Origin of the sequence: Psychrobacter sp. 1Y11, assembly GCF_052259045.1 — a bacterium.
Taxonomy (GTDB): domain Bacteria; phylum Pseudomonadota; class Gammaproteobacteria; order Pseudomonadales; family Moraxellaceae; genus Psychrobacter.
Window position 1 is genome coordinate 1 of record NZ_JBQQER010000015.1, and the last position, 49,786, is coordinate 49,786.

Sequence of the window (49,786 nt, forward strand, 5' to 3'; positions counted from 1 at the left end):
CTGGTATGAGGGCTATACACTACCTCAGGGACGACACGGCAGATATTGGCCTCATAGCGTGCCATGGTCTCAGGGTTGAGGCTATGCTCAGGCTTGAACTGGCATAAACTAAAACGCGCGTTACGGATCTTTAGGCCATGACGCAATACACCCAATGTGCCATAGGTGCGCGAGGCTTGATCGGTTGAGTGTTCATCGGCCTTGTTCAGCTGCTTAATCAATGCGCTGATAAAGTGGCGCTCAGAATCGATAGGATAAGTGCGACAGAACTTCTGCCACTCTTGCGGCTGGGTGCTCTGCACAAAGTCGAGTACGTCTTGCTCATATAGCGCGGTCTCTGCCTGATAGCCGCTGGCATGACCTATTTTCCAGCCTTGCGCTTGCATCTGAGTGACGATATCGGCTTGGAAGACAGATTCGTAGGTGACGTTGTGCGCGTTGGTCATGTTAATTCCGTTTATTATTTTAGTTCAACTGCGTGATTCAGAATGTGGGATACCATAGAGTTTTTTAGGATCAAGATCAGGGAATAACTGCTGTGCTTTCACACACCATATCACCTCAAAGTTCGACACAGTATTTTTAAAAATCTCACATCTTTCAATTGAGTACAATGTCGTAAAATCATTCTGTAATCTTGGTTTGGAAATAAATTTATCTGCTAATATCTCTAAACCTTTTAGCTCTCTGGTTTCAGCATAATCAAGACTCTTTGAATGAACAACAAGGTTTCGAAAATCCACCATAATATCGACATTCACTAGAAGGTCTTCAACAATCTTTTTATTTTCTTCACTCTCTGACTCATTTTCGTAAGCTCCCAATCTTCTTAAAAACCAACGAACCTTCTTTTTTAAGTGAGATGACTCTGTAAATTTTTTATAATCTTGAGAAAATAAAACTTTGCCATAGGTATTTAGTCTGGATTCTAAAGCTAAACAATAGAAAAGCATTGCTGGTATAGTTTTTTTGAAGATATAACCAGGTTTTTCATTCTTTGCCTCTTCGAAGAGAGTATGGGCTATTGAAATTAGAAAAATATCATTATTTAAATAGCTTTCAACAGTTGGCATATAGATTCCTAACACAATGTATATTAAATTAATTTTTTTCTATTTTTTCAAAAGCACTATTGATCATTCTAAATATAAAACTTGAATCACCGCTACTCTTATCAGGATGAAAAACACCTCTAATCTTATTCACTCTTGTCTTGATTACACTAATATCATCCTCTTTTGTTACGCCTAATATCTCGTAGGGATCAATCTCACTAAGAATAAACTTATCTATATTCGCCTTATCATGGTTTCCGTACATAGATTTATTATTCTCTATCCTTAATTTTTTGTTTTCAACTTTCAGCCTATTTAACTCGTTTTTTAAATATTGTTTAGCAAGTACAATAGCTTTAGCAACGTCAGGTGCCCAAAAGTTATTTACTAAAAAATACCCTTGAGCCTGAAGGTTTTGAGACAGAATATATTCATTAACATCAGTTGTATTATTCTGAGGATAACCATAATTCTGAGGATAGCGATTGTTCTGTATCGCTAGATACTCTTCATCTCTTAAGAACACTAAATAATTGTTTTCCATTATTTCCGAACCTTATGACTATAAATCAAAGATACTTTCTACCAACTGAGTACATTTTACTCAACCACCTGCCAACCCCTCACATCAATCTTGCCCGTAACGGCAGCGGATATTAAAGCGGTGCGGCGTTCTTGCATAAGTTGGATGGCTTTTTTTGCTTTTGAGATTAAACTATCAAATATTTTCATTTGCTCGTTAATTTCATCAACTATTTTAGTTTGCTCGGCCATAGAAGGAACTGGAAACAAGCTATTAGATAAGTATTCCTGTTCAATGCTTTCTACGGTAGCACCTTCTTTTGACCATGCAAAAAGCAGCTTATCAACGTTACCTACTATATAGTTTGCGGCGTATTCTGAAGTCATGCGTTCATTAAACTGCAATGCTCTCATGTCTTGATTCATCGTTACATCAACAGTATTAATTGCTATCGGAATGGTTCTTTGTAATATTCCTGAACGCACTACCATTAAGAGCGCACCTGCTTTAATCAATTTAGTTGATGACTCTTTTACAGCACTTTCAGTAATGTAATCTTGAGTTTTATCGATCCAAAACGACTTCATGTCTTTAGGAGATACCCAAGGAATAGTTCCACCTGTCCAGTAAGATAGGTTATCTTTCGTTGGTGTACCACCACCGCTAAAATTGCATAGATATTTTAAAGGTACTAAATCCCAATGCTCAGGTACATCCCCTAACCATTCAACACCCGAATCTTTCATCGGTGCATCAGGGTTTAAGCCTTTGGTCACCGCATGACTGATCACCGCTTGGCGCTTTTCTTTTAACAGTTGGATCAGGGTTTGCTGCTTATCAATTAAGGTATCGATTTGGGCGGTTTCGTGGTCGAGGAAGTTGGCGATTGTTTCTCTTTCATCTAAAGATGGCAACCAAATTTCAACCCCTTTCAAAATAGACTGGGTGATACTAAAAACCTTAACCCCTTTTACCATGTGTCTAATTTGAGTTCTTATTTCCTTTGAATCCATCAAGTAGGCATAAAAGCGACTACATTGACGATCAAAAGGGCGAGCAATAACGGTGTGATAACCAGCAAAAACTAAATCATCACTAACTAACTGGGTGAAATTCCCTGAACCTTCTATATCCTCAGAAGTATCAGCAAACACTAAATCACCTTTAGTAAGCAAGGCATAAGAAGATGACTGTAAATATCCTTCATCAACACATTTTAGATAATGTTTTTTTGGGTCAACTTCAAAACCATATTTTGAATGCACTTCACCATAGCTTACGCAAGGTACACCAGTATCTAAGAGGTCTGCTTTAGTTATAGTTAAACCTCGACCAAACGAAAACATATATCTAAGCTTACTAAGCTCCCAGTGACTTGGTATCTCCTCCAACCACTCAACTCCCGACTCTTTATACTCAGGATAGGCGACATATTTTTCAGCCATTACGAATGCACCTCACCCAATAACTGCATAATCTCGCTACTGACTTTATCTAAGTCCGCATCAATCTCAACTAGCGGGCGCGGTGGCTCATACACATAGAAGTGACGGTTAAACGGGATCTCATAACCGACAATACCAACCTCTTCATCGATAGCATCGGTCTTATTGCCATTGATCCACGCATCAGGCACATGCGGCTGTACTTCACGGGCGAAGTAACTTTCAATCAGCTCAGTGGTCGTCACCTCAGGATTTAGCGGTACGTTTTCATAATCACGTAGGTCGCTGTCGGTTTGGAACTCGACTATTTTGGCTGGCTTGCTTAACTGTTTACTATCCGAGTTGAACGCTACCTTGACATGGTAGTTGTCTAAGCTAAATGCACCATAGAGTGGATTGGCGGTTTTAACTGTTTTCTTAATGACGGGTTCGGCTTCAGGGTTTTTCCACGTGATGGCATCCATCAGCTGCTTTTTCTCTTTCACATCAAGACTTATATCAGTGTCTTTTAACGCTTGTTTGAACACTTTTTCAAACTCATTGAAGTCATCAAACTGGTTTTCACCAATCGCCGCTTGCAAAGCTTTCGCTTTATTCATGATCTCAAGTTGATCTCGCCATACTTTGCTATCGAGCACGTCTTTGATTTGCTTTTCTTTGAGCTCAGAGAAGTCGGCCTTAATCATCGCACGTGCCTCAAGCGTGACCGCTGACAAGTCACCATAGCTGCTTGTATCAGAATCAGCGTCGCTATCAGTCGTCCATTGACCACCAAATGCCTCATATAGCGCTGGCATGACCATATCAAACGGCTTGGGCGCGTAACGTAGGCTCTCGATAGCCGCGTCGGATAATTGCGCAGAGAGACGTAGCGGCCGCTCGATAGTGATACGGCGGTAGCCAAACTCATGGCTGGCAAATATCTTACTGGCAAAGGTCTTAGCGGCCTCAATCTTAGGATTGGCAGACTGGCGACCCCGATTCGACTTTATCTCATCAGGCTTATCAAGCACCCGCGCGTCCACTACCTCAAAAGCGCCAAAGCTGCGAGTGATGATCTTGATATCGTCATCATCCATCTCGTTACGCTTAGAGCCCAGCGACTTGCGCATTTTGCTATATAGATTGCTACCGTCGATTAATTGCACTTTGCCTTGGCGCTCATGCGACTTTTTATTACTGAGTATCCAAATATAAGTGGCGATGCCCGTGTTATAGAACATATCGTTAGGTAAGGCGATAATCGCTTCTAATAGATCAGCCTCTAAGATATAACGGCGAATCTCACTCTCACCACTACCTGCGCCGCCTGTGAACAGTGGCGAACCATTGAGGATGATACCGATACGGCTGCCTTGATTATTGTTAACTTCTAACTCACTATTATCAATAGGACGCATCTTACTTAGCAGGTGCATAAGGAATAATAGCGAACCATCAGACACGCGTGGCAAGCCTGCGCCAAAGCGCCCGTCAAAACCTTTTTGCTGATGCTCATCGTTGATCTCGCCTGCTATCTTCTTCCAGTCCACCCCAAACGGTGGATTCGATAACATATAATTAAAATGCTCGCCTGCCAGCTGATCACTGGATAAGGTATTGCCAAGCTTGATGTTATTGACCTCTTGACCTTTAATCAGCATATCGGCTTTGCAGATCGCATAAGACTCAGGGTTTAGCTCTTGCCCATAGGTACGCATCACCGCATCAGGGTTTAGCTCTAGCACGTACTCCATACCAGAGGATAAGAAACCGCCTGTGCCCGCTGTTGGGTCATATATCGTGCGAATGATGCCGTCCTTGCTCAGCGCGTCATCATCTTCCATAAACACCAGTGATGTGGTCAGGCGCACGATATCGCGCGGGGTGAAGTGCTCCCCTGCGGTCTCGTTCGAGCTCTCAGCAAAGCGGCGGATCAGCTCTTCAAACACAAAGCCCATTTCATGATTGGATATCTTCTCAGGGCTAAGATCAGTAGTGGCAAACATCCGTACTACTTTATAAAGTAGGTTAGCATCGGCGAGCTGACCGACAAACTCTTCAAACTTAAAGTGCTCGAATATCTCACGCGCGTCTTTTGAGAAGGATTGCACGTAAGTGTTCAGATTATCTTTGATATCGCTTTGACCCATCTTGCTGAGATCCATCGGCGAGGTATTGTAGAACGGTCGCTTGCTGGCACGTATCAAGAACTTCTCTTGCGCTTCTTCAGGCAGACTCATATCAGCGATGCGCTGGTTTTCTGCGACGACGCTTGCTTTGGTCTCTTCTAATACGCACTCTAGGCGGCGAAGTAGCGTAAATGGCAAGATAATGCGGCCGTATTGCGATTGCTTAAAGTCACCGCGTAATAGATCAGCGACAGACCAGATGAAAGCCGCTGTTTGAGAGAAGTTTTTGGTCATGGGAGTATCTTTTGGTTGTTGAGCAGGGATAGAGGATGTAGATCGTATGTCAGCGATAAAGTGATAACTCATCTTAGACAAAATACAACCATCATAAGGGCATTCGACATTACTCGGCAAGTCTGAATATGAGATTTGTGAGATCAGTGCAGAGACTGGATGACTAATTGACCTTTATGCTACTCATTTGCTAAAGTCTATTGAAGAAGTCTTGGTATTGGCTAGATCCGGTGAGCCCATCAAACGTTTCGTTTGTGAAAGCATCCCCTAGAGCTGCCAAGGCTTCTTCTCTATTTTTGTCAAAGTGCGAGTAGTCACTCAAACATCTCTTAGCTTTCAAATAGCGCTTTCATCGCCGCATAATACATTAAAAGGATAACGATGCTTATTGTGCAAGCATAGTGTCATGACAAGTCGCATAAAGTCAGCTGACAGCTAGCCACGATTTATAGGCATAAAAAAAGCCCTCTTCAAGGCTTCTAGTCTTATTATAAACCGCTCAAGATATACTGTATCGATTTACTATTGTTATAGTTTTTATCCTTAATAAACGATATTGATAATAAAAATAGCAGCTAATGAGGTGATTAAACTAAAAGTTGCTAACGAATACGAAAAGAACCGAACATTACTCATAAAGTACTCTTTTAATATAGAGCGGAGGTAGTCTATCACCCTAATATACTTTATTTAATCTTTATTGCATAGAAATATTAAACTTTGACTGCTAATTAATTAATAAAACAAATAAATTATAGAGAAGATTTTTCATAAGATCTCGGGCGTGTTGAACATTCACAAATGAGTACTGATGTAGCTAAAAGGGTTATAGCTAAATTTAGGCTTGCTCTACTCCGCGTCTGTTAAATGAGCAGCTAACAACTCGCGGCTAGGAGCGCGGTGATAGTTAATGATTGGCACCTCGCCTAATCTACGCTGACCAGCAGCGATGCTGTTATCGATAGTGATCATCGCGACTTTTTTGCCTTGGCGGCTGACGAGTAAATGCTTGGCTTTGCGGCTGACCTGATACTCAGGAAAGCTGTTTTTGAGTAAAGTAACGGTCTTTTGCAGCGCATCGTTCTTGGGTAGTTTATTAGCGCTGGCACCATTCGCCGCTTTTGCACCGCGTGCCTTGGCCAGTAGCCACAGTGCAGCCACGACACTTAGCAATATGACAAGCCACCATATTCCGTCTATCATAAAGGCATACATCCATCGTTATTGAATTGAGGGTTATTGAATTGAGGGTTATTAAAGTACGTTGACCATAAAGTGCAGAATGAGGATTAAGTCATGGTAGCAGAATTATCAGCAGAGTTAATAGCACAAGTTCAGCAAGCGGCGCAATTATTACGCTCTGCCAAGCGCATTTGTATTTTGACTGGCGCCGGTATCTCAGCTGAGAGCGGTATCCCAACCTTTCGAGATAAGCAAACGGGCCTGTGGGAGAAGTTTCGTGCAGAGGATCTAGCCAGTCCTGTCGCGTTTGCGCGCGATCCTAAGCTGGTCTGGTCTTGGTATCAGTGGCGACGGCAGCTGGTGCATGACAAAGCGCCCAATCCGGCGCATCGAGCCTTAGCGCAGTGGCAATCCGCTAGCGCTTCAGTGCAGCAGCACATCACCTTGATCACCCAAAACGTCGATGACTTGCATGAGCAGGCAGGGAGCGAGGCTGTCCACTTGCACGGTCATCTGTGGAAAAATCGCTGTAGCCAATGCGATAGCGTTTATGAAGATGATCCCAATGCTAAAGATAAGCCGCTCGATTTCGATGAGCAGCTAATCGCCTGCCCACAGTGCGGTGATTATATCCGGCCTGATATTGTCTGGTTTGGCGAGTCGCTACCGGTGGCCGCTTGGCAAACGGCTGAAGAGGCGGCAGCGGATTGCGATATCTTTATGAGTATCGGCACCTCAAGCTTAGTCTATCCAGCGGCAGGACTGGCGCAGTTGGCCAAGCAAAACGGCGCGCAGATCATTGAAATCAACCCTAACCCTACGCCTAGTACGGTGGTGGACCTCACTCTAGCGGCTAAGGCAGGCGCAGTGATGCCGGTATTGATTGACAAAGTAATAAATAAGTCAGACAAGTAGCGTGTTAAGTTGGAGGCTAAATATTTGCGTTATTAAGCATTCGCTGCGGTATCTACTTTATCGAGATACGCTTGCTTTAGTTCCTCGCTGATAAACGCTGATTTAAAAGAGTTTTTGACTAAAGTTATGATATCGTCTGCCGATAAATCGATATGTTCATAAAGGTTGATAAAGTTCTGATTGATATAGCCTTTAAAATAAGCCGGATCGTCTGAATTGACACTGACGTTTAGGCCGTAGTCTAGTAGCTGTTTAATATTGTGCTGCGGATAATCGTCAAATACTTTGAGTTCAATATTGGAGTTGGGGCAGACGGTGAGCGGTACTTGCTCTTCCTTTAGGCGCTGCATCAGTTCTGGACTATTGATCGACTGCACGCCATGATCGATTCGCTCAATCGCTAATAAGTCCAAAGCCTCATTGATATAGCTAAAATCGGCTTCCTCGCCGGCGTGAGCGACAAGCTTAAAGCCCTCGGCTTTGGCGCGTTTAAACACTGCTTCAAACTTAGCTGGTGGATTGCCTATCTCTGCCGAATCGAGACCGACACCGATGATATCGTCCTTATAGGCTAAGGCTTGCTCGAAGGTCTCAAAGGCGTCTTGCTCAGATAGATGCCGCAAAAAGCACATAATGATAGCAGACGTAATACCGTACTGCTTATGAGCGTCCGCAAGCGCCCTTTTAATACCACCGATGACTGTTGCAAACTCAATACCTCTCTCGGTATGGGTCTGCGGGTCGAAGAATATCTCAGTATGGACGATATTATTGTCCACGCACTGTAAGATATAGGCCCAAGTCAGATCATAAAAATCCTCTTCAGTGATTAAAACATTGGCCCCAGCATAATAGATATCCAAAAAGCTCTGTAGATTCGTAAAGTTATAAGCGGCGCGTACTTCCTCTACTGTCTCATAAGGAATAGTCACCTCATTCTTCTTGGCTAGCCTAAACATTAATTCTGGCTCAAGTGACCCTTCGATATGTAAATGCAGCTCAGCTTTTGGTAGTCTTTTTATCAGCTCAATCATTTTTTACCCTTACCGTGTCTCTGTTATACGTTCTTGTACTTATAGCTTACTTCAAAAAAACCACTGCATCAGATAGCTCGTTACCGGCAGGGTCTTGCTCGAGATGATAGTATTGACGCAGCAGCTGCCCAACCTCATCGACCAAATCGGCCAGACTCTCCTCGACTTTTTTGCTAGCGATACCGGCCACCGCCTTATCACACATGGCCCGCCATACGGTTGGGCTAACATGGGCGCTGATACCACGATCCGCAATAATGTCTAAGCTTTGCTCACAGATATTGACATAGACTAGGACGCCGGTGTTCTCTTCGGTATCCCACACGCGGTAATCGCTAAATAAATCAACAGCCCGCGCGCGCGCATTTGTATGATAAGCGGCCTGAATCGGCAAAGCATTTTCTATAATTAAGAACACCTCACCGCGATGGCCGATTTCAGCTTCTGTTACCTTCGCGGTCAGACGTGCCCTCGCCTCTGGCGTCAACCACCTACTGTGCAGCACGGGTACAAATGCGACCTGACGCCATAAGCGAGCGAAACTTGCCTGCGACGAGTTATCTTGGACCATGCTTGTGTTTCCTCAAATATGCTATTGCTCTATGAATAAATACTGACTCAATTAGGAATTAGGCGCGGCTAAGTGAATAGCGCGCAGGCTACCAAGAGCCGCCAGCGCCGCCACCACCGAAGCCGCCACCGCCGCCGCCGAAGCCACCACCACCAAAACCACCGCCGCCGAAACCGCCACCACCGCCGCCAAGACCGGGTAAGAATATCATGCCGCCACCGCCGCCGCGTCCACCGCGACCGCCGCCGCCTGAGCCGCGAAAAATTAAGAATAGCCAGATAAATATAGCCATAATAACGGTCATAAAGAAACCGCCGCCTAACGCTAACGAGCCAGCAAAGAACCCACCCGCGGTTAGAATAGAGCCGAGCACACGGCCGAATATATTAGTAATAAAACTACCGAATATCATCGCCATAAGGAATAAAAAAATAGGCGATGGCAGCTCATCTGAGCCTTGCTCGGCACGGCGCGCTTCTGCTTGCGCGTCGGCGCGGGCTAATATCTCTGGATCGGCGGTTAAGCGCTGCTCGATTTTATCCAAACCGGCTAATAGCCCTGCGCCATAGTCGTTCTGCTTAAAGTAAGGGGTAATGTCTTCACGGATAATACGATTGACTGCAGCATCAGGTAGCACTCCTTCTAAGCCATAACCTGTCAATATATATATCTTGCGATCATTAATAGCAGCTAAGATTAATAGGCCATCGTCGGTATCGGCTTCGCCCAACTCCCATCTTTCAGCCGTCTGCAAAGAGTAATCAAAGATAGGTATACCATCAGTTGTCGGTACGATTACCACCGCCGCTTGCGCAAGTCCCTGACGATAGATGCCTTGCAACTGCGCCTCTAAGCGCTGCTTTTGTTGCGGGTTTAAGATATTGGCTTGATCGACGACTGGACTATTGAGAATCAGCTTATCCGCATCAACGCCAGCAGCGGTAGATCGAACAGGTGGCGGGTTGTTAGCTTGGGCTGGGTTAGCGGCATTGCTATTAGCATTGGCTGCATTAGGATTGATAGCATCGTTACCTAGTATAGCGTCATTGATTGCCTCATTACCGAGTACCGCATCGTTGATCGCTTCATTGGACTCACCTGCCTTCGCGATAGCAACTAAGTCTTCAACGCTGCGTTGGTTCTGAACATCACCATCAGCGCTAGCCACAGCGACCTCATTCTGCGCGGCAGACAGCGCAGAAGTGCTCGCGGTGCTAAGGGCGAATAATACGGCGGTTACGATTGCTCTAGAGTTGCTCATCTAATCTATCTTACCTAGTGTTTTTTCAAATAATGACTTGCTAAAACTATTCACCAAAATCAACTTCAGGTGCGGTAGAGATAGCGTCTTCATTAGCGACTGTAAAGTTTGGCTTAGTATCCATGCCGAACACTTTAGCCGTGATGTTCGTTGGAAACTGACGCACCGTCGTATTATAGCCTTGCACTTCTTGAATATAACGATTACGGGCTACGGCGATACGATTTTCAGTACCTTCTAATTGCGCTTGCAAATCCTGGAAGAGCGCATCGGACTTTAAATCCGGATAGCGCTCTGATACTGCCATAAGTCTGGAGAGTGCACCCGTCATCTGCTGTTGTGCCTCAGCATAACGCTCCATCGCTTCTGGGTCATTAAGGAGCTCTGGAGTAACGGTGATACCGCCCGCTTGTGAGCGTGCTGCCGCCACTTCCGTAAACACCTCTTGCTCTTGATCAGCGTACTGCTGTACCACTTTTACTAAGTTTGGTACTAGATCGTCACGGCGTTGATACTGATTGACCACCTCTGACCAAGAAGCGGTGACTTGCTCATCTTGTGATTGCAAATTGTTATAACCACAACCGCTTAGACTCACGGCTGAGGTCGCTAATACCGCTGATAACAATAAAGGTTTAATAAAAGATAAAGGCTTGATAATAGATTGGCGTGCCATTTATATGTCTCCAAATAATAATCTCATAACGAGTCATGCTTATAGACCGCTACATATAGCTATTCTTAAAACGGTATGTAGGCAATCTAAGTCTATGGTGCTAATGATGGCAACATCATAGCTGTTTTACAATTGACCGTTACCAAAACACAACCGCAAACTAGTAGCAGCGCTACCTTACAAGCCACCAGAAACGATATTCGATAAATTTATTCTCAGTACTAAACTTAAATTGCCTTTTAGTTTGCTTAAGCAAAAAAAAAGGTTATGAGATAAAAAATACCTAGTAATTTACTAAAAAATATGGCAAATTGCTGTTACGCAGCCGTACGGTTGGCATACATTTAGTAGTAGATTTAATACTAGATAGAGATAGTCTGTTACAAAGTCTGGTTTTTAGCGTATAGTTATAAAGCTAACTGTCAGTGCTGATGAACTTATTATCGATTTAGCATAATGTTTTAAAAAACTATCCTATGATATTTTTTAAGTCATTATGACATAACGATATTACTATAGTGTAGTGACCAAGGCGGCAAATGGAATTGCACCGCAGCTCATTGTTTGTTGGAACGTTACAAAAGATATTCATGGAATGAAGCGATGAGCCGCGCGGGTAAACACAAGAAACTCATACTCAGTAGGACGTTCAATAGAAGCCCAAGATAGCTTGGTTGCGGTTTCTATCCTTATCGATACGCTACTGAGGACGTTTGAGGAATATAGATATGGAAGGTTTAGTTGGTTTAGCAAATGACATTATTTGGAGCCCCGCGCTGGTTTATTTATGCTTAGGCGCTGGGCTTTTTTATTCTATTTTAACGCGCTTTGTACAAGTGCGTTTATTTGGCGAGATGCTCAGACTGTTATTTAAGGGCAAACCTGACAATGATGGTATCTCATCCTTTCAGGCACTAGCGGTATCTCTTGCAGGCCGTGTCGGTATGGGTAACATCGCCGGTGTAGCAGCCGCCATCGGTTTTGGTGGCCCAGGTGCAGTATTCTGGATGTGGATTGTGGCCTTCTTGGGCGCATCAACCGCTTATGTCGAGTCTACTTTAGGTCAGATTTATAAAGAGCGCGACGTCGTCACTGGCGAGTATCGCGGTGGCCCGGCTTACTACTTCGAGCGCGCACTTGGCCAAAAATGGTACGGTATTTTATTCGCCATTGCTTCTATTGTCGCTTGTGGGGTGTTCCTCCCTGGCGTACAGGCCAACGGCGTTATCAATGCTGTCGCTCAGGTCGCAGGTGAAGGCTCAGCGATGAACTTCATGGGCATAGACACAGGCTCCACTCGTCTAATCGCCTTAGCTATCATCCTAGTGGTTTTAGGCTTTATCATCTTTGGTGGTATCAAGCGTATTGCAACCTTTACTGAATACGCGGTTCCTTTCATGGCATTAGGCTATATCATCCTAGCGCTACTGATTATGTTTACCAACTTTAGCATGATTCCAAAAGTGTTTGGCATGATCATCGGTGATGCCTTTACCGCGCAAGCAGGCTTCGGTGCTGCTATCGGTTGGGGTGTGAAGCGTGGTATTTACTCAAACGAAGCCGGTCAAGGTACAGGTCCACACGCAGCATCAGCTGCCGCGGTCGATCATCCAGCACAGCAGGGCTTAGTACAAGCATTCTCAGTATATGTCGATACCTTGTTAGTTTGTTCTGCTACCGCCTTTATGATTTTATCTACTGGCATGTACAACATTCAAGGAACTTTGGCCGATGGTCAATTCCTAGTACAGAACGTCGCAGCTGACGTTGAGATAAGCTCACCGTCATTTACCCAAATGGCGATGGAATCAGTCTACGGTACTTTTGGTGATACCTTTATTGCGATTGCGGTATTCTTCTTTGCCTTTACTACTATCTTGGCTTACTACTATATCGCTGAGGTCAATATCTCTTACCTCACCCGCTCTATGGGTAAAGGCGCTAGTAAAATCGGTCAATTCGTTGTCAAGCTAGTCATCATGTTCATGGTCGCTTATGGCGCATTGAACAGCTCTGGATTTATCTGGGGACTTGGCGATGTCGGCGTTGGTCTCATGGCATGGCTCAACATTGTTGGTATTATCATTATCTTCTTTGTGGCACGTCCTGCTATCGATATCCTACGCGATTACGAAGCACAGCTCAAAGCAGGTGGTGGTACGACTTCTAATAGATTCGTCTTTGATCCTAAGAAATTCGGTATCAAAAACGCCACTTATTGGGAAGATCGTCATGCCGCTGAAGTTGCGCTAAAAAGACAAGAAACAGATCTGCGTAAAGATCCTAGAGTTTAGACTCTGATAAAAGACAGCGTCAATAAAGAATGAACGTCTTATAAAAACTCGCAGCTTAGGTTGCGAGTTTTTTTATGGCACCTGTCTGCCCTCCTTACAAAGTTATTTGCTTTGCCTATCAGACCTGCTAGAGCAAATAACCTTTCCTACTTGACATTAGGCGATCTAAAAACTTCATTACCATGTAAGATTGATACCCAAAATTGACGCAAAAAAAAGCCCAACCTATAGGCTGAGCTTCTTTAAAAGTTTGATTTAGGTCTACTAGAGATTACTCAGGCATTAGTACCGTGTCGATAGTGTGAACGACACCATTAGTCGCCATAATATCAGTTCCGGTAATGTTTGCCGTATTACCAGTTGCATCCGTGATGACATTAGCATCGCTAATAGAAATCGTCTTGCCGTTGGCCGTTTCGATATCTGTACCGTAAGGAATATCAGCTGCCATTACCACCATAGGAACAACATGGTAAGGTAGAACGCTGTTGAGTAGCTCAGTATTAGCCAACAGCTCTTCTTTAGTAACGCCTAACTTTTCTAGTACTGGAGCAAAAGCATCATCAGTAGGTGCAAATACAGTGTACTGGCTATCTGTAGACATTAGCATCGAATCAAGACCAGCTGACTGTAGTGCCGCAGTCAGAATCGTTAGGTTTTCGTTGTCTGCTGCTATTTCAGCAATAGACTGAGTCGCCATCGTGTCTGCCATTGGCTCAACCATCGGATCCGCCTCAACTGCCGGATCAACCATCACTTCTGTTTCAGTGACTTCAGTAGTTGTCGTCTCTGGCTCTACTGGATCGGCAACCGTTTCCGTGTCGTTACAGGCTGCTAGCGATAAGGCAGAAGTGGCAACCGCTAGAGAGAGTATTGTCTTCTTTAACATAAGAGTATCCTTTCTAATTAATATGAGTGGTGCTGTGAATAAAGTTCTTATTGCTGTCATACTTAACGATAGCAATTCAAGTTTGAGAGTAACACATCAAATGGCTAATACTATGTATAGGTAATGATATGGAGGTATAGGTATTGATATGAAGCTTAGACTTATTGTGGCCTTATTCTTTTATGCTTGAAATATCCAGTCTCTACGCAAATAATCGACTTGACTAAATAAACAAATTAAGCTTTTGAACATTGTTAATTAAATAATGTTAGTGAACCTTGAATAATGAGCTCATCAAGGTTCACTAACGATTGAGTCAGGCTAACTGTTTAGATTAACCCTTTAAATAGACAGCTTATTTTGGTAATAGCACCTTATCAATAACATGGACCACACCATTGGTTGCTGCAATATCCGTCTTAATGATAGTAGCAGTACGACCGTTTTCATCCATCAACATTTTCTGCGGAGTAACCATTAAAGTATCGTTACTAGCGGTCATAACATTACCAGGCATAACGTCTTTGGCATACATAGCCATGTCACTATTTACCACGTGATAGCCTAAGATTTTTCTCAACAAGGGCTTGTTAGCGAATAGCTCAGCCTTTGTCATTCCTGTATCTTTTAACGCTTGCGCGAAAGCAGCATTGGTTGGTGCAAAGACAGTATAGTTAGCATTAGGATCAGATAACATACCTGCTAAGCCGGCAGCTTGTACTGCTTCTACGAGTATTGAGAAGTCTGCATTACTTTGTGCCACTTGTACTACATTCATTTTGGCCATATTTTGCGTAGTCATAGGCGCTTTCATCGCCGTATTTTTCACTGGCATCATATTATTACAAGCTGATAGACCTGCCAGTGATACCGCTAAAGCTCCTATAGTTGCTACTTTAGTCATTTTCATAGTTATATCCTTATTCATGAAATATCTCCTATTTTTTACCATAGGAGTTGATTTGTTGTTGTATAGAGGGGATCTTTTATAAAAAACTATGAGTCTTGGTTTATCACTTTGGTATATATGCACTAAAATGAATAACAAAACTAAAACTTATAAGAAATTCTTATAGAAAAACAATCCTTCTGAACTCAAATTAACATATAGAATTTCTATATAAATTTGTTATTACGCTACTTTTTGTAATGTCAGTGTAAGTTTTGCTCAGTTTTTAGGCAGTCGCTAACGCCTTAGTTTTACTGTGGAATTCTGTTAGCGTTGTTATCAATATTGAAAATCGAAATGATATTTATTTAAAGTTATCTTGTTTACAAACTTGCTCATACACGACGTTAATATGTTAAGAGATGTTTAAAAAAAATAGCTACCTATATCTTTTTATTGACTCTATAGATAATTAAAATCATAGAAACTGATCTCAAGTGACCCGTGAATGGTTTACTTTTCATGTTAATATGCCTACATTTACTTTTATTATATTAACCAGCTACTCTTCCCTTTTAGACATAATGATATAAGTGCTTCTTCTATGACTTCAAAAACCACGACTAATGATTTTGTGCTAACACCGCCGTCTGTCTTTCCGTACAAAGAGCAACAGCTTAGCGCCCGCGCGCGTATAGAAGCGCAAATGGCAAAGCGTATTTTGATGCTCGATGGTGCGATGGGTACGCAAATTCAGACCTATAAATTAGAGGAAAAAGACTATCGTGGTGAGCGTTTTGCCGATATTGAGCAAGATGTGCGCGGTAATAATGATCTGCTGGTGCTAACGCAGCCGCAAATGATCACCGATATTCATCATGATCATCTCGCAGCAGGTGCAGATATCATTGAGACTAATAGCTTCAATGGCACACGGCTATCGATGGCCGACTACGATATGGAATATCTAGTGCCAGAGCTTAATATTACCGCCGCTCAGATAGCACGCAAGGCTGCAGATGAGTTTACTGCGAAGAACCCCGACAAGCCGCGTTTTGTTGCAGGGGTCATTGGTCCCACTTCGCGAACATGTTCGCTATCGCCTGATGTCAATGATCCCGCTTATCGTAACGTTACCTTTGATCAGTTAACCGATAACTACCGTGAAGCGACATTAGCGCTAATAGAAGGCGGCGTCGATATTATTTTAATCGAGACCGTGTTTGATACGCTGAACGCTAAAGCGGCGATATTTGCTATCACTGGTGTTTTCGATGATATCGGTTTTGAGCTGCCGATTATGATATCAGGCACCATTACTGATGCTTCGGGTCGTACGCTCTCTGGTCAAACTGCTGAGGCTTTTTATAACTCAGTGCGTCATGCGAAACCTTTGTCGGTAGGCTTCAACTGTGCACTCGGCGCTGATGCGCTACGCCCGCACATCCAAACGCTCTCGAATATCGCCAGTATGTATGTCTCAGCCCATCCAAACGCCGGCTTGCCTAATGAGTTTGGTGAATACGATGAGACCCCTGAACAAACCACCGCGCTACTAGAAGGCTTTGCCAAAGCAGGCATCTTAAACATCGTGGGCGGCTGCTGTGGTACTACTCCTGAGCACATTCGTCTCATCGCGGAGATGGTCGCTAACTATCCACCGCGCGCGATTCCTGAGATTGCGCCTGCCTGCCGCTTATCAGGGCTAGAGCCATTTACTATTACGCCTGACAGCCTGTTCGTCAACGTCGGTGAACGTACTAACGTTACTGGCTCGAAGAAGTTCCTACGTTTAATCAAAACCGAAGCTTATACTGAAGCTTTAGACGTGGCACGTGACCAAGTTGAAGGCGGCGCGCAAATCGTCGATATCAACATGGACGAAGGCATGCTCGACTCCAAGCAAGCGATGATCCACTTCGTCAATCTGGTCTCAGGCGAGCCGGATATCAGCCGTGTGCCGTTGATGCTCGACTCCTCAAAATGGGAGATCATCGAAGAAGGTCTCAAGCGCGCGCAGGGTAAATGCGTGGTCAACTCCATCTCTCTAAAAGAAGGCTACGATGAGTTCGTGCGTCATGCCAAGCTCTGTATGCGTTACGGCGCGGCTATCATCGTTATGGCCTTTGATGAAGACGGTCAGGCCGATAGCCTTGAGCGTAAAATTCAAATCTGTCAGCGCAGCTACGATGTGCTCGTTAATGATATCGGCTTCCCGTCTGAAGATATTATCTTTGACCCGAACGTCTTTGCGGTCGCCACCGGCATTACTGAGCATAACAATTATGGCGCAGACTTCATCAACGCCACCAAATGGATCACGGACAACCTGCCTAATGCGATGGTATCGGGCGGCGTCTCTAACGTCTCGTTTAGTTTCCGCGGTAACCCCATCCGCGAAGCTATTAACTCAGTATTCCTCTATCACGCCATTCAGAATGGCCTGACTATGGGCATCGTCAACCCAGCGATGCTGGAGATATATGACGATATTCCTAAGGAAGCCCGCAATGCCATCGAAGATGTAATGCTCAATCGTAATCAAGGCGAGAGCGGTCAAGATGCCACCGAGCGGCTAATGACCGTGGCTGAAAACTTCCAAAACGACGGCAAGAAAAAAGACAGTACCGTCGACATGAGCTGGCGCGAGGGCACCGTAGAAGAGCGCATCGCTCATGCCCTGGTTAAAGGTATCACCACCTTTATCGATGCTGATACCAAAGAGGCTTGGGAGAAATATCCCAAACCGCTAGAGGTCATCGAAGGACCACTGATGGATGGCATGAATATCGTCGGCGACTTATTTGGTTCCGGTAAAATGTTCTTACCACAAGTGGTGAAATCGGCGCGCGTTATGAAGCAGTCGGTCGCTTGGCTGAACCCGTATATCGAAGCGGAAAAAGTCGAAGGCGAGACCAAAGGTAAAATCCTGATGGCGACGGTCAAAGGCGACGTCCATGATATCGGTAAAAACATCGTCGGCGTGGTACTCGGCTGTAACGGCTACGATATCGTCGATCTTGGAGTCATGGTACCGTGTGAGACTATTCTCGATACAGCGATAAAAGAAAAAGTTGATATTATCGGCTTGTCAGGCTTGATTACTCCTAGCCTCGATGAGATGGTCTATGTCGCCAAGCAAATGCAAGAGCGCGGTATGACCCTGCCACTTATGATCGGCGGTGCTACCACTTCTAAAGCGCACACCGCTGTTAAGGTTGAGCCGCAATATAGTAACGATGCGGTCATCTATGTCTCAGATGCCTCGCGCTCAGTCGGGGTGGTGACTAAGCTACTCTCCAAAGACAATCGTCAAGGCCTTATTGATGAGACGCGTGAAGAGTACATCAAAGTACGCGAGCGTCTGGCGAAGCGTCAACCTAAAGCGGCGAAGTTGTCTTATGCCGAATCCATCGAGGGTGGTTTTCAGTACGATTGGGACAGTTATACTCCGCCCGTACCGAATAAACTCGGTCAGGTGATATTAGACGACTACCCTATCGATAACTTGCTACCTTATATCGACTGGACACCGTTCTTTATCTCTTGGGGACTGGCTGGCAAATACCCCAAAATCCTACAAGATGAGGTCGTTGGTGAGGCAGCGCGTGATTTGTTCGACAATGCTAAAAACTTAATGCAAAAGATGATCGATGAAAAGCTCATTGTGGCCAAAGGGGTGTTTAAACTTGCCCCAGCCAAGCGCACTAGCGCAGATACGATTAGCGTTTATGACAAAGCGCTTGAAGACGGCGGACAGCCAACACATACCTTTGAGCATTTGCGCCAGCAGTCGGACAAAGCCAGTGGCAAGCCCAACTTTAGCTTAGCGGACTTTATCTCGCCATCAAGTAGCCACACCGATCATATCGGTGGCTTTACGGTATCGATAGTTGGCACCGAAGACTTGGCTGAGCATTACAAAGCAGCAGGTGACGACTACAACGCGATCATGGTACAAGCGCTATCCGATCGCCTAGCCGAAGCCTTTGCTGAGCATTTGCATGAGCTGATCCGTAAGGACTATTGGGGCTACCAAGCTGATGAAAATTTAACCAATGATGAGATGATTAAAGAAAAGTACGTCGGTATCCGCCCTGCCCCTGGCTACCCTGCTTGCCCTGAGCATACGGAAAAAGGCAAATTGTTTGATTGGCTCGGTACGGTTGACGCTATCGGTACGACGTTGACTGAGAGCTTTGCGATGTGGCCAGCGTCTTCGGTAAGCGGTTTCTATTACTCCCATCCTGATAGCGAATACTTCAACGTCGGAAAAATAGGCCGAGATCAGTTAGAGGATTATGCTAAGCGGAAAGATTGGGATATGAATACCGCTGAGAAGTGGTTAAATCCGAATCTGTAGTGTTATTAAAAGTTTAGCAGAATATTGTGAATTGCCTTTGGCGTACTAATTAAAATTTAGTACGCCAAATTTTTTTGTCTTTGTTATTTACCTTAGTGGAGCAAACTTATCGCTACTTTGATAGTAAAATACTTTCATCAATTGCAAACAAAATACGTGTTAAATTACTGCGTATAATATAATCTTTGTGAGCAGCCATATGAAACAAATTGCAGCATTATCAAGTTGGATTGGCAAAACTTTTGCAGTTTGGGCGTTACTCAGTGCCGTATTGGGGTTTTTGTTTCCTGAATTATTTACTTCACTAGCGTTTCTCATCGTACCCATACTTGGCCTTATAATGTTCGGTATGGGTATGACTCTTAAAACGTCAGACTTCTTAGAAATCGTAAAACGCCCTAAGCCGGTCATCATAGGCCTTTTGGCACAGTTCACTCTGATGCCATTAATTGCCTATCTATTAACAGTCATCTTTCAGGTTGATCCATTAATCGCTGTCGGAGTGATTTTGGTGGGTTGTTGTCCTGGCGGTACTTCTAGCAATGTAATTACCTTTTTAGCTAAAGGCGATGTGGCCCTAAGTGTAGCGATTACTTCTATCTCTACCCTGCTTGCCCCCTTTCTGACTCCTATTCTACTGGAAGTATTTGCAGGTCAGTTAATTGATATTGACTTGCTTAGCATGATGATTACGATTACTAAGATTGTTATTGTGCCTATTCTACTAGGTATTGTCGTCCATAAATTTCTTGGCACTAAAATAGAAGCGGCTATCACGGTACTTCCTTTAGTATCAGTATTAGGAATCTCAATAATCATCGCCGCTGTCGTCGCTGTATCTAAAGCCACCATTTTAGATAGTGGCGCTATCGTATTTGTCGTCGTGGCTTTACATAATTTGTTCGGTTATAGTTTAGGATATTTGATTGCTCGTTTCTTAGGGTTTACTGAAATGCAAAGACGCGCGATTATGGTAGAAGTCGGCATGCAAAACTCTGGTCTTGGCGCTGCTCTTGCTGCTACCTACTTTAACCCTGTCGCTGCTTTACCCAGTGCAATATTTAGTGTTTGGCATAACTTTAGTGGCGCGTTGGTTGCAAATATTTTTGCTAAACGAGATAGTTTATAGAAGCTTACTGACTTTAGTGGAGAATGATTTGAAGTAGTTAAATCTGGATTTTTAAAATAATTTTTTGTAGCTTAAATGGTAATATTATTTTTTTGCAATAATGTCTTTATCCCTATCGCATTTGATAGCACCGCCACGTTTTCTCTCCGAGCAGCTTAGGTTAGAAAACGTGGCGGTTTTTTGTTGTATTAATATCAGTTAAAAGACTTTAGCTTTTGTACACGACAACGTTTACATCGCAACTACACCTCTTTATATCTCAAATAATTTATACCCGCTCTTTTTTTACACAATATTTAGAAAATCCCCTATTTTTATTAGCACACCTTAATTATTTTTGATATATTCAATATTGTGAATATAATTAAGGTGTGCTAGTTATATTCTATGCCGTCATCTTGAAGGCATTTTTCTTTTTCTACTAAAAGGAGGAACAAGGACGTTCGTGTGAGCTTAGTTCGATTTTACATTTTTTATTCAAGGAGAGATAAAAATGAAACCCTTCAAATTGACACTACTGGCCATTACTACAGCGCTGTTTTTACAAGGATGTGGTGATGATAATGATGGACCATCTACGTCGCAACCTGATCAGTCAGATATTGACACTAATATCGTCGGCTTTTGGAGTGAAGATAGTAGTAATGACAACAGCTTGAGCGCCATATCTTTTATGAGTGACGGTACTTATGTGCAAGTTCAGGTTGACAACGAATCGCTGGTTGATGATCCACAAGGCGGTCTTGAATGGGGAACCTATGAGATTAACAGTAAAACGGGAGAATTAACCACCACACAGCTGTTTGACGAGAATGGCAGTATGGGTTTGTCAGATGCGCCAAACCTATCAGCCCGTATATCTAACGGTAAGCTGATCCTGGAAGTCGATGAGAACGAAAACGGTAGCATCGATAGTGATGAACAATATAAATTCTCAGAAATCCAGCCCGATGGCATCGTAGGCGCTTGGAGCTTTGACGATGTAGACGATACAGATGATGAGCTGATTGGAGTCGCTTTTTTAGATGATAGTCAATACGTTCATGTACAGGTAAATTCGGATCTCTCAGTTGATAATGATGAAAACGGTCTTGAATGGGGTACTTATGCGATCAACCCATCCACCAATCAACTCACAACCACTCAAACCTTTGATAGTAATGCTGGCAAAGGGCTATCAGAGCCAAGCACTCGTTACGCGCGCGTGACTGATGATGAGCAGCTCATCCTTGATGTCGATGACGATTCATTTACCTTCTCAAGAACTGCTGTTCAAGAGTCAGTCGATGAGCAGATGCTATCAGGGCTGTGGCGAATGGATCTTGGTAACGAAGAGCTAGTGACTCTATCATTTTTAGACGATGGTACTTATGTACAAACCCAAGTGACTGGTCCTACTTCCTCAAGAGGCTCGGATAATGGTATTGAGTGGGGCGAATACTCGCTAAAAGCAAATAATGAATTAGAAATTGACGATGTCATTTTTGATAATAATGGCAGTTCTGGCTTATCAGATGAGGTACTAAGAACGGTACAAATCACTGGTGATATACTGACGTTAGGCGTCGACGAGGACGATAGCGGTATAGTCGACAACGACGAAAAGTATCAGTTTACCAAAGCTAAGTCTGAAAACGAATTAGGTATCTGGAAGGCACGGGCTGGTGAACTTGATGATGAATTGGTATTATTTGGCTTTTTAGATGATCAAACCTTTTTCCATATCGAGGTAGATCAAGATTTGCCTTATGAATACGGTACTGTTCCACTTGCCGGTATGGACTGGAATACTTATACGCTAAGTAATAATGGTCTATTTACGCTTGGGCAGTCTCTATATAGTAGTACCGGCGGTGACGATTTATCATTTTATTATCAGATGAGTATCAAAATTGAAGGTAATAAACTTACTTTCATCGGCTACGAAGACCAAGATGAAGTACAGAACAATGACGGCGAAGATGTCATTTTTGATCGTCAATAATAATTAAAAAACACTACAACATAAAATTCAGCTTATTCATTGATGGGCTGAATTTTTTATTCTCTAACTATTCGATTTTTACTTTACTTCGCCGACAGCGCTCCGAACAATACACCACATTGTCCCAATCCTTCTCCCATTTTTTACGCCAGGTAAAGGGGCGTTGGCAAACTGGGCAAATCTTCTCAGGTAGGTTTTGTTTTTTATGTGCCATGATGGTGCCTTTTACTATCTATGACGCTGGGCTAAAAGTGCCAGCCTACAACGAGAGTATAATTTCGAGATAATGATTATATATTGACCGCTGTTTATTCATAATCTTAAAGTGTTTTTTAATCAATTGAATGATTGTAAAGTCTAGTATTTCTCATCATAAGCCTACTTCATTCAATTGCTAAGTTATTTTTGCAAAAAAACGCCCTACTTAAAAAGTAAGGCGCTCTTTATTGGCTGTATCAATGTTATCTTGCGTTAAAATCGGTTTTATATTTTATTATATACCGATCAGAACTATTTCTACTTAGCAACGGTTTTAAAATGAGCAACTTGATTATCGTTACGAATAGTCAAGATAGGCACATTGTTCGCATTTCTATTTAGGCTATATTTACCTTGTACAGTCGCCATAGTCGCCGTGTCAAAGCTAGCTTGTGGCTCAGGACAAGCCTTCATAGTACTTATTACGTTACCTAGCTGCACATTATTATCAACAACGCGATAAGTGCCACCGATATTATTACAAGTATTCATGAAGCTAACGCGTTGGTTGCCATTGTCTTTAAAGAAATTCAAAGTTAGCGGGTTATCTGGCATAGTGAATAGCTGGGTTACTTTCTCGCCATTGGCGCGCTTGGCATCTACTAGTTGCCAATTATAGGCTTCAAGGGCATCAACTGTTAGGGGCTGAGCGACTGGAGCGGTCACGCCAGGAGTGGTTTGGCAACCGGCAAGCGTACCAACAGCTAGCGTGGCAGCCATAGCTAATTTAGTCATATTTTTCATATCTTCTCCTAAAAAGTTAAGTAAATGATTTGGTTATTAGTTGATAGTAATGCGTTAATAGGCATTTATCATAACAGATCTATTAATTTTTCTTTTGACCGAACTGTACAGCTATTATCCACAACATCCTCGTCACTGTCATCACTAGTTGAGTATATGCTTAGCTCTTTCTTTGTTCCACTTTGGAGGGGTTTTGCTAACGACGCTTGCTAGTTGTCTTCTTAGCTGCTAACTGACTGCCGTTTGATAATTTTTTTATTGTATTGCTTCATATATAGTACCGCTCATCGTAAAGCTGACCTAAAAAAACCTCGCTAGCTAGCAAGGCTTAATAGAACTTGAAATAAATAAAATGGACCCTGTAAGCTATAACATCAACTTTGAATAAGTTACTTTTGAGTTATTAGCTCATTGAATGGTCTTAAATAACATCGGTACCAGTAATATTTGGCTCAGCGGTGGGCTGCGTCGCTAATGATTGGCAACCTGCCAATACGCTGACTAAAGCAATGCTAGTCATCAACAATTTGATCGTGTTTTTCATTTGAGCTCCTAATATTAGTACTAAATGAGTTTATTGATATCATTATTAAACAAGAACAACTATAACATTTCACATTGCTCTTATTAATAAACTTAACTGAATCAGTTTCTATTAACTACTATTTTCATCATTGCTATAAGTTACTTAGTGTTAATAATTATATTTTATTGTAACCAATACTAACTACTTTTGGGCTATCTTCTCCAAAGCGGCGTAACCGGCCAAACGTTTACGCTCGGCATCGTCAAATAACTGTTTTTCTAACTGGGTGATTTGAGTTTGTGCCTGCGCCTTGTCAGCGGTTTGAGCCAGAATTTGCTGCTTTTGTCTTTGTAACTGCTGAAAACGCTGATCGAAATTGGCGTCTTGCTGATCAACTTGGGCAAGCCTTTTTGCTGCCGCCTCGCCTACTAGCTCACGGCGCATGTTATACAGTGCTTCAGGCGATGCACCTTTCGCTTTCATCTGCTTAGTACGCGCCATCAGCTCGCTTAAGTTGGCTTGCTGCTCGATATTGGCCTTGATAGCGTTATCGGGCATACGGCTAATGTAGTCTTGCCGTGCCGCTTGTTTTTGTGCCTCGGAGAGTTGCTGGTTTTGGTTGATTCTGACCATCTCCATACTATAGTTGTCGTACTCCTCCTCGCTACCAAAAAAAGCGACAATCGTCTCTTGGGCAAAAAACTGCTGGCGCAGCTGAGCCACATCCTGTCTTTGCTGCGCTACGGCATTTAAATCTAACTGACCACTTTTGGTCGCTTGCAGTTGCAAATTGCCATAGCGCTTCTCTATGTCAGGGATGGCTTTGAGGTAGGCGACATACTGATCAAAGATAGCCACGGCTTGACTAGCGGCTGGCTCAGGGGTGTGATAACGGATATAGCTCTCAACGCGAGCATAAATAGTGGCTTCGCTCTCTTCACCGAGCGCTGATAAAAAATAATCGAATAAGCGCCGTAAGCCTTCAGTCACCACCAATTGCTTATTTTCATCGATGATAATCTCGCCATCGACATCTGTACCTTGCAAGGACCGCGGTAGGCTTTCAAGACCTGTGGTAAAGGTATTAGTTTGCGGCGCTAGTGCCTCCTCACCTTTATCAGGATCTGACATAGCTGTCATCGAACTGTCGCTGTCATTATCGGCAGCGCTAGCCGCCGCTGTCATTGGCTCAGCAGAGCTTCGGTCAGGCTTAAACCAGATAATGACTGCAATAACACCTATCACAAGAGCAAAAATAATGAGCAGGCCATAAGGAAAACGGCGGTTATTGGAGGTCATAGCGATTCTTTGCCTATTTACTATTTATATTGAAGACATAGCTTAGTTTATTTTATGAGCAAGCAGGGTCAACCGAGTTGACCCTGCTTATTGTTGTTTAGACAAACTAGATGTTAACTCTGCTAATATAGGCGTGATAGCGAATTACATACCCGCTTTTTTCAGACGATTGGCTTGATCGCGGTAGACTGTCTTGGGATTGGGCTGACCCCAAGCGACTAAACCTAATAGTTGGTTGACGGAGTCTAAGTGATTCATCTTATAATCATCACGGATAACGTAACCCAACCGACTAGAGCAAGCTGATACTAAGCCATCATTGGGATCATCATAAGCCTGTGAGGTGGCTAACATCACATAATCAATAGGATCAAGGACATTGGTCACTTGACCGACACCACTGAAAGAATAGTAATTAATACCATTGACTTTAGTTGCCGTCGGCTGACCACAGTAGCTAGTAGGCATCGCTGCAGAGAATTCGCGATTGAAGTCTTTTGTGTATTCAGTCGTCAAGGCCGTTACCGCACCAAAACCATCCTGCTCTTGCAAGTCGTTAATAGGAATACCGGCGTTTAAATCCATAAAATTACCTAGAAAGCCAAATAGCGTTAAAGCGGCTTTGGTCGCGGTATTATACTCGCCATTGACTCTGTCATTATCGATCTGCTCAACCACCCAATCCGCTAATGCCGCGCCTTGACCAGGACTGGCAACCGCCGTCACTGAAGCGACATACTGCGGCGCAACGCCAGCGACATAGCGGATATCGTGTCCACCGTGACTGTGTCCGAGCAGATTAACTTTCGGACTGCCAGAGACGGCACTAATGGTTTTGACTTGCTGTAATAACTGTTCACCGCGCACTCTACTATCATTAAAGGACGAGGTCTTAGTGGCATAAACGTCTGAGCCACCGCTCATTAAAGTTTGCGGAATACCATAGAAATAATCGATGCCTAGCAGTTTAGTAAAACCGACTAGGCCATGAGTCATTACTAACGGGTACTTGGTATCAGTATGGCTTGAGGTCCACCATTTGCTATCTACTTTTTGACAGCCAGTAGCATTGGCGCAGTTATAGAAACTTCCAGCAGCTTGCGCTGATGTGGCTGGCATGGTCAGTAATAAAGCGCTAGTACCTAAAGCACTTAGCATGGGTAGCATTTTGTTTTTTGATACTGCGAAGAGAGAGGCCTTGAGAGTCATGAGCACATCCTTGTTATTATTGAGGTTTATCGGTCTTTGTATAAGCTCAATTACATAAACTACTGAGTACAAACTACTTAGTCGCAATCAGTAGCAGCTCGCAAAAACCTATGCCAATCCATTTAGCATTCAATTACATTACTCATATACTTTGTAATAATCAATTGACAATACGTGTTTTTTGAAAACCGATAGGTCAATAACCGACTTTTGACGGCTAAGGGGATATTGTGATTCATACACACTATCTCCATATAATGTGCAACAAAGCTGTTCAATCCTTAAATAGTACATTTATGCTATAATTAGGGCACTTTAAATCTTTAACTGTAAGTATAACAATATGATAAAAAAATCTCTCATTCAGTCTCCTGAAGCCTTAGATAAAATGCGCGTGGCAGGCAAGCTTGCCAGCGACGTCCTAGTGATGTTAGATGAGCATGTCAAGGTTGGCGTCAGTACCGAAGCGCTGAACCAAATCGCTCATGATTATATCGTCAACGAGCAACAAGCGATTCCGGCACCACTGAACTATAATGGCTTCCCAAAATCTATCTGTACTTCTGTCAATCACGTGGTCTGTCACGGCATTCCTACCGAAAGCAAACTTCTTAAAGACGGCGACATTATCAATATTGATGTGACAGTGATCAAAGACGGCTACTATGGCGATACTTCTAAGATGTGGATCGTCGGTGAAGGCTCTATCATGGCTAAGCGCATTTGTGATGTCGCGCAAAAAGCGCTCTACGCGGGTATGAGTGTGGTCAAAGATGGCGCCCGTCTCGGCGATGTCGGCGCGGCGATTCAAGAGGTCGTCGAGCCTGAGCGTTTTAGTATCGTACGTGAGTTCTGTGGTCACGGTATATCTAATGAGTTTCACCACGAGCCGCAAGTCATGCATTATGGCAAAAAAGGCACAGGCTTTGAGCTCAAGACGGGCATGACTTTTACCATTGAGCCGATGATCAACCAAGGCACTTGGCAGACCAAAATTTTGCCGGATGAATGGACGGCGATTACCAAAGACCGTAAGCTGTCAGCGCAGTGGGAGCATACAATGGTGGTCACGGACAATGGCTGCGAAGTCTTTACTACTCGTCCCGAAGAAGACTTGAGTTTTTTGACTCAGTAGTTACATAGAGAAAAGATCGCTTACGCGGTCTTTTTTTTGCGGTTGATTTATACTTTATAGTATTAAAACAAAACATAGTATGACAACCCTCAGCTGTAGCTTTACAGCTCTCAGTTTTCGATTTCTAAGTATTTGGTTTATGGGATAACGATCATGTTCACTTGCGATGTTGCATCTATGTATATTACGCCGTTACCAGCATTGGCTCCGCCTGATGAGTCAACAGGCACGCCTTTATTGGTCGTCAGTGATCCCAGCAAACACTCTTTATTAGGTATCCCTGAGTGGCTAGCTCAGATCAAAGAAGATATCAGCCGAGCGCTTGAGCGCGGGGTCAATATCAGACAACTGGTAGCCGCACGCGCCTGCGCTATCGATGAGCTATTAAGCAGTCTTTTTTTATGGTTCGAATTGGAGCAGACTGATCTGGCACTATTTGCCGTTGGCGGCTATGGCCGCGGTGAGCTGTCTTTGTATTCAGACATCGACATTTTATTACTGTCTCCTAATATAATCACCAAAGAGGTCAGTAATAAAATAGACCGCTTAGTCGCTATGCTTTGGGATGTTGGCCTTGAACCAGCGCTGGCTGTGCGTAGCGTCGATGACTGCTTAGAGGCCGCTCATGATCACACAGTAGCCAGCTCCTTGCTAGAAGCAAGACTACTCATCGGTAATAACGATCTAAAAGATACACCTATCGCCGTCGTTAATAAGCTATGGTCACAGCTCGACTTCTATGAGATTAAAATCGAGGAAGCCAAAAACCGTTATCTACAACACAATGCTACCGAATACAATCTTGAGCCAAATATAAAAACAGCCCCTGGCGGTCTGCGTGATATTCATATTATCGGCTGGGTCACTAAGCGCTATTTTCGGGTCGGTAAGCTCTATGACTTAGTACAGCAGAGCTTTTTGACCGAAAAGGAGTTTGATGAGCTCAGCTTTGCCGAGAGTTATATCTGGCAAATACGTCATTATTTGCATGAGCTGACCGGCCGTAATGAAAATAGGCTGTTGTTCGATTATCAACGTGATATCGCTGCGCTTATGGGTTATGAGACTCAGCCTGATGATGAGCCTAATGCGGCGGTCGAGCGCTTTATGCGTGATTATTATCGCTGCGCTATGCAAATCTCAACGCTGTCTGAGATGCTAACCAATCACTATTTTGAGACCATCATAGAGCCGCACCTGCCTATCGATGAGCGCCCAAGCAAGCGCCCCTTAACCGCGCGCTTCAATCAAATTGGCGATCAAATCGCTATCGCCCATCATCGTGTGTTTGCTCAGCATCCCGAAGCTATCTTGGAGATGTTCTTACTTATGGGACAACATGGACTCAAAAAAGTCCGTACCCATACGCTGCGCGCGCTCAAAGTAGCCGCCCGCGGTATTGATCAAAACTATCGTGACACTCCTGAGCATCAAGCGCTGTTTTTGGCTAATCTTAAAGAGCAAAACTATCTATTTCATCGTCTGCGAACGATGAACCGTTACGGCGTCTTAGGTAATTATATTCCTTCTTTTGCGCAAGTGACGGGGCTGATGCAGTATGACTTGTTCCATCGCTATACGGTCGATGCGCATACGCTATTTTTGATTCGTATTTTGCATCGCTTTACCGATGACAGGTTTCAACAAGACTTTCCGCTAGTTAGCGCTATCTTTCAGCGTATTGAACGTAAAGAGATTTTAGTGCTCGCGGCGATGTTCCATGATATTGCCAAAGGTCGCGGCGGTAATCATAGCGAGCTTGGGCAAACCGAATCGATCGAGTTTTGTCTCAAGCATGGCATGAGCTTAGCGGATGCTAATCTGGTAGGCTGGCTGACGCGTTATCATTTACTGATGTCGATGACCGCGCAAAAAAAGGACATATCAGACCCGGATGTAGTGACTGTATTTGCCGATCTTGTCAGTAATGTCACTCACTTAAATCATCTGTATGTACTCACCGTTGCCGATATGAATGCCACTAACCCGCAGCTCTGGAATAGCTGGCGCGCCAGTCTTATGAAGCAGCTGTACTCGCAGACGCGGCGTATATTGCGTGCTGATATCGACGCTCCTACCAACCGTCAAGATATGATCCGCGCCACTCGTAAGCAGGCTATGCAGATGCTTGACTCAGCAGACAATCAGCACATGGACCGCGAAGAGGTGCTAAAGCTTTGGGACGACTTAGGCGATGAGTACTTTTTACGAGAGATTGCTGAGGATATCCTTTGGCACACGGCAGCGATCTTGGCGCACCCGCCGATTGGACGGGCCTCAGATGCTGATAGTGCGCCTTTAGTAGTGCTACGCGAGCATCGGGAGCTGGCGCTGGATGCGGTACAAGTGTTCGTCTACACCCAAGATCAGGATAATCTATTTGCAGTGACGATGGCGGTCTTTGATCAGATGAATTTGGATGTGTTAGATGCACGTATTATCACTGCTACGCGTGATTTTGCTCTAGACTCTTACGTCTTGCTTGATCGTAGCGGTACCTTATTGACGGAAGCTGACGAGCAAGAAGAGTTAAAACAGCGCCTAATCGATGCGTTCAAAGATCCTAGCGCTCCGAAATTGACCAGCAAGCGCCTGCCTCGGCAATTACTGCATTTCGATGTTCCAACGACGATCAGCTTTGAGTTCAACGAGGCTTCTAACCAGCATATTATGAGCTTACAAACACTGGACCAACCCGGATTGTTGGCCCGTGTGGGTCAAGTATTTTTGCAGCAAAATATAGAAGTGCACGCCGCTCGTATTACCACCTTAGGTGAGCGTGCTGAAGATATGTTTTATATTAGTGACCGAAATGACGCACCCTTATCTGATGCTATGTTAGCTACCCTAAAAGAGGCATTGATAGCCTCTCTGAGTGTTCGCGCAGATCATAGCTGATACCGTTATCACTAGGGTCAGTTGTCGCTGATAAATAGGACGGCTAGTTACCCCTATTTATGAGTGCATGCTGATGAGCTAAAGCTTTTATGCGTTAAGACTATGACACCGTACTTCTATAAATGATGTCTTCAGCAACATCATTGAGCTCATCTTCGGCAAGCTCTAATGGCAATGAACCTGCCTGCGTTTCATACTGTAAAATCAATCTTCCAGCATCAATTTCACGATTGAGTAAAGTATATAAGCTCATTAGCTGTATCTGTTTGTCATACTGCTCGTAGATACTGTGTAGGGAAATGGGCGCTTGAGAATGAACGTCTGGAAACAGACTGTCTGAGGCTAAAATCATCATTTCATTGAACGACTGCTCTCGTTTTAGCTCCGCTCTGTGGAACTTGTTTTGTAATAGTCTGGCTAGATTGCCTTTAAAGACAAAGGCGGCGATAAAGACTAAAGTTTGTAAGGCAAATATAAGCACATATTGCTGTAACGAGAGTGATAAATTTAGCATTTTGCTCGCTAGCATTAGCACTAATGCCACGATGAAATAGCTAACTAACTGCCAAAGCAGCCACATCATCATACTGCTCTCCCCAAACCAAAATATCTGTCGCTCTTTGAGGTCAATAAGACTTTGATGAGCTTGCCACCATTGCTGCTCACGACTCTTCAATTGCTCACATACTTTACTCGCATGTTTTGAGTCGCAATCATACTTTACTGCTGGGTTTGCGATATTATCCAACTCCATACCGCTAATACTATCAGGTTTAGAAGCTTTGTAACTTTTAGTCATAATTATCAAGTCCTCTAAAGAGCACAGTAGTTATTATTTATAGTCTTCAATGTTATCGATTAGAAGATAAGTGACTGCCAACAGCTATGGATGGTAGAGGTGTACTATCTTTGATCTTTGCTAGCAGCTTTGCTATATCAACAGGTAATAACCACCATAAGAAAAAGACAAAAAATAAGAGAGGTGCTACACTGCGCTAATGTTATTTTTCTTTATAACTTTATTATTAATTGTCTATTATAGTTACTACGCCTATGAATCACAACTTACGAGCTTTGCATCCTTATCCTTTCGCTAAAATGAGTGATTTGCTTGCTGACAGCAAGCCAAACCCGAACTACAGCGAAATCAAGCTTGGTATTGGTGAGCCAAAACACGAGCCACCCACCTTTATCTTGGACGTTCTACAGCAAAATTTGGACAGTTTAAGCTGTTACCCCACTACTAATGGCTCTTTTGAGCTGCGACAAACGATAGCTCATTGGTTAGAAAAACGGTTTTTTCTACGTCATGTCGATGCTTATAATGAAGTACTGCCAGTGATGGGCACTCGTGAAGCTATATTCAGCTTCGTACAAGCGGTGGTCAATCATAGTGCAGAGACGCCGCAGCCGACAGTGGTCATGCCCAACCCTTTTTATCAGATTTATGAGGGAGCAGCACTACTGGCCCAAGCGACGCCTTATTTTGTTCCTTGTACGTTAGAGAATGATTTTAAGGGCGACTATCGTTCGGTTCCTGTTGAGGTTTGGGCGCGCACTCAGCTGCTGTTTATCTGTAGTCCAAACAACCCAACCGGCTCCGTGATGAGCTTGGATGATTGGGAATTTATCCTGCGATTATCTGATAAATACGGTTTTATCATTGCCAGTGATGAGTGCTATAGCGAGCTGTATTTTGACGAACCCCCTATCGGCTTATTACAAGCTTGTACGGCGTTTGGTCGGGATGACTTTAGGCGCTGCATCGTTTTTCATTCCTTGTCTAAGCGCTCAAACTTACCGGGTCTACGCTCAGGCTTTGTCGCTGGTGACGCTACCATTTTAAAATCCTACTTACAGTATCGTACTTACCAAGGCTGCGCTATGCCTATCCCGCATCAGCTTGCCTCGATTGCGGCTTGGCAGGATGAAAAGCATGTCGCTCATAATCGAGCGCTTTATAAAGAGAAGTTTGCCTTGTGGATGCAGGAGCTAGGTGACTTATTAGAGCTGCGGATGCCGGATGCTGGATTTTACTTTTGGGTAAAAGTACCGGAGCTATTCGCAGGGGACGATGAAGCATTTATAAAAGCGCTTTATGAGCAAGCCAATATTCATGCTCTAGCCGGGCGCTATCTATCCCGCGAGGTCAATGGCAAAAACCCAGGACAAGGGTATGTACGGATAGCGCTGGTGGCGAGCGTAGAAGAGAGTCGCGAGGCCATTGATCGGATTCGTCAATTACTGACTACCGCTGCTAATATCGAATAACTAGCCAATAACTTTAGGCTAATATTTTTAAATAATCCTTAATAACCCTTATGTTATTAAGGATTATTTTTTATATAATGCTATAGTAATAAGATAAATACCTTATTTACTATAGCGGATTAATAACGCTATCACGGATGATGCCATGATCCCTCTTGATTTTACCCAGCCGCCATTTGACGTGTTGAGCTTAGCGGAACGCCAAAGTATCAGAAAACACACGCAAATACGTTATTTAGCAGCCGATGAGCGCTTGATGACTGACGATATGACCTACTTTTATGTGCTGATAAAAGGTCAAATCGAGCAGACCTACGCAGGCGATTTTGTTGCTGCTTACTTCGGTAGCAATCACTCCGACCACTTTCACAGTAACGACTGGTTCGATAGCCGCCGTACGCCTGAAATGGCAAAGAACACTAGCTCAGATGTCCTGTCATATGACTACCGCGCCAGTGAGGATACGCTACTCTTACAAATCGATGGTGCGGCTATCGATAAAATTAGCGCCCAAAACCATTTAGTGCGTCAGCTCCTCTCGGATAAATTACCCGAGAAGCTAAAAGCCTTACAACAGCGCCAAGGCACTAAGTCACAGAATCTATCGCTGAGTAATAGCGGCTACACCGCCCAGCAAGAAGTACAGCAAATCATGCTACAGCCAGTAACTGATGTGACTTTACTCCCGGTACATATCGTTGAGGCAGCTGCTAGCCTACAACAAGCAGCTCAGGTCATGAACAAAGTTGGGATGAAGCACGTGTTAGTACGTCAATTAGCTGATGTAGCCGAGGACTTAGACGACAGTCAGCTAGGGATTTTGACTGATGCTGATGTTTGCCGAGCTGTCAGCGATCAGCGAGATCCGGCAACTACCCCTTGTCAAGACTACGCCAGCTTCAATCTACGTACTATCAACGCTGATAGTGAGATTGGCGATGCGCTGTTGACCATGACTCGCTATCGTATTCATAGGCTTCCCGTCATCGATGATAGTGGCCAAGTCGCCGGTATCTTAGGTCAAAGCGATATGCTTGCCTATATCGGTCAGCACTCACAGCTGATCAGTATTCAGATCGAGCAAGCCAAGGATTTTGCTAGTATCGATACTGCCGCCGCACTGATCGGGCGCTATATCCGTGCCCAGCAGCAAAACGGCGTCAAAATTGGTAACGTCAGTCGCATGGTACAGACGCTTAATGCGCAGGTATTTACTAAACTGTGGCAGCTTATCGTGCCTAGCGAGGTCTTGGAAAACACTTGTATGATCGTTATGGGATCTGAAGGACGCGGCGAGCAGATCATGCGTACCGATCAAGACAATGCGCTGATTATACGCGATGGCTTTAGTCATCCAAAGCTTGCAGAGTATGCTGATACCTTCAATCATCAATTAGCGGCTCTAGGCTACCCGCTGTGTGATGGTAATATTATGATGACCAACCCGATGTGGCGACAGCCGCTACAGGAGTTTACAGCGCAGATCAGCTTATGGTTTAAGAACACTGATCCTATGCACGCTATCTATCTATCCGCGATACTCGATGGCGAGTATGTTTGCGGCGATGAGGCGCTACTGACTCAAATTCGTGATCATCTCAAAGTCGCACATCGTCATTCAGATCCTATGTTTGTGCGTCAATTCGCCCGCGCCGCGCTACAGTTTGGGGATGTTAACCAGTGGTGGCAGCGGCTTGCGCCTCTACTGGGTAAGACCAATAATACGAGTATCGATCTCAAAAAGTCCGGTCTGTTTCCTTTAGTGCATGGTATTCGCAGTATGGCCTTAGAATATGACATCTTGCACGTGCCCAGTACTAGGGATCGGCTAAAGGCGCTGGTGCAAGCCGGAGTGCTGACTCAAGAGCGAGCCACCACTTTGGGCGAAGCATTAGAGTTCTTTATGGGTCAGCGGTTGACTGTGGCGCTCGCTACTGATGATAAGTATGCTCGGCAAATCGATCCTATGACCCTATCGGCGCTTGAGCGCGATGTATTAAAAGAGTGCTTGGCGGTAGTGAAGAGCTTTAAGAACCAGCTACGCCAGCACTATCAGCTCGAGATCGGTTAAGGCAGAATTATACGGTTTAAGCGCTTTACTGCTTATTTACAACTACAATCACTATCATTATCACTAAGAAGCAAACATTTATGAGTTGGCTCAAACAATTATCAAACCAATGGCGAAAGACACAGCTACAGCGAGCGGAGCTTGCCTCGATGTTTGAGCCTCCTATAGAAGGTCAATGGGTGGCGATAGATTGTGAAATGACGGGTCTCAATCCTCGCAAGCATCATTTGCTCTCGGTCGCTGCCATTCACATCAACGGCGATACTATCGATACTGGTAACGGTCTGCATCTGGTATGTCGTCCGCCAGTCATGCCCGATCGTGATACTATTATCATTCATGGTCTACGTAGCGCCGATGTTGCTGAAGGTATGAGCTATGAGGAGATGCTCGCAATGCTACTGCCCTTTATCAACAATCGCCCTATCGTTGGGTTTTGTCCGCAGCTAGACACTGCATTTTTGAACCCCTTAATCAAGCAATATATGGGTACTACTTTGCCCAATGAAGTGCTTGATGTTAGACGCTTATATAGTCAGCGTATGGGCGATCGCGACCCCAATACGCCCAACTCTTCACAGCAACTATCCAAAATACTCGCTCATTATAATATTCCTGAATTTGGTAGTCATGACGCCTATAATGATGCGCTGATGACTGCTATGGCTTTTTTACATGTGCGCTGAGAGTGTTATCTTAACCTTTCTTTTATACGCTTTTTAAGACTCACATAGCCACTCATGTTACTATAAGCCGTTTTACGATTTAAGCTCAGATACCTCATGACCATACTCTCTAGAATCTCTAGCCTGTTTCTTACCTCTCGTTTTACTGACTCTACTAGTCGTCATCAGCGCCTCCAACGCTTAAAATTATTAACGGGCGCTATTCTTAGCTTAATGCCACACACCTCACAAGCAGCGCTACCTGCCTCTATTGAGGCGGCATTAAATAAAGCCGAGCTAAGCGCTGACACCATCAGTATCCTCATTACCCCACTCGGTGATAAGACGCATAGTCGTTTGCCCGCGATCATAAAAGTCATCGATAGCAATACTGAGGGTGATGGCGCGAATGTTGGTAATCTTGATACTGAAGTAGCAGCTGTAACCAACGCGGCTCAAAGCGCTAATAATAGCAATAATAAAGCCACCAATTCAGCTATCACTGTCGACAAACAAGCCATTGAGCAACAAGATCGTAAGCTGCAAGCTTATACCGATGACCCTTATACTTATCAAAGCTTAGAAAACCCGCCACCAATATTAGTAATCAATGAAAGCCGTACCGTTCGCTATAGCGATACTGAAGATACTGCCAAACGCCGACTTATACCACTGATTAGCCATAATATTGATATCCCGCGTACTCCTGCTAGCACAATGAAGCTGATCCCTAGCTTTGTGGCGCTCGATACACTAGGCGCAGATTTTGTTTGGTTTACTCGGGTCTATCATACTGGTATCGTCCTTGGGGATAGGCTGCAGGGCGACTTGATCATTCAAGGAAGCGGCGATCCTAAAATGACGCATGAGCGCTTAGAGCAGCTACTCTATCAAGTACAAAAAACCGGCATTCGGCATATTGACGGTGATATCATTGTCGATAGCTCGATATTTAATAACGTCAGTAAAGATCCGGCCGCCTTCGATAACGCTCCTCTGCGACCTTATAATGCTAGTCCGGATGGATTCTTAGTAAACTTCAATAGTCTCGCTATTAAGACTCATCCTTTGGCGACTGGACAAGCGCAGCTCACTTATACGCCGCAATTAGCCAACTACCAACTCCCAAGTCACATAGGTGTTCGTAGTGCTAGCTGCTCGCAGGCTCGTAATAGCCTAGCGCCGCGCTGGCAGCAAAATAAACTAACGCTCAATGCTAAACTGCCAGACAGCTGCGGTGAGCATGTCTTCTATGTTAATTACCCAGACGCCAAAGACTTTGTGGCTCGTGTCATTGCGACAAAATGGCAGGCGCTTGGCAATACGCTTAGCGGAGAGGTAATCAGTCAAGAAAAGCCTTACGCAGCGTATCATTCGCATGTTGGCTTAACTTCTTTGCCTTTATCGCCATTCCCCCTAGTTAGTTATCCGTCTTATAACTTGGCGCAGCAGATATATGATATCAATCACTTCTCCAATAATGTGATGACTGAGCAAGTGGCGTTGTCCATCGGTAGCTATCACAAAGCTAAGCGCGCAGATACTATTGATACGAATAACAGCGCCGTTAATAGTCAGACTATGACTGAAGTTAATAATATTAAGCCAAACGCCACTAGCCTTTATCAATTTGGCCAACCAACAGCGACTGATTATCCGCAAGCATTAGCGCAGATCAATCAATGGTGGCAAAATAATTTAACCACTACCCCGCCGTATCTAACCAACGGCTCAGGGCTATGCCGAGATTGTACAGTGACCGCCGCCAACCTAAATGAGCTTTTGAGCTTTGCTTACCATCATCCAAGCTTCGACGCTTACGTCAACTCACTTGGCATCGCAGGCGTTAGTGGGACGATTATGCATCATAGCGAGCGCCTGCCAGACTCAAAAGCTATTGGCCGAGCTTGGATCAAGACCGGAACTTTAAACAATGTCACCGCTATGGCAGGTTATGTCAAAGGACAATCCGGACAAGATTATGCGGTAGTCGGCGTAATCAATACCGACGAGGCATTGAATCCTTATCTGGCTCGCCCGGTACTCGATGCTATGCTCGATTGGACTGCCAAAAAGTAGTCTGAGCTAAATAATTCTGATTATAATATATTTATACAGGCAAATTTATGTCGCGCAAATCCGCAAACTTAAGTAAATCTAAGGCTCAATCTGTGATTAGCCCATCGACTACACCAGTCAAACTAGCGCAATATCTAGGGTTTTTTATGGTGGGTTATATTCTGGCTAGCGCTTTGTTGATGCTGCTACAAACGAAAATTGCGCTCAATCCGCAATTGGTGACTTTGCTATCTATCTTAGTGGGTGCCTTTATTGCCGTGCATAAATTCATCAAACATCAACGCCGTGCAATACGTAAAGATGAGATGAGTAAACTAGCAATTGGCGGTACGGTTATCGTTTGGTTGCTGAACGCTCTTTACTTTTTAGCCATTTGGTTATGGTTGTTTGATGAAGCCAATCGGCAAGTATTTATAGAAATGAGCCTGCAGCAACCGCTGCCATTATTAGTCGCTTTAATCGCGATTATGCTGCTCACTTTTATTAGCGCCGGTGTCGGTATTTGGCTATTTAATCGACTGCTAAGCCCAAAATGACTGTTTTTGAACCATTGACTGCCAAGCTAGATATGATGAGATAAAACAGCGCTATGAGCTTATTTTTATTAGGGCGTGTTGAACATTCACAAATGAGCACTGCCGATAGCTAAAATGTTTCTAGTTTATCTCTAAATTCCAAACGACTACAAAACTTTTATCCTCCTAAGCTATAAAATCCGTTAGGCTGAGCAAACTGCTCATTGCCGTTAATAAATAGCTATTTACAATCAGTAGCTAAAAATATAAATAGGGGTAATCGTTATGGATATGCTGTTTTTTGACGATATAGAAAAACTTGCACGTATTGTGCTGACCGCGGTGCTGGTCTATATCTTAATTGTCGTCACCACCAAAGTCTCAGGCAAGCGCTCAACCTCGCAGCTTAATAACTTTGACTGGATCGTGACCGTTATGATCGGCTCATTGGGCGCTAGTACGATCTTGCTCAAGGACATCCCGTTTATTGAGGGTGGTGCTTCTATTGTGACCCTTTATTTATTACAGTTTTTGGTGACCAAATACGCTTCTATATCATCTTCGTTTAGCAGTTTTATTTTGTCTGAACCTAAGATTGTTTTTTATCAAGGCCAGTTTTTACCAGAAGCTATGCGTGATGAGCGTTTAACTTATCAAGAGCTTGAGAGCGTTATGCGTGCAAATGGTATTCATGACTTAGATGAAATAGAAGCCATCGTTTTCGAGTCAGATGCCACATTGAACGTTATCCCTAAAAATAAAGGTACTACGGGTATCTCTGAGACGCTTAAACCGCTGACTCATGACTCCTAACGCGCTTATTAGAATCAGATCGGCTGAACCTAAGATGATCATATTTAACGTATCGCAAAAATAACCACAAAAAAAGGACGACTGATAGCAATCGGTCATCCTTTTTATTGATGGCTTTCTGAGCGGGTTATTTAATACGCTGCCAAGTCTGTGAGCGACCAAACAAGGGCGTACCTACGTAGCCTCGCAGATCTAAGCTCTGGCCATTGTCACTCAAGGTGATTTTCCCTGAGTAGACTTTGCCAGACTCCGGATCAACCAGTTTGCCATCGCTCCACTTATTATTACCGTCCGCTTTTAGACCTGTCAGAATCTGCAGCCCTTCGACTGGTTTGTTTTTTAGGCTGCCTGGGCATTTAGTACAGACTGCTTTCGCCTGTTGTTTATCGAGTACCTTGATGATTTTACCGGAGACCTTACCGCCATTTTCATTTAGCTGAATAATGGCCTTTTTTTCACCAGTTTTGTCATCGACCGTTTGCCACTGAGTGCCATCTAATGAAGCGGCAAATACAGAAGTAGACAACAGAGCACCTGCCGTAAGGGTTAAGACATTTGCTACAGTGCGATTCATAATAATACGACTCATAAACGACTCCTTTCGTAAAAAATTTTAATTAAGTCCATAGAAAATATAACTAAGTGACAAAACAGACTCTTGTTTGTCGAATGCTAGTTAAGCATAAAAAAAAGGGGTATAAAAGTCTTGTTTGTTACATTAAATTAAGCGTAGACTTCTTTTGTTATTTTTACTCAATTATTGGAGTACTAACTGCCATGAAAATAAGAATACTGAGCGTCGGTAATAAAATGCCTACATGGATACAGACCGGGTTTGACGAATATTTCAAACGTATCCAGCCTATGCTCAGCACCCAAATCGTGGAGATTGCTGCGGCAAAACGAGCAAAAAACCCATCAACTGCTAATCTAGCACAGTACCGTGAGCAAGAAGGACAGGCGATACTGGCTGCGCATAACGCTTCAGGGCATGAGCAATTATGGGTGCTCGACGTCAAAGGCAAGATGCTCTCAACCGAAAAGTTAGCGAACAAACTTGCCGATGTGATGCCACAAGGTATGGATGTGGCGTTAGTAATAGGCGGCGCTGATGGCGTCTCACCGGCAGTACTGGCAAAGGCAGATATGACCTGGTCATTATCAGCGCTCACTTTGCCGCATCCGCTAGTGCGAGTCGTGCTGATGGAGCAGCTGTATCGCGCGATGAGCATCAATAATAATCATCCTTATCACCGTGGCAACTAGCACCAGAGCTGAGCTAAAACACCTAAACGGATTGAAAAACGCGAATCTGCCCTAATAAAGCTGACATGAACCAATCAAAGTCAGCCAGATCTACTAGCCAGCCTAATCACAGCCCCCAGCATGAGAGGCATGATACGACTACACCTATCAGCGGTGCGGCCGCCTGGTTAGATGCGCCTATGGGCTTGACTAACGTGGCAAGATTGCCTGCTTTATTTATTTCACATGGAGCGCCGACCTTAGCTATCGAGCAGTCCGCGACTACCAGCGCGCTAGCCCGCATCGGACAAAACCTACCTAAGCCGCGAGCCATTATCATTATGTCGGCGCACTGGGTGTCTACTAAGCTTGAAATTAGCAGTAATCCACAGCCGAAGACTTGGCATGACTTTTCAGGCTTCAGTCAACAGCTACATGAGCTACAATACCCGGCTCTAGGTCACGCTCCACTTGCTGAGTCTTTGGCGCAGCAGCTCAGCGCACGCGGTATCAATACCGCGGCCAACCCGTTACGAGTCAGCGATCACGGCGTTTGGTCGCCGCTTCGCCATCTTTATCCGCAGGCAGATGTGCCTGTGGTGCAAATATCTTTACCTCAGCATTATGACAGCATTGCTTGCTATCAATTAGGCGCGCAGCTTGCTCGTCTACGTGAACAGCAAATCCTAATCATCGGCTCAGGCAATATTACTCATAATCTGCAAGCACTGCGCTGGGAAGCCGATAGCGTGGATAAGACAGCAAAGGACTTTAAGCTGTGGTTATTGCAGCAGCTAAAAACCGATATCCCTGCCGCCTTAAACTGGCAGCAGTATCCTAATTATAAAGATATTCATCCGAGCGATGAGCATTTACTGCCGTTGTTTTTTGCCCTAGGCGTAGGACAACGCGTCAGTGTCGTGCATCAAAGCATGGCGCACCACAGCTTAGGGATGGATATTTACCGCTTTGATTAGCGTGATCTATATTTAGGCTACTTTGCAAAGGCAGGCTTAGTAAACATGCCTGCCCGCTCCATCTCACCTGCCACACTGAATAATGTCGTTTCATCATTCATGCGCCCGATCAGCTGCATGCCAATAGGTAGGCCTTTTTTACTCATGCCTACGGGTACAGAAACTGCCGGTAGGCCGGTGACGTTACCTAATAAAGTAAAAGCCATCTTACTCAATACCGGATGGCTGAGCTTCTCTATCATGCCAGAGCTAAAAGCATACTTACCCATATCGATCCCTTTATTGAGCACCTCAGCACTACGCATCAGCATCTCATCCATCACACTTGGCGGCAATACGCCGTGCTTGACCGCTGTTGTCGGAACAGTCGGACACAAAATCATGTCGTAGGTCTCTAACAATAATCCCGTCTGATATTGGCTGTCATGCCAGCCTTGCTTAGCGTGCGCTAAATCAACTGCCGATAAGGAACGTCCTAGTAGCGCCATGTTTTGGGTTTGTGGCTCTAGTTTTTTAATGTGATGAGCACCATAATTATGCGCAATATCATCGATAGTAAAGGCAGTATGCGTACAGACTACCACCATAAAGTCATGCCAGAACTGCTCTATATTGATATTCGGCTCGGCAGGCACCACACGATGCCCCATGGATTCTAGCTGCTTAGCAGTATGCTCAAGTACCGCCAACACCTCTTTATCCACGACCGTACCGGCAATCAGTGGCTGCTGATGCAGGGCAATTGTTAGCGGTTTGGGTTCGCGCATCGCCGCTTCTAAAAAGCTCCCTTTAGGCGGTGCAATCACGAACGGCGCGCCAATTTCAGCACCGCTAGTGGCATCGAGCATCGCGGCACTATCACGCACGCTGCGGGTAATCACGTGATCAGCTACCGCGCCTTCCCAGCCCTCTCCAACCTTAGGCCCCATAGGGTTGCGACAACGGCTAGGTTTGAAGCCAAAAGTACCGCACCAAGCGGCTGGAAAACGAATAGAGCCGCCGCCATCACCTGCGCCTGCCATCGGTACGATACCACTAGCTACTGCGGCGGCACTACCACCCGATGAGCCGCCAGAGCTATAGCCTTTTTTAAACGGATTATGAGTGGCGCCATGAGCCTTGGGCTCAGTGGTAATAATCAGGCCAAACTCAGGCGTATTAGTCTTGCCAAAGGTATTGACTCCTGTGACTTTCATTCGTTTGACAATTTCGCTATCGTAATCTGACATGATATTGACGCTGCGGCTACCCATGGTCAAAGGCTCACCTTCAAAACTAAAAGATAAGTCTTTTAGCAAATAAGGTACACCGGTAAAAGCGCCAGACGGTAGTCCCGCTTGCGCTTTATCATAAGCACGCTCATCGAAACGGTGAATGATGGCGTTTAGTTTGGGGTTGAGCTTATTGGCGCGTGCGACGGCACTATCGAGTAATTCTTTGGCGCTGACTTCGCCTTTGCTGACGAGTTCTGCTAAACCTAGCGCGTCAAATTGGGTGTATTCTTTAAACATAGAGCATCCTTGCATAGCTGTTAGTTTTGTCAATTATATAAGCAAATACTATATCTTAGTATTAAGCTAAAGCAAAATTTGCACAAAAAAACGAGCTATTTGCGTAGCTCGTTTTTTGACATTTTATTATAGACTTACATCAACAGTTCACGCTTACCGCTTTTACCCATTGAGCTGACAAGGCCCGCTTCTTCCATCGAATCGACAATACGCGCGGCGCGGTTATAGCCAATGCTGAATTTGCGCTGAATGGACGATGCGGAGACTTTGCGCGTCTCCATAATAAAGGCAACCGCATCATTATAAAGATCGTCATCTTCGCCTGACGCGCTAGCACCAGAGCTACCACTACCAGAACTCGATAATTCAAAATTGCCCGCCATATTATCGATATAATCTGGAGCGCCGCGCTCACGCCACGCGTCACAGACGCGGTTGACCTCTTCATCACTGACATAAGCGCCATGCACTCGATCAGGCTCAATTTGACCTGGTCCTAAAAACAGCATATCACCATTACCGAGCATGTCTTCAGCGCCGCCGCTATCCAAAATAGTCCGCGAATCGACTTTTGAGTTGACTCGTAGAGCAGCACGTACTGGGATATTGGCTTTGATCAGGCCGGTAATCACATCGACTGAGGGGCGCTGAGTCGCTAGCATCAAATGAATACCAGAAGCCCGCGATTTTTGCGCAAGACGGGTGATCAGCTCTTCGGCTTGTTTGCCAACTTGCATTATCATATCGGCAAACTCATCGGCGACGATAACGATCATCGGTAGCGTTTTTAGCTTAGGCGCTTGGTCGATACTGACATTATCGTTGGGACGCCATAAAGGATCAAGCATCGGCTTGCCTGCCTTTTCAGCGGCGAGCACCTTTTTATTGAACTCATTGAGTTTACGCACCTTTAGCAGACTCATCAGCTGATAACGGCGCTCCATCTCTGCCACACACCAAGACAAGCTACTGGCCGCCTCCGTCATATCAGTTACCACAGGCGTCAGCAGATGTGGAATCTCATTATAATTAGCTAGCTCAAGCTGCTTGGGATCAATGAGAATCAATCTGAGCTCATTGGGGGTATATTTCAGTAGCATCGAGAGCAACATAGAGTTGACCAGCACCGACTTACCAGAGCCTGTGGTACCAGCGACTAACATATGCGGCGCGCGTGCCAGATCAGTAATGATCGGTTTACCGCCGATGTCTTTACCCATCGCCATACTGATTTGCGCGTTAGGGTCTTTATACTTTTCGGTATTTAATAGCTCAATTAAGCGTACCATTTCGCGCTGCTTATTAGGTACCTCGATACCGATATAAGGCTTACCAGGGATGACCTCGACCACGCGCAATGAGGCCATAGACAAGGAGCGAGCCAAATCACGTGAGATACCTGTGACTTTACTGGCTTTGATCCCCGCAGCAAGCTCGACCTCAAAGCGGGTAACTACTGGTCCTGGAATCGCTTGTACGACTTCGGCTTTGACATTGAACTCTTGGAGTTTGATCTCTAGTAGCTCTGAGAGTTGATCAAGCTCTGCTACGGTGTAGCTCGGCTCGCGATCAGGATCAGGCTTATCGAGAATAGCAAGCTCTGGGATCTTACTGAGACTACTGCGGTACTGAGCGGTTTGCATCGATCTTGAGCGTTTGGCAAAGGCTTCATCATCATGAATATCCGGCATGAAGGGCTCATCCAAATCCTCGCTACTCGCCGGGCTATTGTCTTCGGGCATCATATCAGTAATATGATTGCTCGCATCGCCATCAGGTACCGCAAAGCTAACTGCAGGTTTTGTCACTGGTGCTGACTCTACTGGTAACTCGTCATCTACTTTCTGCGCTTTTGGCGCTTCTTTTGGATTGGACGGCGGTGTATTAGTTGGGGTCATATCTGCAAGCGAGGAGGTATTAGCTGTAGGCGCTTGCTCACTAGCAGGGATAGCTATTGATGCCGCTTTCGTAGCTGCATTTTCTGTGACCACCGCAGCGGCGACTGCAGGTTTTGTTATGGGATTAGTAGCCGCAGTTGATTCAATAGCAATATTTTCACTAGCCGCTGTTTCCCTGTTGTTTATTTCAGTGCTAGCTGTTTGCGTGCTATCTGCCTCAGCTTGCTTAGCACTTAATTGATCAGTGTTGGGCGCTTGTTCGACGGCGCTATGTTCGGCTAACCAAGCATCGGCTAAACCATCAATTTGAGCTGATGGTGTCGGCATGACTGCGCTATCTAATGTTTCGTTATGAGTTTCAGTTATCCCTTTCAGTTCATCAGTCGCCGCTTGCTCAGACTCTAAATGAGTCATGCGATTGACTTGACTGCCCTGCTCTGCCTGGTCCATAGTAGTCGGCGATACAGCGGGTGCAGGTGCCCCTTGCTCAGTAGCTGATTCACGAGCAAGCAAATCAGCCACCATGTCATCATCATTCCAAGCGAAGCTGGGCTCAACTTTGCGTATCGGCGCGGCAGTTGCGCTAGTATTTTGTTGACGCGGATGGGCTAAGCTCTGAGCGCGCTCTGTATTCGCAGTAGCGGTAGCGGGCTGTAGATGATCTGCCATAGCTTTGTTAGTAGCTGCCGCTTCAGCGCTAGCTATCGCCTCTTTGACACTAGCACCCAATCCTGACTTAGCTAGAAAGTCGGTCAACACATGACTAAAGCGGCTGCTATTTTGGGCGGTAGCGCTAGACGCTTCTTGTAGCTCGAGTGGTAGCTGCTCATAGTCGGCTGCTTTAGTAAAACTATCACTGCTTTGATTTGCTACGTCAGCTTCATCATCGGTAATCAAGGCATTGCTATCAAGAGCGTTGTCATTCTCAAGTGAGCCTGTGCTAGCCGTATTGCCGATACCAGAACCGAACCAATGCAGATCAGTTAATCTGTGATATAGCGATAACCAATGAATATTAAAGGCAAAAGTAGCCGTCACTATCACAAAAGCGCTTAGAAATAACAGGCTACCCCATTTAGTCAATAACAGCGCTAAGCGCGCTTGTAACTCAAGGCCGATAATGCCACCAGCCACGCCTTTGAGACCTGATGTGACCGGATCTGCCACTTGCTGAATCAAAGCCATCAATTGCGCAAATAGAGCGCTGGCACTCAATAGCAAAAAGATATAAGCCACCAAACGTAGCACCCAAAAAGTCGGTTTGTTATTCCACCAAATCAAGATAGACTCGTAAACCATAAATACCAGCAGCCACCAAGCGCTAAAACCAAAAAAGCTATAAAGCAAATCGGACAACCATGCGCCTGTCGCGCCGCCCATATTATTGATAGTGGTCATATCACTACTGATATGTGACCAGCTAGGATCATTACCGGTATATGTCATCAAGATAATGAACAGATAGACTGCCAGCATTAACCCAAGAATGGTAAATATCCCTTTTTTTAAATAGTCTATAACTGCTGCTGATATCACGTAGGATCTGCCTTTATCAATATATTGATACTAAATAAGTGGTGACACACGATTACTCACAATCGTGCTTAGGTGTTTGTAGGCTTGCTTATATGCTGACTTGCTTCTTTAACTCTAAAGCCTGTGAACCATAAAGCGCCATCTAGATAGCTTTATACTTACAAGTCGCTGTTTCCATGGCTCTTACTGCTTTTTACATAACTGGTTATGATAGCAAATACCTAGCCAAAGTGGCGAGTCTGTTATCAATAAAGCGGCTTTAATTTTGAGCTATCGTTTAGTTCTTATCATAGTGATGTTTGTTTTAGCAAACTTGCACTTTTTACCCGCTGCCCTTATGTTATTATCACATCGCAATGACAAAAACCATCTTAGTCGCAATTTTTAATAATTAATTTTAATAACTTATAACGCTTCATATTTATAATCAGTTCATTAAATCATTAGTAAGGAATATTTTATGGCAACTGACACTACAGCGCCACGTCACGAAAAACTCATTATTTTAGGTTCAGGCCCTGCAGGTTACGCCGCAGCTGTCTATGCAGCGCGTGCCAATCTTAAGCCTGTCATGATTACCGGCCTAGAAGTCGGCGGACAGTTAACCACGACAACTGAAGTCGATAACTGGCCAGGTGATGCTCATGATTTAACAGGTCCGGCGCTAATGGATCGCATGAAAGCGCATGCCGAGCGCTTCGGTACAGAGCTGGTCTATGATCACGTCAACGAAGTTAAGTTAAATGAGCGTCCTTTTACTTTGATTGGTAATAATGGCAGCTACACTTGTGATGCGCTCATTATCTCAACTGGCGCCTCAGCTCAGTATTTGGGCTTAGAGTCAGAAGAAAAATTCAAAGGCTTAGGCGTATCCGCTTGTGCCACTTGTGACGGATTCTTTTATAAAGACCAAAAAGTCGCGGTCATCGGCGGCGGTAATACGGCTGTTGAAGAAGCACTGTATCTATCCAATATTGCCTCAGAAGTCACTTTAGTGCATCGCCGTGACAGCCTGCGCTCTGAGAAAATCCTACAAGACAAACTGTTCGAGAAAGCCAAAAATGGCAATGTTAAAATAGAGTGGAACCACACCGTAAAAGAAGTTGTGGGTGATGATATGGGTGTCAATGGCGTCGTTATCGAATCGACCGAAGATGGCAGCAGCAAACAACTAGATACTCATGGCATATTTATCGCTATTGGCCATAAGCCTAACACCGACATGTTCAAAGGTCAGCTTGAGATGAATGATGGTTATATCATCGTCAATAGCGGTATCAATGGTAATGCTACCCAAACGAGTATTGATGGCGTTTTTGCTGCAGGTGACGTCGCTGATCATGTTTATCGTCAAGCAATCACCTCAGCAGGTACTGGTTGTATGGCCGCTCTCGATGCTGAAAAATACTTAGACGCTATTGGCGAAACCATCGCCACCGATCATACTTATGCGTCAACATTGACAATCGATTAAAACGAAGTAGCCATCAAATTAAGAACCATTATGCTCAATAAGCTCGATATCAATAATATGATGCCTGAGACTTTTTATAAAACTATTAAAAGTCTTGGTCGCTATGACTTCCCCACTCCTAATGAGGCCGATCCTGACGGCTACGGCGTGATAGCACTAGGTGGCGACTTGGCTCCTGAAACGCTGATATCGGCTTATGCGCAGGGGCTATTTCCTTGGTTTAATGAAGATGAACCTATTGCTTGGTGGTGCCCTGAGCCGCGCTGCGTCATTGCGCCAAGCGACTATCAGCCCAGCAAATCACTACGTAAACAAGCTCGGCGCTCGCGTTGGCAGTTAACGGTCAATCAAGCATTCGATGAAGTCATTCATGCTTGTAGTTTGCCGCGTAGTAATGATGTTAATGATAAACAGCCTGAGGTTGAGCACACTTGGATTCATGAGGAGATGATCGAAGCTTATACCGAGCTGCATCGCTATGGTTTCGCTCATAGCGTAGAAGTGTGGGATGAGAATGGACAGCTGATAGGCGGGCTTTATGGACTAAAAATTGGCCACATTTATTTTGGTGAGTCGATGTTTCATCGTGCCTCTAACGCCTCAAAATTAGCGTTCTGGGGCTTGATGCAGCTCTGCGTTGACAGCGGCGTGGCGCTAGTCGATTGTCAACTGCCTAATGATCATCTACTAAGCTTAGGCGCGACTACCCTCAGCCGCAGTCAGTTTTTGGCTCAGCTAGAGCAATTATTAAATAAAGGCGCTGTTAGCTGGCCCACTCAGCCCCATCAGCCGGTGCCTGTGGCTAGGCTGGATAGCTCTGATGAGCATTCAAAAATCTGGTCACTTTAGACTGCCACTATTTGATAATAGATAAATGACATTTAGTCGATAAGATTGACATACGAAAAGAGGCCACGATGCCGGATACTGCGTTTTTACTCATTGGGGCTTTAGCAAAAAAAGCCAATACCACCAAAGATACCGTGCGTCATTATGACGAGCTAGGGCTGCTGAAGTCTCGTAAGCGGCAAGCGGGTTCGCGCTTATACACTGAGTTTCATCCCGAATGTATCGAGCGTATTGAACTGATTAAAAGCGCGCAGGCTATTGGTTTTACCCTTACTGAGATAAAAAATAGCCTTGATGATTATTACGATGGTAATTTGAATCTTGATGAGCAACTGCTCGTCACTCAGCAAAAGCTGGAACAAGTCAAAAAACAACAAGCCAATATCAACCTTATGGTGGAGATGTTAACCCAGCGCATTACTCTGCTAACGCGTATGCAAGAGGATGATAGTTACGTGCCTTCGATAGAAGATTGTAAAAATAACAGCTCTACGCTTCCTTATCATCGATAATCTTATTAATTCTCCTTCGCTTCATTTTTTATAATTTAGCTGCATAATTAAAGCATCGACAGCTGTCTGATGCGCGGTTGTGTAATAACCTTTACGCTGGTGGATCGTCTCAAAACCTTGCTGCTCATACAAAGCTATCGCCGGCGCATTATCGGCTCTTACCTCTAACAGTAAACTCTCAACATCTAGCTCTTGTAGCTTCTCGTTTAACTTAGCAAATAGGTTTGAAGCAATACCTTGACGCTGATAGTCAGGATGCGTGCCTATGCGTAATATTTCCGCCTGCTCAAAAACGACCTGATAAAGACAGTAGCTAACGACTTTATCGCTTTGATAAACGACCAATAAATCAACACTATCTTGTGCAAGCAACTCTACTATTGTCTGATAACTCCAAGCATCTTGCGGTTGAATAATACTTTCGATGTCTGCAGCGGTTTGAATACTACTTTGAGTGTTAGATGATCTTTTATTGAGTAAATCTATAGTTAGCATCATTATTCCTTTACCACAAATATCTGCAAAATCGATATTCAATCGTGTAGCAAATTCGGTGGGTTATGCTTAAGCTAACCTACCCTACAGACAATCGATACTTGTCTTTGGACTATAAAAAAAGCCACCCTCAATAAAGAGAGCGGCTTTTGACTAACCGTTTAGCATAACGCTAAGCGTTGATGATTAGT

At 44.4% G+C, this 49,786-nt stretch carries 39 protein-coding genes and 1 pseudogene; 18 read left to right on the forward strand and 22 right to left on the reverse strand.

Annotation, left to right across the window (positions count from 1 at the left end; genetic code table 11):
- From ACTXGJ_RS11520 to ACTXGJ_RS11545, 6 genes and pseudogenes are all read right to left on the reverse strand, one after another.
- Positions 1-446, reverse strand: a pseudogene (locus ACTXGJ_RS11520) (type I restriction endonuclease subunit R); the annotation flags it as partial.
- 24 nt (positions 447-470) lie between these two features.
- A complete protein-coding gene (locus tag ACTXGJ_RS11525) occupies positions 471-1,073 on the reverse strand; it encodes a hypothetical protein (protein WP_443566035.1) in 603 nt (200 codons plus the stop codon).
- Between the two features lie 28 nt (positions 1,074-1,101).
- Complete coding sequence (locus tag ACTXGJ_RS11530) at positions 1,102-1,599, reverse strand: hypothetical protein (protein WP_443566036.1); 498 nt, start codon at positions 1,597-1,599, stop codon at positions 1,102-1,104.
- Between the two features lie 56 nt (positions 1,600-1,655).
- A complete protein-coding gene (locus ACTXGJ_RS11535) occupies positions 1,656-3,023 on the reverse strand; it encodes a restriction endonuclease subunit S (protein WP_443566037.1) in 1,368 nt (455 codons plus the stop codon).
- Positions 3,023-5,428, reverse strand: coding sequence for a type I restriction-modification system subunit M (locus ACTXGJ_RS11540; protein WP_443566038.1), 2,406 nt, complete (start codon positions 5,426-5,428; stop codon positions 3,023-3,025). Before ACTXGJ_RS11540 ends, ACTXGJ_RS11535 begins: the two co-directional genes overlap by 1 nt.
- A gap of 849 nt (positions 5,429-6,277) precedes the next feature.
- The gene (locus ACTXGJ_RS11545) at positions 6,278-6,631 is read right to left on the reverse strand and encodes a hypothetical protein (RefSeq protein ID WP_443566039.1); all 354 of its coding nucleotides are present in this window, start codon (positions 6,629-6,631) and stop codon (positions 6,278-6,280) included.
- Between the two features lie 93 nt (positions 6,632-6,724).
- On the opposite strand from ACTXGJ_RS11545, the gene ACTXGJ_RS11550 reads away from it, so the two are divergent.
- Positions 6,725-7,525, forward strand: a complete 801-nt coding sequence (locus ACTXGJ_RS11550; protein WP_443566040.1) for an SIR2 family NAD-dependent protein deacylase — start codon at positions 6,725-6,727, stop codon at positions 7,523-7,525.
- Between the two features lie 32 nt (positions 7,526-7,557).
- Here the strand turns inward: ACTXGJ_RS11550 and ACTXGJ_RS11555 are convergent, their stop codons facing one another.
- From ACTXGJ_RS11555 to ACTXGJ_RS11570, 4 genes are all read right to left on the reverse strand, one after another.
- Complete coding sequence (locus ACTXGJ_RS11555) at positions 7,558-8,559, reverse strand: adenosine deaminase (protein WP_443566041.1); 1,002 nt, start codon at positions 8,557-8,559, stop codon at positions 7,558-7,560.
- A 46-nt stretch (positions 8,560-8,605) separates the two neighbouring features.
- Positions 8,606-9,130: a TPM domain-containing protein gene (locus ACTXGJ_RS11560; RefSeq protein WP_443566042.1), complete on the reverse strand. Its 525-nt coding sequence runs from the start codon at positions 9,128-9,130 to the stop codon at positions 8,606-8,608.
- Between the two features lie 88 nt (positions 9,131-9,218).
- Positions 9,219-10,391, reverse strand: a complete 1,173-nt coding sequence (locus ACTXGJ_RS11565) for a TPM domain-containing protein (RefSeq protein ID WP_443566043.1) — start codon at positions 10,389-10,391, stop codon at positions 9,219-9,221.
- 46 nt (positions 10,392-10,437) lie between these two features.
- Positions 10,438-11,067 (reverse strand): LemA family protein, encoded by a 630-nt coding sequence (locus tag ACTXGJ_RS11570; RefSeq protein ID WP_443566044.1) that lies wholly within the window; start codon positions 11,065-11,067, stop codon positions 10,438-10,440.
- 728 nt (positions 11,068-11,795) lie between these two features.
- Between ACTXGJ_RS11570 and ACTXGJ_RS11575 the strand changes: the two genes are divergently transcribed.
- Positions 11,796-13,361: an alanine/glycine:cation symporter family protein gene (locus ACTXGJ_RS11575; RefSeq protein WP_439244517.1), complete on the forward strand. Its 1,566-nt coding sequence runs from the start codon at positions 11,796-11,798 to the stop codon at positions 13,359-13,361.
- A 271-nt stretch (positions 13,362-13,632) separates the two neighbouring features.
- On the opposite strand, the gene ACTXGJ_RS11580 is transcribed toward ACTXGJ_RS11575, so the two are convergent.
- Entirely contained in the window at positions 13,633-14,250 is a 618-nt protein-coding gene (locus ACTXGJ_RS11580) for a fasciclin domain-containing protein (protein ID WP_443566045.1), read from the reverse strand.
- A 355-nt stretch (positions 14,251-14,605) separates the two neighbouring features.
- Positions 14,606-15,160: a fasciclin domain-containing protein gene (locus tag ACTXGJ_RS11585; RefSeq protein WP_443566046.1), complete on the reverse strand. Its 555-nt coding sequence runs from the start codon at positions 15,158-15,160 to the stop codon at positions 14,606-14,608.
- Positions 15,161-15,743: 583 nt separating this feature from the next.
- Between ACTXGJ_RS11585 and metH the strand changes: the two genes are divergently transcribed.
- The 3 genes from metH (at position 15,744) to ACTXGJ_RS11600 (ending at position 22,615) form a co-directional block, all read left to right on the forward strand.
- Positions 15,744-19,502 (forward strand): methionine synthase, encoded by a 3,759-nt coding sequence (gene metH, locus ACTXGJ_RS11590; RefSeq protein ID WP_443566047.1) that lies wholly within the window; start codon positions 15,744-15,746, stop codon positions 19,500-19,502.
- A gap of 199 nt (positions 19,503-19,701) precedes the next feature.
- Positions 19,702-20,631 (forward strand): bile acid:sodium symporter family protein, encoded by a 930-nt coding sequence (locus tag ACTXGJ_RS11595; RefSeq protein WP_443566048.1) that lies wholly within the window; start codon positions 19,702-19,704, stop codon positions 20,629-20,631.
- A gap of 493 nt (positions 20,632-21,124) precedes the next feature.
- Positions 21,125-22,615, forward strand: a complete 1,491-nt coding sequence (locus tag ACTXGJ_RS11600; protein ID WP_443566049.1) for a hypothetical protein — start codon at positions 21,125-21,127, stop codon at positions 22,613-22,615.
- A gap of 67 nt (positions 22,616-22,682) precedes the next feature.
- On the opposite strand, the gene ACTXGJ_RS11605 is transcribed toward ACTXGJ_RS11600, so the two are convergent.
- The 5 genes from ACTXGJ_RS11605 to ACTXGJ_RS11625 form a co-directional block, all read right to left on the reverse strand.
- A complete protein-coding gene (locus tag ACTXGJ_RS11605) occupies positions 22,683-22,829 on the reverse strand; it encodes a DUF2256 domain-containing protein (protein ID WP_439244522.1) in 147 nt (48 codons plus the stop codon).
- A 302-nt stretch (positions 22,830-23,131) separates the two neighbouring features.
- Positions 23,132-23,617, reverse strand: coding sequence for an META domain-containing protein (locus ACTXGJ_RS11610; protein ID WP_443566050.1), 486 nt, complete (start codon positions 23,615-23,617; stop codon positions 23,132-23,134).
- 421 nt (positions 23,618-24,038) lie between these two features.
- The gene (locus tag ACTXGJ_RS11615; protein WP_439244526.1) at positions 24,039-24,161 is read right to left on the reverse strand and encodes a hypothetical protein; all 123 of its coding nucleotides are present in this window, start codon (positions 24,159-24,161) and stop codon (positions 24,039-24,041) included.
- A 183-nt stretch (positions 24,162-24,344) separates the two neighbouring features.
- Positions 24,345-25,442 carry a lipase secretion chaperone gene (locus tag ACTXGJ_RS11620; protein WP_443566051.1) on the reverse strand — a complete coding sequence of 366 codons (1,098 nt, stop codon included), beginning with the start codon at positions 25,440-25,442 and terminating at the stop codon, positions 24,345-24,347.
- A 144-nt stretch (positions 25,443-25,586) separates the two neighbouring features.
- On the reverse strand, positions 25,587-26,651 hold the full coding sequence (locus ACTXGJ_RS11625; RefSeq protein WP_443566052.1) for an esterase/lipase family protein: 1,065 nt from the start codon (positions 26,649-26,651) through the stop codon (positions 25,587-25,589).
- A 343-nt stretch (positions 26,652-26,994) separates the two neighbouring features.
- Here ACTXGJ_RS11625 and map point away from each other — a divergent pair, with 343 nt between their 5' ends.
- Both map and glnD read left to right on the forward strand, forming a co-directional pair.
- Complete coding sequence (map, locus tag ACTXGJ_RS11630) at positions 26,995-27,786, forward strand: type I methionyl aminopeptidase (protein WP_439244530.1); 792 nt, start codon at positions 26,995-26,997, stop codon at positions 27,784-27,786.
- A 153-nt stretch (positions 27,787-27,939) separates the two neighbouring features.
- The gene (glnD, locus tag ACTXGJ_RS11635) at positions 27,940-30,684 is read left to right on the forward strand and encodes a [protein-PII] uridylyltransferase (RefSeq protein ID WP_443566053.1); all 2,745 of its coding nucleotides are present in this window, start codon (positions 27,940-27,942) and stop codon (positions 30,682-30,684) included.
- A 100-nt stretch (positions 30,685-30,784) separates the two neighbouring features.
- On the opposite strand, the gene ACTXGJ_RS11640 is transcribed toward glnD, so the two are convergent.
- Entirely contained in the window at positions 30,785-31,483 is a 699-nt protein-coding gene (locus ACTXGJ_RS11640; RefSeq protein ID WP_443566054.1) for a hypothetical protein, read from the reverse strand.
- A gap of 254 nt (positions 31,484-31,737) precedes the next feature.
- On the opposite strand from ACTXGJ_RS11640, the gene dapC reads away from it, so the two are divergent.
- The 6 genes from dapC to ACTXGJ_RS11670 all read left to right on the forward strand — a co-directional run bounded on the left by dapC (position 31,738) and on the right by ACTXGJ_RS11670 (position 39,098).
- Positions 31,738-32,955 (forward strand): succinyldiaminopimelate transaminase, encoded by a 1,218-nt coding sequence (dapC, locus tag ACTXGJ_RS11645; protein WP_443566055.1) that lies wholly within the window; start codon positions 31,738-31,740, stop codon positions 32,953-32,955.
- 145 nt (positions 32,956-33,100) lie between these two features.
- Positions 33,101-35,026 (forward strand): DUF294 nucleotidyltransferase-like domain-containing protein, encoded by a 1,926-nt coding sequence (locus tag ACTXGJ_RS11650; RefSeq protein WP_443566056.1) that lies wholly within the window; start codon positions 33,101-33,103, stop codon positions 35,024-35,026.
- A gap of 80 nt (positions 35,027-35,106) precedes the next feature.
- Positions 35,107-35,712 carry a 3'-5' exonuclease gene (locus tag ACTXGJ_RS11655; RefSeq protein ID WP_439244539.1) on the forward strand — a complete coding sequence of 202 codons (606 nt, stop codon included), beginning with the start codon at positions 35,107-35,109 and terminating at the stop codon, positions 35,710-35,712.
- Between the two features lie 96 nt (positions 35,713-35,808).
- Positions 35,809-37,770, forward strand: a complete 1,962-nt coding sequence (locus ACTXGJ_RS11660) for a D-alanyl-D-alanine carboxypeptidase/D-alanyl-D-alanine-endopeptidase (protein ID WP_443566057.1) — start codon at positions 35,809-35,811, stop codon at positions 37,768-37,770.
- Between the two features lie 47 nt (positions 37,771-37,817).
- Positions 37,818-38,306 (forward strand): ABZJ_00895 family protein, encoded by a 489-nt coding sequence (locus ACTXGJ_RS11665; protein WP_439244541.1) that lies wholly within the window; start codon positions 37,818-37,820, stop codon positions 38,304-38,306.
- A gap of 264 nt (positions 38,307-38,570) precedes the next feature.
- Positions 38,571-39,098 carry a DUF421 domain-containing protein gene (locus tag ACTXGJ_RS11670; RefSeq protein WP_439244543.1) on the forward strand — a complete coding sequence of 176 codons (528 nt, stop codon included), beginning with the start codon at positions 38,571-38,573 and terminating at the stop codon, positions 39,096-39,098.
- A gap of 127 nt (positions 39,099-39,225) precedes the next feature.
- Here the strand turns inward: ACTXGJ_RS11670 and ACTXGJ_RS11675 are convergent, their stop codons facing one another.
- Entirely contained in the window at positions 39,226-39,687 is a 462-nt protein-coding gene (locus ACTXGJ_RS11675; protein WP_439244545.1) for a DUF2147 domain-containing protein, read from the reverse strand.
- A gap of 188 nt (positions 39,688-39,875) precedes the next feature.
- On the opposite strand from ACTXGJ_RS11675, the gene rlmH reads away from it, so the two are divergent.
- Entirely contained in the window at positions 39,876-40,364 is a 489-nt protein-coding gene (rlmH, locus tag ACTXGJ_RS11680; RefSeq protein ID WP_443566058.1) for a 23S rRNA (pseudouridine(1915)-N(3))-methyltransferase RlmH, read from the forward strand.
- A gap of 179 nt (positions 40,365-40,543) precedes the next feature.
- Positions 40,544-41,320 carry a DODA-type extradiol aromatic ring-opening family dioxygenase gene (locus ACTXGJ_RS11685; RefSeq protein ID WP_443566062.1) on the forward strand — a complete coding sequence of 259 codons (777 nt, stop codon included), beginning with the start codon at positions 40,544-40,546 and terminating at the stop codon, positions 41,318-41,320.
- Between the two features lie 17 nt (positions 41,321-41,337).
- On the opposite strand, the gene ACTXGJ_RS11690 is transcribed toward ACTXGJ_RS11685, so the two are convergent.
- On the reverse strand, positions 41,338-42,831 hold the full coding sequence (locus ACTXGJ_RS11690; protein ID WP_443566059.1) for an amidase: 1,494 nt from the start codon (positions 42,829-42,831) through the stop codon (positions 41,338-41,340).
- A 134-nt stretch (positions 42,832-42,965) separates the two neighbouring features.
- Entirely contained in the window at positions 42,966-46,265 is a 3,300-nt protein-coding gene (locus ACTXGJ_RS11695) for a DNA translocase FtsK (protein ID WP_443566060.1), read from the reverse strand.
- 460 nt (positions 46,266-46,725) lie between these two features.
- Here ACTXGJ_RS11695 and trxB point away from each other — a divergent pair, with 460 nt between their 5' ends.
- The 3 genes from trxB (at position 46,726) to ACTXGJ_RS11710 (ending at position 49,100) form a co-directional block, all read left to right on the forward strand.
- Positions 46,726-47,739 carry a thioredoxin-disulfide reductase gene (trxB, locus tag ACTXGJ_RS11700; RefSeq protein WP_439244551.1) on the forward strand — a complete coding sequence of 338 codons (1,014 nt, stop codon included), beginning with the start codon at positions 46,726-46,728 and terminating at the stop codon, positions 47,737-47,739.
- 30 nt (positions 47,740-47,769) lie between these two features.
- Positions 47,770-48,588 (forward strand): leucyl/phenylalanyl-tRNA--protein transferase, encoded by an 819-nt coding sequence (gene aat, locus ACTXGJ_RS11705; protein ID WP_443566061.1) that lies wholly within the window; start codon positions 47,770-47,772, stop codon positions 48,586-48,588.
- A 68-nt stretch (positions 48,589-48,656) separates the two neighbouring features.
- Positions 48,657-49,100, forward strand: coding sequence for a MerR family transcriptional regulator (locus ACTXGJ_RS11710; RefSeq protein WP_439244554.1), 444 nt, complete (start codon positions 48,657-48,659; stop codon positions 49,098-49,100).
- 21 nt (positions 49,101-49,121) lie between these two features.
- Here ACTXGJ_RS11710 and rimI read toward each other — a convergent pair whose 3' ends face one another.
- A complete protein-coding gene (gene rimI / locus ACTXGJ_RS11715) occupies positions 49,122-49,598 on the reverse strand; it encodes a ribosomal protein S18-alanine N-acetyltransferase (protein ID WP_439257485.1) in 477 nt (158 codons plus the stop codon).
- Positions 49,599-49,786: the final 188 nt, after the last annotated feature.

Excerpts from the sequence above, each read along its gene's own strand:
- ACTXGJ_RS11525 (WP_443566035.1), bottom strand. The coding sequence starts at position 1,073 with ATGCCAACTGTTGAAAGCTATTTAAATAATGATATTTTTCTAATTTCA.
- ACTXGJ_RS11530 (WP_443566036.1), bottom strand. The coding sequence starts at position 1,599 with ATGGAAAACAATTATTTAGTGTTCTTAAGAGATGAAGAGTATCTAGCG.
- ACTXGJ_RS11535 (WP_443566037.1), bottom strand. The coding sequence starts at position 3,023 with ATGGCTGAAAAATATGTCGCCTATCCTGAGTATAAAGAGTCGGGAGTT.
- ACTXGJ_RS11540 (WP_443566038.1), bottom strand. The coding sequence starts at position 5,428 with ATGACCAAAAACTTCTCTCAAACAGCGGCTTTCATCTGGTCTGTCGCT.
- ACTXGJ_RS11545 (WP_443566039.1), bottom strand. The coding sequence starts at position 6,631 with ATGATAGACGGAATATGGTGGCTTGTCATATTGCTAAGTGTCGTGGCT.
- ACTXGJ_RS11550 (WP_443566040.1), top strand. The coding sequence starts at position 6,725 with ATGGTAGCAGAATTATCAGCAGAGTTAATAGCACAAGTTCAGCAAGCG.
- ACTXGJ_RS11555 (WP_443566041.1), bottom strand. The coding sequence starts at position 8,559 with ATGATTGAGCTGATAAAAAGACTACCAAAAGCTGAGCTGCATTTACAT.
- ACTXGJ_RS11560 (WP_443566042.1), bottom strand. The coding sequence starts at position 9,130 with ATGGTCCAAGATAACTCGTCGCAGGCAAGTTTCGCTCGCTTATGGCGT.
- ACTXGJ_RS11565 (WP_443566043.1), bottom strand. The coding sequence starts at position 10,391 with ATGAGCAACTCTAGAGCAATCGTAACCGCCGTATTATTCGCCCTTAGC.
- ACTXGJ_RS11570 (WP_443566044.1), bottom strand. The coding sequence starts at position 11,067 with ATGGCACGCCAATCTATTATCAAGCCTTTATCTTTTATTAAACCTTTA.
- ACTXGJ_RS11575 (WP_439244517.1), top strand. The coding sequence starts at position 11,796 with ATGGAAGGTTTAGTTGGTTTAGCAAATGACATTATTTGGAGCCCCGCG.
- ACTXGJ_RS11580 (WP_443566045.1), bottom strand. The coding sequence starts at position 14,250 with ATGTTAAAGAAGACAATACTCTCTCTAGCGGTTGCCACTTCTGCCTTA.
- ACTXGJ_RS11585 (WP_443566046.1), bottom strand. The coding sequence starts at position 15,160 with ATGAAAATGACTAAAGTAGCAACTATAGGAGCTTTAGCGGTATCACTG.
- metH (WP_443566047.1), top strand. The coding sequence starts at position 15,744 with ATGACTTCAAAAACCACGACTAATGATTTTGTGCTAACACCGCCGTCT.
- ACTXGJ_RS11595 (WP_443566048.1), top strand. The coding sequence starts at position 19,702 with ATGAAACAAATTGCAGCATTATCAAGTTGGATTGGCAAAACTTTTGCA.
- ACTXGJ_RS11600 (WP_443566049.1), top strand. The coding sequence starts at position 21,125 with ATGAAACCCTTCAAATTGACACTACTGGCCATTACTACAGCGCTGTTT.
- ACTXGJ_RS11605 (WP_439244522.1), bottom strand. The coding sequence starts at position 22,829 with ATGGCACATAAAAAACAAAACCTACCTGAGAAGATTTGCCCAGTTTGC.
- ACTXGJ_RS11610 (WP_443566050.1), bottom strand. The coding sequence starts at position 23,617 with ATGAAAAATATGACTAAATTAGCTATGGCTGCCACGCTAGCTGTTGGT.
- ACTXGJ_RS11615 (WP_439244526.1), bottom strand. The coding sequence starts at position 24,161 with ATGAAAAACACGATCAAATTGTTGATGACTAGCATTGCTTTAGTCAGC.
- ACTXGJ_RS11620 (WP_443566051.1), bottom strand. The coding sequence starts at position 25,442 with ATGACCTCCAATAACCGCCGTTTTCCTTATGGCCTGCTCATTATTTTT.
- ACTXGJ_RS11625 (WP_443566052.1), bottom strand. The coding sequence starts at position 26,651 with ATGACTCTCAAGGCCTCTCTCTTCGCAGTATCAAAAAACAAAATGCTA.
- map (WP_439244530.1), top strand. The coding sequence starts at position 26,995 with ATGATAAAAAAATCTCTCATTCAGTCTCCTGAAGCCTTAGATAAAATG.
- glnD (WP_443566053.1), top strand. The coding sequence starts at position 27,940 with ATGTTCACTTGCGATGTTGCATCTATGTATATTACGCCGTTACCAGCA.
- ACTXGJ_RS11640 (WP_443566054.1), bottom strand. The coding sequence starts at position 31,483 with ATGACTAAAAGTTACAAAGCTTCTAAACCTGATAGTATTAGCGGTATG.
- dapC (WP_443566055.1), top strand. The coding sequence starts at position 31,738 with ATGAATCACAACTTACGAGCTTTGCATCCTTATCCTTTCGCTAAAATG.
- ACTXGJ_RS11650 (WP_443566056.1), top strand. The coding sequence starts at position 33,101 with ATGATCCCTCTTGATTTTACCCAGCCGCCATTTGACGTGTTGAGCTTA.
- ACTXGJ_RS11655 (WP_439244539.1), top strand. The coding sequence starts at position 35,107 with ATGAGTTGGCTCAAACAATTATCAAACCAATGGCGAAAGACACAGCTA.
- ACTXGJ_RS11660 (WP_443566057.1), top strand. The coding sequence starts at position 35,809 with ATGACCATACTCTCTAGAATCTCTAGCCTGTTTCTTACCTCTCGTTTT.
- ACTXGJ_RS11665 (WP_439244541.1), top strand. The coding sequence starts at position 37,818 with ATGTCGCGCAAATCCGCAAACTTAAGTAAATCTAAGGCTCAATCTGTG.
- ACTXGJ_RS11670 (WP_439244543.1), top strand. The coding sequence starts at position 38,571 with ATGGATATGCTGTTTTTTGACGATATAGAAAAACTTGCACGTATTGTG.
- ACTXGJ_RS11675 (WP_439244545.1), bottom strand. The coding sequence starts at position 39,687 with ATGAGTCGTATTATTATGAATCGCACTGTAGCAAATGTCTTAACCCTT.
- rlmH (WP_443566058.1), top strand. The coding sequence starts at position 39,876 with ATGAAAATAAGAATACTGAGCGTCGGTAATAAAATGCCTACATGGATA.
- ACTXGJ_RS11685 (WP_443566062.1), top strand. The coding sequence starts at position 40,544 with ATGGGCTTGACTAACGTGGCAAGATTGCCTGCTTTATTTATTTCACAT.
- ACTXGJ_RS11690 (WP_443566059.1), bottom strand. The coding sequence starts at position 42,831 with ATGTTTAAAGAATACACCCAATTTGACGCGCTAGGTTTAGCAGAACTC.
- trxB (WP_439244551.1), top strand. The coding sequence starts at position 46,726 with ATGGCAACTGACACTACAGCGCCACGTCACGAAAAACTCATTATTTTA.
- aat (WP_443566061.1), top strand. The coding sequence starts at position 47,770 with ATGCTCAATAAGCTCGATATCAATAATATGATGCCTGAGACTTTTTAT.
- ACTXGJ_RS11710 (WP_439244554.1), top strand. The coding sequence starts at position 48,657 with ATGCCGGATACTGCGTTTTTACTCATTGGGGCTTTAGCAAAAAAAGCC.
- rimI (WP_439257485.1), bottom strand. The coding sequence starts at position 49,598 with ATGATGCTAACTATAGATTTACTCAATAAAAGATCATCTAACACTCAA.